The organism is Halomicrococcus pelagicus, assembly GCF_050954125.1.
Genome location: NZ_JBPBWC010000008.1, coordinates 110767 through 165444, shown reverse-complemented (window position 1 = coordinate 165444; position 54678 = coordinate 110767). Strand labels below are relative to the sequence as shown.

Below are 54678 nucleotides of genomic sequence, written 5' to 3'. Positions count from 1 at the left end.
GAACCAACGAGGTAGAGACGCTCTACTTGCTGACCACGACCGCGGCAGCGTTTTTCCGACGGCGTGGATACGAAGAGGTCGTTCGGGAGGACGTCCCATCGAGCATCCAAAAAACGGCCGAGTTCACGGACCTGTGTCCGAACTCGGCAACCTGTCTGCGAAAGAATCTTTGATAGACAGACGCCCTGTCTCCACCGAGAGTTGGCTACGATACGTTCGTGGTGCGAATCTCCTACGCCTCGTGGACAGTGACGGTAGTCTCACAGTCAGCCACTTCAGCGATCATCATCGTTGCCGTCCCGTCGGCTGGACCGACGCCGGTAGCACTCCCTGGATTGAGGACGCGAACACCGTCGTGCGTTTCGTCTTCGAGTTCGTGACTGTGCCCACCGACGCCGATAAGGGGTTCGTCCGTGTCAGCTCGTGCCCGTGCCGTGTCGGCGACCGCGTCTAGCCAGTCGTTGCGGTCAAAGACAACGCCTTCTGAACTGGAAACTGCCCGCTCGACGAAGTTGATCATCCCGTGGGAAACGACGAACGTTACACCACGGGCCGTGACCGACGCCACCGACGGGAGGTCGATATCGGTTGGGTCGGCGTTCCCGTAAACTGCAGTCAGATTGGCGGCGAGGTCTCGGATGTCTGCAAACGCCTCTTTTGAGCCGAAATCGCCAGCGTGAATGACGTGATCTGCCGCTGTGACGTGCTCACGGAACTGGTCGGGGATTTGGTCTGCTTGGTCAGGGATGTGCGTGTCAGAGAGGATTGCAATATCCATAGCACCCACTCATGTCATAAAAATAAAAGCTTTGGGGATGTCATCACAGTCGGGTTCGTAAGAATCGGAGCTAACCACGCCGAAGACACTCGCCAGGTTCAACCGAGGGAGGACGACGAACAGGGAGCCGGTGTGGTCTGTTGTCGCCTCAGCAAGGTAGAGGCGATCCTCAATGAGCGACACAGAAGAGCACGAAACAGACGCGAAGAACGTTCGCCAGCAAAGCGCCTTGATCCACCGAACAAGCGACTCATCAACGCCGGAATCGCGACGATTCACGACATGGAGACGCTGCGAGCCTGCGTCGCCTCCGAGAACGCGAAAGCGGGGATATCAACTGTCGGCCGTGCTGTCGTACAATGCTTCGAAGTCCTGTTCGCCGCGAATCAACTCGTCGACACCGTCGGTAAGCGTGACCTCCCCGAACACGGTCGCCCGATAATACGTGTATAGTCCATCTTGGCCCCGGTCGGTCCGCTGGCGCTTCTCGACGAGGCCGACGTCGACGAGCTCGTTGAGATGATAGTGGAGCGTGCTGTCGTCGACATCGAGTGCATCCTCGAGTTCTTTGGGACTCATATCGCCGCCGTGGACGAGCCGGTAGAGAATCTCGTAGCGGGTGCGGTGGCCGACGGCGGCGTGCATCGCGAGGTACTCGTCGAGACTAAGCACGCTGTCGTCCGGCAGCAAGTCTGCTGGGTCCTCTGGAAGGTCTCCACCGCCCGGCCGAGAGTGATCGGTCGCCATCGTGTGTCGACGTACGGACTGTGAACTCTTAGTCGTTGTCAAGCCGAAAAGTCTCGAAAACAGCGCCTCTTATATAGGCAGGATGGGACATGGGCGTCGAGATCACGCGTGACGTCCTCGCCAAACGGCTCGGCGAGGTCAAATACGACCGGTTTTTCTTCTATCTAATGGGGCCGTACAAGTCGTTCAACCTCAACTACATTCTCAGCGAAGACGAACGCCGCGAGATCGACGTCGACGACCTCCCCGGCCCGCTGCGCCAACTCTTCCGGAACAAGGAGGAGATCGACGCGGCGCAGGCACTCTTGCGCCGGGTGCAGGGGCAACTCCGGGCGGATCCCGGTGTGAACGCGTTTCTCGCCCTCGATGTCGGCATCGATACGGACGAGGTGGACGCAGTGACCCAGAGTATCAGGTGCGCGCGGTGCAGCAACGCGACCGCGTTCGTAGTTCCGTTTCTCGGTCATAACTTCGGCGTGGGGGAGGAAGCCGGTAGCGTGCTAGAGAACCTTGCTGACACGCACGGCGAGCGATTGGTATTCGTGCATGAAGACGACGTGACGAGTGCGATGATCCGGTCGGCGAAGGTGCGGTGGGATCTGCGGGTTGCAACGTACGACACCGAGGCGGAGCTCGTTGCCAAACTCCGGCGAGTCGCGGGCGATATCATGCACCGTGAACGGCGCAGGGACCTGACACAGTTGGAGTGAGCGGCGGCGGTTTGATGATCGAAAAGACGAATCTGCGAGCAAATGGATGACTAGCCGGGGAGTACTGGTTTCTCCGCCGGAAGTGAGTGAGAGGCCGCTTCATCCAGCGACCACCTCCGCGGCCTGAAGACCGTGGAATCCAAAGCAGTGGAGTACGACATTTGTCGTCCACAGGCGGAGCAGGCCCAGTGCCTCTGGGCGTGCCTCCGAGACAGTTCACTACTGGTCGAGCAAGTGGTCGAGGAGCTTCGCCTGGGCGTTCGAAAGGTGTTCAGCGAACGTGGTCGAGGTGATTCCCAGTGCGGCGGCGACCTCGCACGCGTTGGCTTCCTTCGGGTAGGCGAAATAGCCCATCTTGTGGGCGGTCCGGAGCACCTCTCGCTGGCGGTCGGTGAACTGGTCGCGGTCGACGTAGACGAGGTCGCGTGTCTCCCCTTCGTCCGCGTGGTAGAGCCGCTGAATATGGACGCCGTCGCAGGACTCCTTGAGGTCTGTGACGACCTGGCGTACCGTCCTGAGCTCCTCAGCGTAGAACGACAGCGACAGTTCCCCATCGTCGGCGTGGATGCTCCGGACCGGACAGTCGTATCGCTCGACGAGTTCGCAGGCACATCCCTGTCCGACCGGCCGCTGGAGACGGAACACGCCGTTAGATCGGTGGACCGGCGCGGCCGCGACTTCGTCGCCGGACGACTGTTCCACCTCCAACTCCTCGGTTACGTGGCCATCGTCGTTCGGGAGCATAGTTCGCGACACGCGGGTCACGGTCGCGTTCGGTTCGGATGCGGCGGCGACCTGACAGGTGCTCGGGTTGCTGATCTTCAACTCCACGTACACCGTCTCCCCCACCATGCCTCAATCGACTTCGCCGACGCTCATAAGTAGTTATCTCAACTGATTAGTACGTCGTCCGCATTTAAAAGACCTTCATTTAGAGGAATAGAGCCTAATCGCGTCTATAGTGTTTCTCCTACAGTTCGTTCGGTGGAGACGGCAAACGAGCACGGGGGGAGCAAGTGACCTATACTATCCAGAGGACGGTCCAGCGGTGAGACGGGAGACACTCATCGTCGGCGTCCTCGTCGCGCTGGTACTGCTTCCGATGTGGTACGTCGCGCTGCAGGGGGAGCCGTCGAGCGAGGAGATACAGATAGACCCGAGCGTCAGCGAGATTCGGCCGCTCGGCGGCCCGGTGGACGCGCCGAACAAGCTCTCGCCGAGTCAGGTCGGGGTCGTCGTATGGGTCGCACTGTTCGGCCTCTACGGCGCCCTCGTCGGTGCACACCGGTTCATGAACAGCGCCGTCAGGCCGTCGGACGCCGACGCCGAAGTCATCGTATCCGACGGTGGAATCTCGGGCGAGGAGGGGAACGACGCCGAACGAAGGACGACACCACGGGACGGGAGAATCGACGGAGGGGGCAGTCCCTTCTCGTGGTTGAGTACCGACGAGCGATGGTTGGTCGAGTACCACGACGCAGCGGGGTCGACTGAGGGCATCGTCGTCATGGCCGGTTTGACAGTCCTCGCCATCGTGTTCTCGGCGCTGTTCACGGGCGAGTACCTGACGCTCGCCCGGACGCAGTACTTCGGACTCTACGCCGCCGGACTCTTCCTCTCGCTGGCGGCGCTGACCGTCGCGTACTACGCGTGGTTCATGCCGCACGTCGAAGTCGCAGAGAAACGGGGGCACTGATAATGGACGGCAGGAGCGACCCGAGCAACCCGGAACGACCAGCAACTGACAATCCACGAGTTAATCCGTGTGAGAACTGTCCGTGCGCTCGTGTGGACGGCGGACGGCCCGGTGAGAACCGCCAGTCCTCGCCGGACCGCAAGCCCGACGGCGGGACCGAACCGACCGGCGACGCCGAGGAGGGACGATTTGACCGGCGGGACGTGGCCAAGATACTGGCCACGATGGGTGGTCTGGCTGCCGTGGGGAGTCTCGCGGCACCGCTCGCGGGACTGACCCGCGTGTTCGAGCGCGAGTACACGGGTCCCATCTACTCAGATGGTGTGCCGCTGGTGGACGCCGACGGCGACCGGATTGGCGAGAACCAACTGGAGATGGCAGGCATGATGACTGTCTTCCCCGAACCTCGACCCGGCCTCGAAGACTCGCCGACGTTGCTGGTTCGATATCCCGAAGAGGAGTACAGCGAACCGACGAAACTGGAGTTCACGGTCGCGGGCTACGCCGCGTACTCGAAGGTCTGCACGCACGCCGGTTGCATGGTGTCGAACCGCGAAGACCAGACGATGGTGTGTCCCTGCCACTTCGGGAAGTTCAACCCCGTGCAGGGCGCAACGGTCGTCGGCGGACCGCCGCCGCGACCGCTCCCGCAACTGCCTATCACGCTGTCGAGCGACGGCTACCTCGTCGCCACCGGGGACTTCGAGGGTCCCGTCGGGGTACAGGAGTGAGAGCAGATGTGGGACCGCATCTACGGTTGGCTCGACGGGCGCTTCGATCTCGACGACGGCAGCGAGTTCCTCGGCAAGGCGTTCCCGGCCGAGGATTCGTTCCTCCTCGGCGAGGTGGCGCTGTTCACGTTCTTCGTGCTGGTGCTGACGGGCGTGTTCCTCGGATTCTTCTTCGAACCGAGCACCACCGAAGTCACCTACGAGGGGAGCGTCGCCCAGTATCAGGGCCAAGACCTCCCGGCGGCGTTCGTGAGCGTCCTCCACATCACCTACGACATCCCCTACGGGATGTTTCTCCGGCGGATGCACCACTGGGCCGCCCACTTCTTCGTAGCGTCCATCGGCCTCCACCTGCTCCGGGTGTTCTTCACCGGAGCGTACCGCAACCCTCGAGAGCTGAACTGGATCGTCGGCGGACTCCTCGCCGTGCTGGCCATCTTTGCGGCGTACACGGGCTACTCGCTCCCGTTCGACGAGTTCGCCAGCACCGCGACCGGCATCGGCTACAGCATCGCCAAGTCGGTGCCGGTGTTCGGAGACGTGCTGTCGAAAATCGTCTTCGGGGGCCAGTATCCCTCCAGCGCGACAGTACCGCGGTTCTACTTCCTGCACGTCTTCGCCATTCCGGTCGCTATCATGGGTCTCATTGGCGTCCACATGGCGATACTGATACGCCAGAAGCACACTGAGGCCCCCCGGAGCGGCGACGTAGCCGGGGAACTCACCATCGACCGAGGAGACGACACCTATGTCGTCGGTCTCCCTGCGTTCCCAAATCAGACCGCGGTCAGCGTCGTGGTCTTCTTCCTGACGCTGGCGTCGGTCTCCCTGCTCGCGGGGTTCCTGCCGGTCCACAACGTCGCGGAGTACGGTCCGAACGACCCGGCCTCGACGCCCGGTCTCATCATGCCCGACTGGTTCCTGATGTGGGTGTTCGGTTTCCTGAAGCTGATGCCGTCGTGGACGAGTTTCACGGTGCCGTTCACCGACATACACGTTTCGACGGAGTTCCTCAGCGGTATCGTCCTGCCGGGCATCGTGTTCGGGGCGATGTTCCTGTGGCCGTTCATCGACTACCGCGAGGAGCCAACCCACTTCACGGTGGACCCCATGCGCAGGCCGTGGCAGACCGCTGTCGGCGTCGCGGGAGTGACGTTCATCATGGTCGCATCCCTCGCAGGGATGAACAACATCCTCGCAGAGGTGGTCCACACCCCGACCGGTACTATCAACGCGATTCTGATCGCGAGCGTGTTGCTCTACCCCCTCGTTGCCGGCGGAATCACGTACGTCGTCCTCCGCGGGAGCGATTCCGCAGCGCCCCCCGGTCGCGAGGAGGCCGCCGCGGACGGTGGGTCGTCGGTTGCGGCCGACGACCCGCCTGTCGACGAGGAGACGGCCAGTCCTCAAAGAGGACGGTCGGACGACGCTCGCGGAGGTGGTCCGGATGACTGACCACCGCGTGACCGTAGCCAGTCGGACCTACCGGCTGCTCGACTACGCGACGAAAATCGTGGGCCTCGCGCTTGTCGCCGCCGGACTCGAAGTCGGCGGCGCGACGACGACGGGACTGTTGCTCGGACTCAGTGGGACAACGCTCGGACTAACGACAGTATTTATCGAGAAACGACAATGAGCGACAATCAATCGAACGCAGAGAGCGCAGGTGAATCAAGCAGTGGTGTCGGTCGTCGCGACTTCCTGAAAGGCATCGGTCTCTCGACCGCCCTGGGCCTGTCGGAGAGCATCGTCGCCGACGAACTCACCCAGTTATCCGGCATCGAAAGCGTGGACGGTGCGGACTACATCGGCAACTACCCCTATCGGGACTGGGAGGACTTCTACCGCCAGAAGTGGGACTGGGACTCGGTGGCGCGGAGCACGCACGGCGTCAACTGCACGGGATCCTGTTCGTGGAACGTCTACGTCAAGAACGGGCAGGTCTGGCGCGAGGAGCAGGCCAGCGACTACCCCGCGATCAACGACGAACTCCCCTCCTCGAACCCCCGTGGCTGTCAGAAGGGCGCGTGCTACACCGACTACGTCAACGCCGAACAGCGAATCAAATACCCGCTCGAGCGCGTCGGCCAGCGCGGCGAGGGCAAGTGGAAGCGCATCTCGTGGGACCAAGCCTTGACCGAAATCGCGGAGAAGGTCATCGAGGAGGTCCAGCAGGCCAACTACGACGCTATCTCGGGGTTCACCCCGATTCCGGCGATGAGTCCCGTCTCGTTCGCCTCGGGGTCGCGGTTCGTCAACCTCCTCGGCGGCGTGAGCCACAGTTTCTACGACTGGTACTCGGACCTCCCGCCGGGCGAACCCATCACGTGGGGGACCCAGACTGACAACGCCGAGAGCGCCGACTGGTACAACGCCGACTACATCATCGCGTGGGGGTCGAACATCAACGTCACGCGCATCCCGGACGCGAAGTTCTTCCTCGAAGCCGCGTACAAGGGGGCCAAGCGGGTCGGCATCTTCACCGACTACTCCCAGACCGCCATCCACTGCGACGAGTGGCTCTCGCCGAAGGCCGGGAGCGACGCGGCGGTCGCACTCGGTATGGCCCGGACCATCGTGGACGAGAACCTCTACGACCAACGCCACGTCAAAGAGCAGTCCGACATGCCACTACTCGTCCGCGAGGACACCGGGAAGTTCCTCCGGGTCGCCGACGTGCCGAACCTCTCCACGGATGGCGACGCCGGGAAAGTGTTCGTGATGGTGGACCAACAGGGCAACCTCCGGAACGCACCGGGATCGCTGGGCAACCGCGACGGCAAGCACGACGAGAACGCCAGCATCGCCCTGAACTTCGACCCGCAACTGAACGTCAATCGCCAGGTGAACGTACAGAGTGCTGGGAGCGTGCCCGTCCGGACCGTCTGGTCGCACGTTACCGACGAACTGTCGAAGTACACCCCCGAGCGCGTCAACGAACTCACCCGCGTCGGAGCGGAGACCCACCAGCAGATCGCCCGCGAGTTCGCCAACGTGGACAAGGGCAAGATAATCCACGGGAAGGGCGTCAACGACTGGTACCACAACGACCTCGGCAATCGGGCCATCCAGTTGCTCGTCACGCTCACGGGCCACATCGGCCGACAGGGAACCGGCTTCGACCACTACGTCGGCCAGGAGAAAATCTGGACTCATCGCGGTTGGCAACAGCTATCCTTCCCGACTGGGAACGTCCGCGGGGTACCGACGACGCTGTGGACCTACTACCACGGCGACATCCTCGGGAACATCGACCCCGACACGCGCCGGCGGATTCAGAAGTCCATCGACAACGGATGGATGCCCGTCTACCCGAAGGAGCGCGAGAGCGGCGAGCGACCGGACCCGAGCGTCTTCTTCTGCTGGCGGGGCAACTACTTCAACCAGTCGAAAGGCGGCGTCGCCATCGAGAACGTCCTCTGGCCGAAACTTGACCTCGTCGTGGACATCAACTTCCGGATGGACTCGACGGCGCTGTACAGCGACATCGTGCTCCCGGCCGCGAGCCACTACGAGAAGCACGACCTGAACATGACCGACATGCACAGCTACGTCCATCCGTTCACGCCCGCCATCGAGCCGCTGGGTGAGTCCAAGACCGATTGGGAGATATTCCGCCTGCTGGCCCAGAAGGTCCAAGAAATCGCCAACGAGCGGAACCTGGACCCGGTTCAGGACCGCCAGTTCGACCGCGACATCGACCTCACGACCGTCCACGACGATTACGTCCGGGACTGGCTGGACGACGCACCGGGCGCGCTGAAAGAAGACAAGGCCGCCGCCGAGTTCATCCTCGAACACTCCGAGGAGACCAACCCGGAGAACCAGGACGGCCGCATCACGTTCGACGACACGGTCGAACAGCCGCGGCGGTTCGAGGCGTCGGGCGACCACTGGACCTCGCCGCTGGAGGAGGGCAAGCCGTACACCCCGTGGAAACGCTACGTCCAGCAGAAGAACCCGTGGCCGACGTTCACCGGGCGACAGCAGTACTACATCGACCACGACTGGTTCCTCGACCTCGGCGAGCAGGTGCCAACGTTCAAGGAGCCCGAAGTGCTCCAGTCCAAGCAGAAGTACCCGCTTCAGTACAACACGCCGCACGGCCGGTGGTCAATCCACTCGACGTGGCGGGACAACGAGCACATGCTCCGGCTGCAACGGGGCGAGCCGATCGTCTACTTGCACCCCGACGACGCCGAAGAACGAGGCATCGAGGACGGCGACACCGTCCGAGTGTACAACGACCTCGACGAGATCGAGGTCAGCGTCAAGATATATCCAAGCGCCCAACCTGGCGTGGCGAAGCTCTACTTCGCGTGGGAGCGGTTCCAGTTCCCGAGTCGGGGGAACTTCAATACGCTCGTCGGGATGTACATGAAGCCGACCCAGCTCGTGCAGTATCCTGCGGACAGCGGCGAGCATCTCGAGTTCGTCCCCAACTACTGGGGGCCGACGGGCGTGAACAGCGACGTGCAGGTCGAGGTGGAACTGGTAGAGGACACCTCGGGCGACGCGGGAACCGACACCGCGACCGGGACGACGACCGAAGCGACGGACGAAGGAACGACGACAGAGACGACGAACGCCACGACGGACGAAAGCTCGATGGACGTCGAGGCGATCCCGGGCCATCCGCCCGACGACGCCGCCGGAGGTGACTCCGAATGAGTTCTCAGGATCAAGGGAACGAGACGACCACGACCGAGTCCGGCCAGCAAATCGACGTCGCGGACGGAATCAACCACCAGGTAGCGATGGTGATGGACCTGAACAAATGCATAGGGTGCCAGACCTGCACCATCGCGTGCAAGAAGCTCTGGACCGACACCGGCGGCCGCGAGTACATGTACTGGAACAACGTCGAGACCCAACCAGGCCAGGGGTATCCACGCGGCTGGGAGGACGACACTGGCGGCTACGCCTCGGCCGAACAGGCCGAAAACGACGGTCACGGTGAGTATCAGGAGGGTGACGGCAGCCTCCCGTCTCAGGAGGATTACGGCCGAGCGTGGGATTTCAACCACACCGAAGTCATGTACGACGGGAGCGACGCGCCGCTCCGTCCGGAGGGAAACGACCCCGAGTGGGGACCCAACTGGGACGAGGACCAGGGTGCGGGGGAGTACCCCAACTCCTACTACTTCTACCTCCCGCGCATCTGCAACCACTGCACCCACCCGTCGTGCGCAGAGGCCTGTCCCCGGAAGGCCATCTACAAGCGCGAGGAGGACGGCATCGTGCTCGTCGACCAGGAGCGATGTCGCGGCTACCGCTACTGCGTCGAGGGCTGTCCGTACAACAAGGTCTACTACAACGTCATGCGCAAGCGCTCGGAGAAGTGCATCTTCTGTTACCCCCGCATCGAGGGCGAGGGGTCGGGCGACGGCAACTTCAACCTCAACGACGGCGACGCGGTGCCGCCGGCGTGCGCGACGGAGTGTCCGCCGCAACTCCGGCTGGTCGGCTACCTCGACGACGAGCAGGGACCGATTCACAAGCTCGTCAACGAGTACGAGGTGGCGCTCCGACTCCACCCCGACTACCACACGCAACCGAACGTCTACTACATCCCGCCGTTCGCCCCACCACAGCACGACGAGAAGACCGGTGAGAGCGTCGACGCCGAGCGCATTCCGCGGCCTCTCCTCGAAGAACTGTTCGGCGAGCAAGTTCACGCCGCACTGGACACCATCGAACGCCACCGCACGCGGGTCCAGGGCGGCGACGAAAGCGAACTCATGGACATCCTCACGACCAACAACCCGGCACAGCAGTATCGGCTGGAGGTGTTCGACCAGTGAGAGGGGAGTTCGCGGCGACGGCGCGGGAACTACTGATTGCCGGAACGCTCGTGCTCGCGGCGGCGGCGCTTCCGATACTGGTCGCGGGAGCGCCAGCCAACCAGATTCCGGTCATGGTAGCCTCCCAGTCGGAGGTCGGGGCACTCTCGAACCCGACGGCTCCGGCGTGGAACAACGCCTCGACGGTCACGGTCCCGCTGTCGAGCGCGCCGAGCCAGGTGCCCAACGCCAACCAGACGTCCGTCGACCGGGCGAACATCGAGGCGGCCCACAGCCAGCAACGGCTGTTCCTCCGGGTGTCGTGGGCCGACGGAACCAAGGACGGCAACGTCACGGCCTCGCAGTACGACGCGCCCAGAGTCAACTCCTTCGGCGACGGGGTCGCGGTCCAGTTCCCGGCAAACGTCAGCCAGCAACCCGGCATCGCCATGGGGAGTCCCCAGTCGATAGTGAACGTCTGGTGGTGGAACGGCGCGATGGACAGTCAAGAACTGCTAGCCGCCGGACCGGGGACCACTACGCCGTTCAACCAGACGGCCATCACAACCAACGCGACGTACAGCGATGGTCGGTGGTACGTCGTGTTCTCGCGGAACCTGACCGTCGAGGCTCCCGACCGTGCCTCGATACAGATGGACCAGGACGTGCCCGTCTCGTTCGCGGTCTGGAACGGGTCGAACGCCGAGCGAGCAGGCCGGAAGGCGGTCAGCGAGTGGTACACCTTCCCGTTCGGTCCGGGGCCGCAGGGACCGCCCTACCAGACCGTCCTGTGGCTCATCGCGGGGGTGGCCATCACTGTCGTGATCGCCGTCACCGCCGTCGCAGTCAAGCGGGGTGACAGGTGATGAACGGCGACACCACTGCTGACCACGAGGACCCGCCGCTGGACCGCGACGAACTCGACCCGGACGCCACGGCCCGCGGAACGGTGTATGCCCTACTCGCCAGCGCCTTCGAACACCCGGACGATGGGATCTACGACGCGCTCGCTGGGGGCGACCTGCGCGACGAACTGACGGCCCTGTTCGCCCGGACGCCACTCGACGTGTCCACCGAGGAGGTCGGCAGCGAGGACGACTACGACACGCTCTGCGCCCGGTACAACGACCTCTTCGTCATCGGCTACTCCGAGTACGAGGACCGGACCGACGGTACCCTCTCGACCGACGAACCGCCGGTCCCGCTCTACGAGTCGGCCTATCGGCCCGAGGCGTCGTGGACCGACGTGAACCTCGACCTCGCGCGGGCCTACGACTACTACGGGGTCCGACCCGCCGCCTCGGACCGGGAACACCACGACTACCTCGGTCTCCAACTGGAGTTCGCGGGCTATCTGGCCCGGCGCGAAGCTATCGAGGAGGAACTGGACGCCGCACGAGCGCGACTCGACCTCCTCGACCGCCACCTTCGCCTCCTCGTGGAGGGCGTCGTCGATGCGCTCGACGACGAACCGAACCCTGGCGCGTATGCCCGGTTCGCACGGGTCCTCGACGAGTTCACCGCCGCGGACCGGGCGGAACTCGCCGACCGACTGGAGGGCGACTGAGATGAGCCAATTGGCCGGGCGGGTCCGCGAACGCGCGAGCGAGCAGGCGACTGCACTCATAGAGCGCACCGCGGTGGTCCGCCGGCGAGCGCGCTCGCTCACGGTCGCGGTCGTCACCGAGTCCTGGACCCGGCGCGTCCGACTCGTGGTGGCGCTCGTGGCGCTGGTCGGACTCGGCACGCTGGCCGCGACCCGAGTCGCGCTAAACGCACCTGTCACTCTGCCGAGCGTGGCGTCCGGCGCGTGGTTCGACGCGGCCGCGAGTGCGGCGGTCGTCGGTCCCGCGACTGCGGCGCTCGCGCTCGGCGTGACCGCCGACGAGTCGTGTTCCCAAATCGGGCTGATACTCGTCGGTGTGTTTGGTCTCCTGTCAGCGGTCACGCCCGCGGTCGCCCTCCCAGCGGTCGGGGCGGTCGTCGTCGGTGGCTGGCTGACGCTCGCCGGGTCCGCCGTCGTCTCCCGGTCGCCGACTCGTCGCCAGATTCGCGTCGGAGTCGTCGCCGTGGCACTTCTCGGAGGGTTGACGCTCTCGGTGTTCGGCGCGGTCGGCGTCCGTCCGGCGGCGTTCCGGACCGCCGGGACGACGCTCGCGCTGGTGGGCATGGCAGCGACACCGCTGGCGTTCCGGCCGCGAATGGGCGCGTTCGCGGTCGGTGGACTCGTTGCCGGTGTGACCTTTCACCTGACCGGGGCCGCGCCGTTCGTCTCGGGCGCAGTCGTCCTCGTCGCGGGAAGCGTCGTCAGCGCATCGGCGCTCCTGCTCGCGGTGGCCGTGGGCGGACTGGCGACGACGGTAGCCACGGGCGCGACGAACCGGCGAATCGCCCCCGCGGCGACCGGTCTCCTGCTCCTGACTGCTGGTGTTCCCTCTTCGATTCCGCGAGCGCTCGGCGCGGCACTCGCGGTAGCGTTCGTTCTCGCGCCGATTCCCGACCAGCGAGGTGATTCTACGTGAGCCACGAACACGACAAGAACCCCGACCACGGACAGAACCACGACACTGGCTGTGGACGAGATTTCGACCATCAGCACGACCACGACGCGAACCGAGATGACGCGCCGCAGGACTGCGGCTGTGGCGGTGACTGCAGATGCACGAGCGACCCGTACGACGACGAACCCGAGTACGCGGAAGTCGAGGAGGACCCTGACCCGCAACTCGATCCGACGAGCAGTCCGGGGGTCGGCCACACCCTCGACAGTCTCGCCGACATCGAGGTGAGCCGAGACGTGACCCTCGGCGAGGTAGCTCCCGACGAACTGACCGCTGGCGACACTGACCCGGTGGCCGATGACTCGGCGCGCGAGTTGCTCGATGACCTCGCGGAGGGGTCCCGGAAGGATCGACGTCGGGCCACGCTGGCGCTGGCCGAGACCGACGGCTCCGAGGCGGTCGTGGCTGCCCTGTCGTCGGTCGCGCTCGGCGACGACGACGCCGACGTGCGCCAGTTCGCGGTCGAATCGCTCGCCAAACTCCGGGCCGAGGGCGCGGGCGACGTGGCGCTGGCCGTCTCGCGCGACGACGACGACCCGTGGGTCCGGGCCGAGGCCGTGGTGGCGCTTGACCGCATCGACCGCGAGGCGTACGCTGACCGGATGGACGAGGCGCTGTCGGACGATCATCACGCAAGTCGCCGGAACGCCCTCATCTCGCTGTTCAAACTCCGGGGGGAGGACGTGCTGGACGACGCCATCGAGATGGCAACCGACCCGAGTGAGCGCGTCCGTGAGTGGGCCGCCCACGTCCTCGGCGGCATCGACGACGACCGGGCGCGGCGGACGCTAGAGGGGATGGCGATCAGCGACGACAGCGATATCGTGGCACTGACTGCGCGACACGCTCGGTCGGTAGACCCGGACCGCTTCCGGCGACGGTTCACCGGCGCGATGGCCGAGGGCGACACCCTTCTGCCCGGCGAAGACCTGCTGAACCGACAGCCGAACTTGTAAGCTATGTCTACGGAACACCAACTTCGGGAAGACGTGGAAGCGACGCTCCGGTCGGTCAGGGACTCCCGGACCGAGATGAACGTGTTCGAAGCCGGACTGGTCGCAGACATCGAAGTCGAGGAGGAGGCGGTCACCGTCGAGGTCGATTTGACCCAGTTCGACCCTCGGACCAGCACCGAGGTCATGGAGACGATGTTGAGCGCGGTCCGGGACGTGGCGGGCGTCGAGAGCGCACACGTCGAACCTGCTACTGCCGACACCGAGGGCCGAGTGTCCATCGCCGAGATAGATTCGGTCGTCGCAGTCGCGTCCACCAAGGGCGGGGTCGGCAAGTCCACTGTCGCCACTCAGTTGGCTTGCGCGCTGGCGGCCGATCGAGACGTGGCGCTGTTTGACGCCGACATCTTCGGGCCGAACGTACCCTCCCTGCTCGGCGTCGAGGGGCCCATCATGTCCGACGACGAGGGGCGGCCTATCCCGGAGACGGTCGGAAACTCCGACCTCGAAGTGCTGAGCGTCGGCCTGATGACCGACGGCGGCCCGCTGGCGTGGCGGGGCGCGATGGCTCACGACGCGCTCTCGGACCTGTTCGCCGACGCGGCGTGGGACGCCCCCGACGTGCTGGTCATCGACCTGCCGCCCGGTACCAGCGACGTGGCACTCACGACGCTGCAGGAGGTGCCCATCGACGGGGCCGTCTTCGTCACGACACCGTTCCACACCAGCATCGAGGACACCCGTCGGAGTCGCAGGCTGTTCGACGAGAACGGCGTTCCCGTCCTCGGCACGGTAGTCAACATGGACCGGTTCGTCTGCGAGGAGTGCGGCCACGACCACGACACCTTCCCCGGCGAGACCCCGATAGACGACCTCGACATGCAGGTGCTGGCTCGCCTCCCGTTCTCGACGGACCTGCAAGCCGCGCCCGAACCCGGCACCGCACCCGACTCGTTCGCGTCGCTGGCCGACACCGTGATGGGCCGACTGGAGAACGTCGAGCGCCTCGAACTGCCCGAGAACCCGGTGGATCTCCGGGGACTGGAGGCACAACAACGCGTAGATCGCGTGCGCGAGACCTTCGAGAGCCTCGACTCCGGGGAATCACTCTACCTTGTGAGCGACCGCGATCCGACACAGGTTGGCGATTTCCTGACCAATCTTGCAGGTACGGACGGAAAGCCGACCGAAGTACTCCCCGAATTCACGGTTGAACGTCGAGGGCTCGAAAAGTGGGCGCTCAAAGCAGTTCATCCCTGAGTAGCCGTGTCCAGAGATTTTAGCCGTCACCCCTCGTTTAGCGGCGTCGTGCTCGCTGGCGGCCACAGCCGACGCTTCGGCGAGACGAATAAGGCGATCGCGGTCGTGAACGAGACGACGTTTGTCGAACGTGTCGTCCAAGCAGTGAGCAGCGTAACGGACAACCCACCGATAATCGCTGTTGATACTACCGACCAACGTGCCACCGTAGAGACGGGACTTGATTCGGTGGACGACCTTGTGTTTACGTCCGACACGCCATCGTTTCAGGGGCCACTCTCGGGCCTGTACGGATCGCTCTCCGCTATCGACGATCAGTGGTTGTTCCTGACTGGGTGCGATATGCCACGACTCTCCGCTGAGGCGATAGGGTGGCTCGCAAGCCGGCTCCCGACAACGTGTGCATCGCCGGATGCGCTCGTCCCGGTGCATTCGGACGGTGAGCCTGAACCGTTGCACGCGTTCTATCGACAGGACGCCGTGGCCGACGTTCGCAGTGAACTTCGGTCGGACGCCAGCCTCCGAGCACTCCACGACGCCCTGCCAGAGCTGGAGACCGTTCCAATTTCGGCCGCTCCGTCGGACGTGTCGCTTGATGCCTCGGTCAAGAACGTCAATACGAAGCGAGAATATCACAGGATTCGGCGCAAAATCGAGAAATAATGTACTGCGAGTGGTGCGCGGAGAAGTGTCCCGACGAGGGCGTGGATATGTCCCGGTGCATCCGACTCTGCCGGGACGTGGCCGACCTCGCCAGCGACAACGTCCGATTCACGATGTACTAGTGACCGGCATCGCCGTGACGGGAAAGCTTTGCCCGGAGTGTTTCGAACTCCTGGTCGTCGATTTCACCACGAGCGTATCGTTCTCGGAGCGTCGCCAGCGCGGGGTCGGTCCCCCGCTCGGATCCACGACGACTCACCAGGACGTATACGAGCGCGAGCGGGATGACGAGGAGGATGACCATCCAGAGGACTCCCCAGAGTCCCATCCATCCGGATCCGGCCATCCAGCCGTTTCCCCACATGTGGCCTCCGCCCCACATGTGTCCACCGCCAATTGGGTCGGCGAGGACCGTTCCGGTCGCGGTTGCGACGAGCGTCGTCACGGTAGCGACTAGCGCTACGGTTTTCGTTTCGAGTTGCCTGGCAAGAGTCATGTGGAGTTCACCCTTCTATCTGCTACTACGACGACTATCGGATTATATCGAGCCGTTCATTCTCACCGCCTGAGAATGCCGTTTTGGTGCGATTTACCTGTATCGCCGTCCCCGATAATGAAGGGATAGCGGCGACCGCGATTGTGCCTCAAACACTATGCCAATGGCGGACGAACTGGGGGAGTGGCTATGGAGTACACAATGACCCGCCGCGTCGATGGGCCGTTTCAGGATATCGTCGATTCAGTCATCGAGGCGCTGGAAGAGGAAGGGTCGGCGTCCTGAGTGACATCAATCTACAGGCGAAACTGGAGGAGAAACTCGGTCTCGAAGGATATCCGGAGTATCGCATCCTCGGCGCGTGTAACCCACCACTAGCAGAGCAGGGATTGGACGCCGAACGCGACCTCGGGACGCTCCTGCCATGCAACGTCGTAGTCTACGAGGCTGACGACGGCGACGTGGTCGTCAGCGCCGTCGACCCGCAGACGTTGCTCGGCGTCGTCGACAACCCGGACTTAGATGGCATCGCCGGAGACGTTCGCGACCGATTCGACCGCGTACTCGACGACGTTGCCGCCGAGTACTGACGGGGTTCTCCGCCACAGCCCATTACTTTTCAGCTACTTGCTCCCCGCGTTCGCCGTGCTCAACAGGGTTTGTAGTACTCTTTCAGCCACGTCGCGATTCCGTCGAGACCAGGGAACAGCGTACGGTGGTTGATGTTCGCCTGGTCTAGCTTGTCGCGAAACTCCTGTTTGCGATTGGCTGGGATGATGATTTTCCAGTAGAGGTCCGGATGTCGTTCGAACCACTCCTCCATCGAGGTCCGTGGGTTAGCCATACTCGAGAAGAGTGCCGCCTGATTGACGATGCGTTGGTCGATCGACGGTGGCTGGAAGAAGACGATATGGTCATCCCCCCGTTGTTTCGAGAATTCCGTGAGGACGTCTCTGACGTCAAGCATTGGAAGCGTCTGACGGTCGGCCAGCTGTCCTTCCTGTTCCTCCGACTGCTCGATCACCAGCCTCATGAGGTCGTAGAGCATCGCCGCATTGTACATGTCCGTTCCTAGCTCGGCAAGAAACTCTTGGAAGTGGTCGGGGAGGCGCTCGTGGGCAGCCTCGTAATCGACCGCCCAAATCAACCCGTCAGCGTCGGGCGAGCCACCAGTTGCAAAGTACGCAGCGACTGCCGGGGAGTACGTCCAATCGAGGAGACGCGTCGGTAACCCGTGGTGCTGGGCGAGCGCCATGAGGTGGAACGGTGACTCGGGCTGGTCGATTTCCTGGCGCGCGTACTGCCGAAAGTTACGAAGCAGGTGAACCTCCAGATCCCACCTGCCCGATTCGCCGACGAACCGGTGAAGCGACGTCTCGAGGTTGTGGTCGCTGTCGGTCATCCCGCGGAACACGTACGGCGACCGATGGCGTCCGAGTTCTTCGTCCCACGCGTCTCGGTACAGGAGACGATGGAGGGTCGCCCAGTCGTCCGCAACGAACTCGTGCTCCCCCACCTTGGTCATGAGTCACTAGTCACTCGCGGGGCATATGTATGGTCGGCTTCGTCCGATACAGAGATCTACTTGGTTCAGACCTCGAATAGACGATACAACCGACAGCGCTATTGTGCAGCCGATTTCCAGTAATCCACAATCTTCGACGTGAATACGAGGAGGAGAACGTCATCACCGTTGATTTCGGGCCGGTGTTGAGGCATCTCTCGATATCGTCGGCGAGACCGGATCGTCGTCGCCGTTTCACCAACATCGATTTCGTCATCGCATCCTGCGAGCATTGCGCCCCCATAGTTGTGATACACACCAGTCAATTCTGATGAACCTACGTTCAGCAGCAATCGGTCCCGAACGACATCTTCACACGTGGACAGACAGTGGTCTACGACAAACGTGCCAACTCCAAAGGACGTCCCTTCGGGACACCGGTACAGCCGATGGATTTCGACGTATCATCTCACTTGATGAAATATAATTCAACTAATACTTATTGCACCCCACCACATCGATTTGGTAGGGGTTGACATGCCACTATTTCCCTCGTGGAGTCACCCCTCCGCCGTCCACCCACGTGGTCGGCAACGCAGTCACGTCCGAACAACACCCACGACACACCATGAAACGAACGTCAACAACGGGAGAACCAGTGGAGAGTGACCGAACGGCAACGGACGGGAACCATCTCGACGTCAACCGTCGTCGACTTCTGAAGGCGGGCGTCGTTACGGCGACCATTGCTGCCGCCGGAGGTGGACCTGGAACTGCCATAGCGCGATCGACCGATTGGGACGATATCACGCTGACCGATCAGCTGAATGTCGTTCGCGAGGCAACGCAGCCATTCAAACGATTGGAGAACATGGCCGAAGCCGGGTACGTCAGTGCGCCGATTCCGCTCGTTTGTAGCGAGGGTCTTCACTTCGACAATGCCGCCCTCTGGGAAAAAGGCGAACTTGACCCCGAAAACCCACAGTCCCTCTTCTATATGGTCGACGAAAATGGGAAGCTCGAACTCGGCGGCGCCGAGTTCATCCTCCCTACCGAACTGGACGAGAACGACGATCCCGAAGTTCCCAAGCCTGATCTCTTCAACGACGAAAGCGAACCACTAGAGGGGGATACGCTTCGAGGGACACCTGAGGAGGACGGATGGATACTCATCGAAGATCCCGGGACGGGAATGCATATCTGGGACTTGCACGTGTGGGTGCACGAAAGGAACCCGGAAGGCGTGTTCAGCCTGCCGAATTCCAGGTTCGCCAACATGCCCGGTTGTGTCCCCCTCGACGAACTCTGACCCCAGTGCAATCGGTCTGATTTCCGGATGTATGGGGGCGGTTCGAGACGGATGCCTCGGGAGTCAAGCCCCGAGGCGATTCACACCGGGCCTCCCTCTCTCGTTACGTCGACGACGTTCACGTTCTCGTCGAGCGTCAGTTCCAATTCGGCACCCTCATGCTGGAACGTAACTCGAACTCGGGGCGGGTCTGTCGTGATGAGTTCAAAGTCAATGTCCTCCCTGGGATCTACGTCTCGATATCGCGGTTGGAAACTCCCACTGTCATCGTCGTACTGGAGGGGAACCCCATGGTCGGCGTAGAAGGCGATTACGGCGGGATGGTGCATGACCAGCCACGAGCACGATGGCACATACTCGCCAGAGGCCTTGCAGACGGGACAACGAAACCGAGCCATCACCTCGTACCGCCGATCGCAATTTGGACATACCCCCTCGGCCCCGTGGTCGTCACAGACGTGCAGCCACCCCTCCATCGGGCCCGAGCACTCGGTACACACCCCTTCGACCGCGGATTGCAAGTCCCACGTTCCCCTGACAAAGGCCGCATTGAGTAGCTCTTCGGGCTCCCGGTCAGTCACAACAGCCGGATTGAGGTTCGCCCCCGCGAGCGTCCCCTCCGGAAACTGATCGCGGTTCCCGAATCGCCCTTCGCACTCGGTACAGACGTGAAAGAGCCACTCGTCGTGGTAGGTGACCGCCGTGGGCGCGCCACACACGGGACAGGCCCGGTCGACCTCGGTCGGGGCGAGTTCAGGGTTGTCGAGGCCCGCGCCCGCGATGACCGATTGCACGAGCCGGTGGCCGGCACGCCGGAGTTCGTAGCCGTCGTCGGTCTGCCGGACGAAGTGCCCGACGAGTTGCGTGAGATGGTAGTTGAACTGCGAGCCATCGCGCATCCCGACGCGTTTGCGCAACTCCGCGAACGTGACGGTGTTCTCCGCTTCAAACGGTTCGTATGCCTCCCAGAGGGCCAGCAAGATCGCCAGCCGGGTCTCGTTCCCCAAGGCGGCGAACGCCTCGGTCGCGCGTGGCCCGGCAGCACCCGCAGCCGTCTCCAGTGGTGACTCGGTCGAATTCGATTTGGACATGTGAGTAGGTAACACACACCGTGATATAAAACGGAGGGCGAGTGCTGAATACGCGCCCTGTATTCAGCACGCTCCGGATGAGTTGCCAGAAGCCTGCCAGAATAGGCGTGCTACATACAGAGGGTGTTTTCAGCAAACGTCAATTGCTCGTTCCTACTCGACCGCCGACTTACTTTGCGACTGTCCAGAATCGAACACTCTGTGGCACGTTCCACAGGATCTCGGGGAGGTCGCTTTCCGTCGGTTCGTTTTCCCTGACCTCATGACGCCTGTGTTCGATGAGCCGTCGAACCTCGAACCCGGCGTCGACGAGAGCATTGTGAAGGTCGGCAACCGTTCGGTCGAAGACGGTCAACTTCGATTCGTAGTCCTCGTCGATCGTAATCTCCCGAGGGCTAGTATCGAAATAGCTCCCCTCGATACTCCCCGTGTCGTTATCGAGATTCTTGTAGAGGGGATGGGGCACGCTGAGTACAAAGACACCGCCATCCCGCAGAACGCGATGGGCTTCGAGGATCGCTTGGTCGAGATGTTCGACCATCTGGAAAGCTGCCTCGGAGGACGCTACGTCGAACTCGTCGTCAGCGAGCGGAAGGTTCGTCACGTCACCTTTGACAAACTGGGCTTCAACGCCGTAGAAGTTCCGTAACCGTCGTGCGTGCCGCAGTTGCTCCCCAGAGAAATCGACTCCAACGACGGTCTCAGCTCCTAGTTTGGCCGTACCGACGCTACCTTGTCCCCCACCGCACCCCAGTTCGACGTAGTCCTTGCCCTCGACAGAAGCGAGAATGTCGGGGTGGCGGCCTCCCGGGGCATCCGGCGCAAACGGGGACGGGGCTGGCGGAAGCTCTCCTTCCCCCGATTTGCGTTCCACATGGCCTGGAACTCCTCGCTCCACTCGTTCCAGAGTTGTTGGTTCCCCTGTTTATGCTCAGTCATGAGTCGTCCTCCAGTCGCACGTAGTATCAATATTTCGTAGATTTGGTACATCGCCACACGAAGTCGAAGTTCGACTTGTTGATAACGATAGAAGCGATCACGTCGCCAGAACTCTCGGGGGCCACGCTTTCCAACAGTTGAAGAGTACGCTCTTGACGTAACAACATGGACGAGAGACCGTACGTGCCCTGTATTCAGCACGATGCGACTATTACCTTCATTTAATATACTGTTCGGTGATTAGTTCGCACCACGAACTGAACAGCGCTGTCGGGTAGATGTATAGTACAGAGCATTGGTTGAGCAATTCGGAGTCCACCTCTTTGCCGACGGAATTCGTCCGGCGGGTCTACAGGCGGAGCAGGCCGAGTACCTCGGGTCACGCTCCGAGGGTGAAGGCCGTACGTCCCGCTAAACGTATTGATATAGACTGTTCCACGAGTTTACTGGTGAGAGCGAAGAAACGCGGGCGTTAGATGAGAAGTTGGATGTCGGCGTCGGCCATGTCCTGAATCGCCGTGGCGGCGCCCACGCCCGTCCTCACGCCGTCGTAGAAGTCGTCCTCGTCGTAATCCATCAGGTCGATGGTCATCTGGCACGCCTGGAACTCGACGCCCATATCGAGAGATGTCTCGATGAGTTCTTCGATGGTAGCGGTGTCATTGTCGTCGATTTTCTTCTCCATTATCTTCGTCGTCACGCGATCCATGCCGGGGACCGCGGCGACGGCGTTCGGCACAGGCATATTGGGGTTGCCGACCGAACTCAGCTTCAGGTTCTTCGAACGCTCCTCGTGGAGGATGTCGAGTCCCCAGAACGTGTGGAACACCGTCACTTCGTAGCCGAACGCGGCGGCGGTGCTCGCGAGGATGAGCGGCGGGTACGCCATGTCGAGCGTTCCCTTCGTCGCGATGATCGACACTTTCGGCTGGCCGTCGTCTGTCGCTGCGGCGAGCTGTGTCTCCAACTCGTCGATACGAGCAGCGAGTTCGGCGCGCGAGGGAGCGCCCTCACTCGATGACGGTGATGTATCCGTACTCATCGTCAGAAGGTGAACACCTGATCAGCATTCTCGACTTCCTCGAGAAACGTGGCCGCGCCTGCAAATTTGGTGGTGACGGTGTCGTCGATCGACTCCTGGTCCCATTCGAGCATGTCGAGCGTCGTCGTGCAGGCGACCGTGGTGACGAGATTGCCGCCGTCGGCGACGAACGCATCGAGCAGGTCGTAGGGATTAGGCATCCCTGCTTCGAGCAGCGGTTCGATCTCTGAGATATCCTTCTCGCCTTCGAGGAGGTGCGTGAGTCCGTCGAAAGTGAAGTAGACGAGGACCTCGGTGTCAGATGCGATAGCCGTGTGTCCGAGGTTCATCGCCATCGCGAGACTCTTCGGACTGTCGTTGTCGACGATTATTCCGATTTTCTCCATCGTGATCACTCGGTCTTGCGCACGTAGTGTGTGTACGCGTCGTCGCCTTCCTGCTGGTCGACGAGTTCGACACCGTCGGTTGTATCGGCCCAGCCGCCAAGGTCGCTCATGCTTCCGGGATCGGTTGCGAGGACCTCTAGTATCTCGCCTTCGGCGAGCTGGTCGATACTCTGCTTGGTCTTGACGACCGGCATCGGACAGTTTTCGCCCTTTACGTCGAGGGTCTCGGTGACTTCGTACTGCGTCATGATATTGACTTCACTACCCAATACTGGGTGGGCTTTGAAAAACGTGTCGGTGGTAATCCCCTATTGAGGCAATACCCTCATGCTCGCTATAATTATGGGCTCTTTAGCGGCGCTAAGCGGCAAAATTCCAAGGGGGAGTGTTGTGTAGTAGATGAACTACTATACAAAGCCTTATTTACGAGCAGTCGGTAGACGGGAGTGACGATGACCGAAACGGACCCCGAATCTGACACAACGGTCGCATCGACCACGCCACCCGAACTGAAGGATCGCATCGACAGCGGCGAGGATGTGTTTATTCTCGACGCACGCTCGAAGGGCAACTTCGAAGAGTGGCACATCGACGGCGAGAACGTCGACATTGTGAACTACCCGTACTTCGAGTTGCTCGACGGCATCCCTGAGAATCTCCACGCAGACCTCCCCGACGACCAGCGTATTACTGTCCTGTGTGCGAAGGGTGGTTCGAGCGAGCTCGTCGCCGAACACCTCGACGAGGACGGCTACGACGTCGACCACCTTGCACACGGCATGAAGGGCTGGGCACGTATCTACGAGTACCAAGAACTCGACGTGGACGTCGACGCCACGGTCGCCCAGTACCGACGGCCATCCAGCGGGTGTCTCGCCTACCTCGTCGTTTCCGACGGTGAAGCCGCCGTAATCGACCCGCTCCGGGCGTTCACCGACGAGTACGTCCAAGACGCACGCACTCTGGGCGCCGACCTCGTGTACGCACTCGATACGCACGTCCACGCCGATCACATTTCTGGCATTCGCGACCTCGCGACAGAGACGGACGCGACGGCAGTCCTTCCGGCGGCAGCTGCAGATCGTGGCGTCGACTACGAACAGTCCTACGAGACGGTCACTGACGGTGATATCCTCTCGGTCGGTGACATCGATATCGAGGTCATCTATACGCCCGGGCACACGACCGGCATGACCGCATACAAAGTCGGTGACGTCCTGTTCACGGGCGACGGGCTCTTCACCGAGAGTGTGGCTCGTCCCGACCTCGAGGATCCCGAGACTGCGAAGGATGCAGCCCGGACGCTCTACGAGAGCCTGCAGAAGCAGGTCCTAACCCAGCCCGACGACACGGTAGTCGCGCCGGCGCACTTCAGTGATGCGGCGACGCCAAACGACGACGGTACGTACACCGCGGAACTTGGCGACTTGGTCGAGCGTATGGATGCGCTCACGATGGACGAAGACGAGTTCGTCGAGTTCATCGTCGCGGACATGCCGCCTCAGCCGGCGAACTACGAGGACATCATCGCCACCAACCTCGGCCAGCAAGCTCCTGATAACGAGGAGGCGTTCGAGCTCGAACTTGGCCCGAACAACTGCGCTGCGAGCGATGAAGCCCTGACTAACTGATGTTGGAGCCACTCGTCCCGCTGCTCGCATTCGGAGATCCCTTCCCGCGAGGGATACTGCCGTACCTCCTCGGCGGCCTGCTCGTCGGGGTCGGCGCGGCAGTCATCTATCTCGCAACCGGGATCATCGCGGGCGCGAGTACGTTCCTCGAGTCGACGCTCTCGTACGTCTCGGGTGTCGACCGGTTCAACCGCTTCAAGTACATCCAGTCGCGCGGCTGGCGGGTCGTGTTCACCGTCGGTATCGTCAGTGGCGCGGCCGTCTGGGGGCTCGCCCTTGCGCCCGACCCAGCCATCTGGACAACTGATGTCCAGTGGTGGCGGCTGCTTGGGGGCGGCTTCCTCGTCGGCGTTGGCACTCGCCTGGGCAAAGGGTGTACGTCGGGTCACGGCGTCTGTGGCGTCGGCTCGCTGTCCAACACCTCGCTGGTGAACGTCGCAACCTTCCTGGTTACCGCGATCGGGACCGCCCAACTCGTCGCGGCCATGGGGGTGTCACCATGAGTGAGAGCGAACGCGGCCCCTTGTTCCTACCCATCATCTACATCGGGGGGCTCATCTTCGGACTCGGCCTGGCCATCAGTGGGATGGCTCGTCCCGAGGTCGTCCTGGATTTCCTCCAGTTCGACGACTTCGGCCTCCTGTTCGTAATGGGTGGAGCAGCTGTCGTCACTGGTATCACGTTCGCCGTGGCAACCCGGTTCCTTGACAGCGCACCCCTCACCGGCGACGCGTACACTCGCCGCCTGAAGTCGTTCGACAAGAACGTCCTGCTCGGCGGCGCTATCTTCGGCGCCGGGTGGGGGCTCTCCGGTATCTGTCCCGGAGCTGCCTATGCCAGCTTCGGCGTCGGAAACTACCCCATCCTCTGGGCGATTGCGGGGATGTTCCTCGGTGCGTACACACAGGGATACGCTCGGTCGCTCACTACTGGCGACGCATCAACCAGCTAACTATCATGTACTCATCCGCTTACAGCACAATCGAGCGACAGCAGAATTGCACTATAATGGTACATCAGAACAAGATAACTGAGGCTGCGTAACATGTTCGGACTCGAAACCTTGAGCGGTTCAGCGCAGGCGATAGCCACCGTGGGGCTCGTCTTCGCGGAGGCAATCGTCCTGTACGTCGGGTATGGTGCGCTCAATAGTATACTCGGTTCAGCCGTGATCGACGCGGTTGGAGGTGACTGACGATGGCGATCTTCGGCATGAGTCTCACGATGATCGCGGTGTTCGTGGGGTTCGGCCTGCTCATCGGGACTCTCTTCGGGTTCTTCGGGATGGGTGGGTCGTTCCTCGTGACGCCCGCGCTGCTCGTGATGGGCTATCCATCGACGGTCGCCGTCGGGAGTGGGCTGGCGTTCGTCTTCGGGACGAGCGTCATCGGCGCGCTTCGACACCGCGACCACGGGCAAGTCGACTACAAACTCGCGGTGATCATGACGATCGCCATGACTCTCGGCATCGAAGGTGGGAAGAGCGTCGTGTTCTTCCTCGAAGCGACTGGCATGGCCGATCTCATCATCAACGTCGCGTACGTCGGTCTCCTCGCGATAGTGGGACTGCTCACGCTCCGCGACGCGTGGTCCGATGACGAGGACGCCGAAACGAGTAGTGACCTCGCGGACCGCGTCCAGTCCATCCACATCCCGCCGATGGTGACGTTACGCGGTGGTGTCCGCGTCTCGGCGACCATCATCTTCGCGGTAGGACTCGTCATCGGCGTTCTCTCCGGATTCCTCGGCGTCGGCGGTGGGTTCCTCCTGATGCCTGCGATGATGTACGGGCTCGGCGTACCCGCAGCCATCGCCGTCGGGACGGACATCCTCCAGATTACGATTTCGGGCGCGTTCGGCGCATTCACGTACGCGCAATCCGGGTCCGTCGCGCTGCCCGTCGTCGGCTTCCTGCTCCTCGGGAGTTCGCTCGGTGCACGCATCGGGGCAGGGGCGACGAACCTTGTGGACGAAGACGAGATCAAGGGGTATTTCGCCGCGATGCTGCTGGCCGGGAGCGTGGCCGTCGCCGCGAACAAGCTCGGTACTGTCTACAGTATCGAGGTGCTCAACACCGTGAGTACCGTCCTCATCTTCGGGGCGGCGCTGTTCGTGAGCAGCGCGGTCATACTCGCTGCCATCTGTCGGCTCCGGGACGATCGGACTAGCACGTTGTGTCAGCTCACCACGTCATAGTCTGGTGTAGTATTGTACTAACCATACAAACTCTTTTGAGTCTGCGTCTCCTACTCCTAGTTAGTAATGACCGAATCAATGAGCGGGATGCTCCAAAAGGACATGCAATGCGAAGGGCTGCTAGAATGTTTCCACGATCTCAAGGAAATCGACACAGACATCTTCCAATTGCTTCACGAACGACAGAGACCTCTCACCGTCGATGAGATCGCTGAACAGGTCGAGCGTGAACGGTCGACCGCGTATCGGGCCGTCCAGCGGCTCCTCCAGACAGGCCTCATCGAGAAAGAGCAGGTGAACTACGAACAGGGCGGCTACTACCACGTTTACCGGCTGCGGTACGCCAAGGAGATTCCTAACGAAATGCAGCGAACGCTCAACGACTGGTACGCCCAAATGGTGCAGCTCATCGACGAGTTCAACGACAGGTACAGTGAAGAAACAGAGCCCGCTGCACCCGTAGAGAGTTAACCCGGTTGTTCACTTAGCCTGAACTCGAGGATGTCAAACGTAATCGACATATCCAACGTCCACTCCCCCAGCATTCCACGCCGTCCGCTCGTTTCCTCTAATCGGAGTTGCTAACAGCTGTGCCTCTCTTCCCGGAGGACGGCGTCACAGGGTTTTACCCGTTTTCTCCACAAATCTAGTAGTAGGATGGCTTCGAACGGTGAACCGACGCTCCCACCACTGGCCCAAGACGCCCTTGACGCGCTCGCGACAACAGCGCCGCACGACGACAGCTTTAGCTACGAGCGCGCCTATGCGACCCTCGCTGAAGAAGAGGACCTGAGCCAACCAGCCGCCGACGATATCATCGAACGCCTGCTGTTACGTGGGCATCTCTACGAAGTCGACGGCGAGCTTCGGCTCACCGAGCCGTGATGGGCGGCAAGGCTACTTCGCGGTCAAAATCCGGTCATAAAGACGTCAATTGAATAGTCTATACTCTAGGGTGGTCCTCGTAGATGGATTCACCGAGCGTGTCTTTGTGACCTTCGTTCGGTCCACCTGCAATCGTTAGCAGTCGGGCATCGCGTAGATAGCGTTCTACGTGCTGTTTCGTCGTATAGCCGATACCGCCGTGGAGTTGCATCGCATCGTTTGCGTTGTCGACAGCGGCTTGCGTCGCATGCACTTTTGCCATGCTGAACTCTCGGGTTGTATCCCGTCCCCGATCGGCGAGGTCGGCTGCCCGGAGCGTGAGCAGTCGAGCTGTATCGACCCGTTCCGCCATCTTGCTAACGTTCCACCTGACGCCCTGGAAATCAGAGATGGTCTGGTCGTACTGCTCACGCTGTTTCGTGTATTCGACTGTATCGTCTAGCGCAGCGCGAGCAATGCCGACACCTCGAGCAGGAACGTTCACGCCAGTCTTGATTTCACCCCGCTGAACGTATGCTTCACCGACGTCTCCAATCACGCGGTGGTCTGGGACGTGCACGTCAGAGAGCGTCGCTTTCGGAGATTTCACAGTGTTCGCACCGAGTGTGTCCCAGACTTCAGCTACTTCGAACTCGTCAGTCGGAACGAGAAACGCGCTAATGTTGTGTGGAGCCTCGTCGTCAGAGCCGGTTTTCGCGTACGTAAGGACAAAATCGGCGTGCAGGAAGTTGGTGATCCATCGTTTGTGGCCATTTAACACCCATTCATCTCCCTCTCGCTCAGCAGTCGTTTCCATCTCCAGTTTGTTGCTCCCGGCATTCTCTTCACTAAGTCCAAGAACACCGACTGTATCGTATGACGCCATTGCCGGCAGGAACCGATCTCGCTGCTGGTCAGTCCCGAACTCGTCGATGACTGTTGCAACACCGAGGTTGAGAGCGAGTGCGCTTGCAACAGGCATGAGCGCGGCGGATAACTCTTCGATGAGGAGTGAGAGTTCAACTAGACCGGCTCCCATCCCGCCGTATGCTTCGGGGAGAGTGATTCCTGTGTATCCTCGATGGCCTAATTCGTCGAGTATCTCGCTGGGATGCTCTTCGGTCTGATCGAGTTCGATAGCTTGGGGCTTGATCGTCTCTTGTGCATACTGACGGACGTCGTCGCGGAGCCTCTGCTGGGACTCTGTGAGCTGGAACTCCATCTGTTATCATGCAACCTTCTCGGTGGAGAGATACTAATATTCCCGCCGAGCATAACTATACTGCATTATCTCACACTTCTAACACCTTTTTCAAGGCGAGAACGCCACCCTTCAGGGCGGGCGTGAAGCCGACAACTCCTCCACAATCTACCGTCGGTTGCAATCCGGCGCCTGGGCCTGAACTCGGACTGATGAGCCTCGACTGCTGCACGAACGGCTAGCTCGAAGTATCCGGGGCGCGGGCACGTCATCCAGCGCGACGACCGTGAGCGCTGTGTCAACCAACTGGGTGGCCTTCACGAGAACGTAGCGGGGGTCAGTCCCTGGTCTCGCAGCCATTGGATTTGCGTTCTTGGTCGGGGTGTTCAGAGACGTACACCGTGGTATTCGCAGGGACGTTCTCCGTAATCCAGGAGTTGGCGCCGATGCTGACGTGATCGCCGACGGTGATAGCGCCGAGGACGTTCGTCCCGGCACCGATGACGACGTGGTCGCCGATGTCGGGGTGGCGCTTGTATCCCTTCTTGAGCGCGTGGTCGGCGCCCTCTTGTTCTTCGAAGTGGAGGGCGCCGAGAGTGACGTTCTGGTAGAGCCGGCACCAATCACCGATAGTGGCGGTCTCGCCGACGACGACGCCGGTGCCATGGTCGACGAAGAAGTAGTCCCCGATCTCGGCGCCGGGGTGGATGTCGATGCCCGTGTCGCTTTTGGCGGCCTCGGTGAGTTCGCGGGCGTACTCATGCGCGCCCTCTGTATAGAGTTCGTGGGCGACACGCTGGGCGACGATGGCGTGGAACCCCGGGTACGCCCGGATGACCTCGAGATAAGACTTCGCAGCGGGGTCGCCCTTGTACGCGGCCTCGACGTCGCGTTTGAGACGCTCTCTGATCTCGGGGAGGTCGTCGAGGACGACACTGATGCAGTCCCGGGGGTCGGCGTCGGCGGCGGCATACAGTCGGCAGCCCCGTATGAGCTGTTCGCCGAGCTCAGTGAGGGTCTCCTGGACGTCGTCGGGATCAGTGTGGTCTGCGTAGGCGTTCCAGCAGCTCGGGAAGAGGAGGCGGTGAAGGAGGTCGAGTTCGGTGCGCGCGTGCGAGGTTTCGGGGGCGGCACGCGGCTCGTGGACCGGGAACGGGGGCTCGTCGGCCTCGTAGGCGGCGACCAGAGCGTGGTGAGCGTTGCCGGTGTAGCGGTACTCCATCACTCTCCCCGTAAGCGGCTAGCCGGAAAGAGGCTATGGGATGCGGCGGCAGGTTCGACGTTCACGGGTTGGGCGGTCTGGCGAGGCACTCGGTGAAGGACTCCGGAAGTACCGAACGAGCTCGCCGCTCATGAACGTCGACAAACTCGGTGTTCTGCTCAGACCGGTGACCAGTAGGTGACAGACGTCACAGACCCTGATAAACTGCACCTCGAAGATGGTGTCACACGACGCACAGCGGCGGCCTGGCTTCACCCGGTGGTCGGGACAGACGCGGGGCGTCACGCTCATCGGCTCGGTACAGTCGGGACAGAGTCATCCCACAGCCGACATGATATCGTATTAGAATTAATACTAGAGTTGTCTTACCGTTGTTCCCATCTTGGTCTCGGTGACCCTGGAAGATCATCTGTAGCGTCGAGTAATTCTTCCTCAGTCGTCCAGGGATAACATCGCCCATGGAGCTCGAAGAGACGGAAGTCGTTCAGATGCACCCAGCTGTACGACGGGACCTCGATATCGTGTTCCCCAAGCATGGTCCTCACCGCATCGACCGAGATGTCGATTCTAGCTTGGTTTGCTCGTTCGACGAGCGCCTTGAGTTCTGCAGTCTTCGTCTCGTCATCGATATCGGTGGCAGCTATGATTTGCGCAGCAGCAGCGATTACATCACATTCGTCGGTGAGGTGGTCCTCCGTTTCCCACTGGTATGCGCGCGGGAAGGCGTACGCCTTTTCGAAGTACTCCGTTTCGCTCAGTTTGCCGAGTTCGTTGATTTCCCCGCCCGCATCTTGCTCGAACACGGCAGCCACGTAATCACAGAGTGTCGCCGTGATATGGAACTTTACGCGAAACTCTGGAAGTCGGGGGAGCTTAATGTCTGAGAGGTCCCCGATGAGGAAGGCATACGTTCCGTATCGGCGGTTCAGCCGATCACTGACTGCCCGAACTCGGCGGAGATACGGATCACGATAGCTTCCGAGGACGAGATACGCGGTTTGATCACGGTTGTAGATTGCCGGTGTTTCACTGTTTGCCCATGAGAGGATTCGCACGGCCTCCGTCGACCCGACGTCGAGCCCTCGTAAGGCCTGCTGCACAGCCTTCATGATCTCGCCCGAGTTTGGGGGAACGGATGGAGCACTCATAAGCGGGAACAGTACTGGCTGGGCAAAAGGCGTTTCTAACTGACTCAGTGTTTCCACGATTTTATTGACTTGGTCAACCCAAACCGTTATGCAGTCGAGCCCACTACTCTACAGTATGAGCGACACGGCCCCGGAAGGGTTCGAGGATCCCTTCGCAGAGCAGCAGCGAATGCGTGAGCTGCTCTCCCAGGAGACGCGCCATCTCATCTTGCAGTTGATCCTCGGTCACCCAGCACACCTCGCGTCGTTGGCCGAGCTCGACTACATGATTCCGAAGAACGATGCGGCCATCCTCGACCAGCTCGAGACACTCCAAGAGGCAGGAATCCTCGACGTCTACGTGCACGAACCCAACGTGTCGACGCGAGATCTCCCGTCAAAGTTCTGGGGACCGACCGAGCGCGGGGTCGAAATCCTCTACGAGCATAATTTCCTGCGGGGCGTCCCCATCGCAAGGGCAGTCTACGAGGAGACGGACAAATCTGAGCGGGTACGGCGCCACGAGGCTGCACCGCGACCGACACTTCCCGAAGCTGTGAGAGAGGCACTCGAATTCGACGAACCGGATATGGAAGAGGCTGAGGTTCTCTAGCGTCCTGTTAGGAAGGTCTCGAGGAGAGCAAGTTTTCGCTGCCTTCAGGTTGGCTAGTACTTCGAACGCCATATCCGTCGCTGCGACTGTTGGAAGCGATGGTGAATGGCTGCGAGCGTCTTTTCACCTTGGTTGGTATTCATGGTGTCTTTCCCGATGAATGTTCTCTCAGAGCTACCATGGTAGCTCTAAGCTACCGCTATCTTGGAGCTCCGCAAGACGTACTTCACGGCTACGCGTCGCCTGCAACGGCGCGAGAGCGAACGGATCGTCGAGGAGTACGGCGACAGCCTGTGGGAGCGCATCGATCACAGTATCCACCGTGTTTCTCGGCAGGTGGTCGAACGCGCCCAGCAGGTCAAGAACCCCATCCTGGTGCTGGAGAACCTCCAGTACATCCGTAAGAACATGGATTACGGCGCGTTCATGAATCGCCGGTTACACGGGTGGGCGTTCGCTAAACTTCACGCGCAGATCCAGTACAAGGCCGAGGAAGTCGGGATTCCCGTCGCAACAGTGAACCCTCGGAACACGTCGAAAGAGTGCCACGCCTGTGGTGAGAGAGGACTGCGCCCCGAGCAGGCGACGTTCCGGTGCACTAACGACGAGTGTTGGGTCGGGGAATATCAGGCGGACGTGAATGCTACACTCAACATTGCCGACCGCTACCGTAGCGGAGAGAGCCAGCCCCAAACCGGCCGGGATTCCGGTCAGAAGGCGGCTGGCGATGACTCGGCTACGGATGGAGCCTCATTGACCGGGCCACAAGACAGCCACGCCGATGCTGACACCCAGCACGTGACTCGTGGAACGGATGCGTCTTGAAACTAACAGGCCGCTCCGTTCGGCCTGGAATCCCGTGGTGGGATCCCCGCATCTTCAGGAGCGGGAGGAGGTCAATTCGTGGTCAACTCGGCGCATGTGTTTACACCCGCCGTCTGGTGTTCGCTGATCCCAGTCGGGACAGGTACACGACTCGCCGACCACATCTACTTCGTACCGATTCCCGGACGCCGACTGGACCTCGTAGCGGCCACCCTTTTCGAGCAGCGAGACGGCCATCGCTTCGTCAACGGCACGTCTGGTTCGCGGTTCGAGGTCGTCGTGCTGGGCCGAGTGCTCCGTGACGACTATCCGATCGTGCACGTCGCCGGTGCGGCCGCCGTCTGGGGCAACCGCAGCCTCGGGACCGTGGAGCCGATCCGCAAGCAGGGTTTCGACAGGATGCCCCTCCGGCCACAGGTAGTGGACTTCCCGACGCTCTCGATGGTCGTAGGACCCGCAGGCGGCTGCGCTCCCGGTCCAGACACGCCATGCCCCGAGTGCTGCCATCACGTTGACGGTGACTCGCGGAATAGCCTCGTACTCGTCGGGATAGAACACCCGGAAGCGGGTACACTCCTCTTGTGGCGGAACCGTCTCCCACCACTCGATGTCGTCACTCCAGCTCTCGCACATCGCCTTGTCCTCCCCGTATCCGACGGTCACGCCGTCGACCTGCGGCACGTCCACCGGCATCTCATCCGTCTCCCCTTCGAATAGCCGAAGCACGGCGTACCGAAGATACTCGTGTTCTGGATGGTCCGTGGACTGGGCAACTTTGTCGTGGTGCTCCGTGACCCGCTCCGCCTCTTCGAGAACGGTGGTGAGATACTGGTCGGTCATAAGTCGATGGAGACGGGAATGCGCCTCCGCCCTTCGGCGGGCGCAGATAAACGTACCCAACGAATAGCGGTCAGTCGTATTCTCCGTTGGTTACTTCATCTCAGCTCGAATGCTGAGCCGGATCGGACTGCCGGAGCCGAGGGTGGTATATCTGTATAGAGATAATACTGTAGAGAATACGAGGGACAAGACTAATACTGTTAGCTACGATACCGATAACTAGCGATGATGGAGTACGTCGACGAGACCGCGGCGAAGATCATGGTCGCGGTCCGGCCGGGCGACTCGATCCGGCGGATCGCCCAGAAGATCGACGGCTCCTACTCGTGGGTGTACGAGTGGATCGAGCGGTTGGAGGACGCAGGCTTCATCCGCCGCGATGACGGCGTCTACATCGAGAAGTACTCTGTCAGGGATCGCTACTACGATCTCGTCGCGGCCATTTCCCGCTCTGTTCCCCCCTCGATCGACGATGGCTACGTTATTCCGCACTTCGCCGGAATGCCGTTCGCGTACACGAAAATCGACGGCGTCTACGTCTGGACCCACGGCGGCTATCAGATCGCCCGCGGCCACGACGATTATCCGATCTTCATCCAGGTCGCCGACCAGGACGTCGAACAGTGGACGGCGTTCTTTGATGAGTTCGGGATTCCGAGCCGGATCGAAGAGCGGCCGGATGCGACCGACTACGACGCGACCGTCTCGTACGTGTTGTTCCCGACGAGTGGGGACATCACTCGCGAGTGGGTCGACGGCAATCCAGTCATTCCGTTGGACGAGACGATCGAGCACATGTTGGAGTACCGGGTGAACTACGAACCAGCGTTGGAGATGATCGCCGACGAGTACGACCGCGATATCGACGCGTCCCACGAAGATCCGCGTTTGAACGCATGAGCCTCGGCGAACGCGAAGACGAGTTGCTGGACACCTTGGAGGCAGTCATTGACGCTGACCTGCCGTACGTGCTCGTCGGTGGGTGGGCGATCGCGGCGTTCAATCAGCGCTTCACCTCGGACGTCGACGTGGTCATTCCGGCGCAGTCGGTCGACGACTACACCGAGCTTCTCACCGACCGCGGCTATGAGAAAACGGCCGATGTCGAGCGAAACGACCTCTATGAGGGCCGTACCATCCGGTTTGAGAAGGACATCGGGAATCCGGTTCGGTTCGACGCGATGGTCGACGCGCTGGGCTGTCGCCAGACAGAGGCTGAGTGGTCGTATCGTTATCTGGCACAGCACTCCGTCACCGAGGAATTGCGAACCGGCCGCCCGGTAACAGCCAGGATTCCGGAACGGGAACTGCTGTTCGCGGTAAAACTCCACAGTGGACGCAAGGCAGACTCCCGGGATCTGGTGGTGCTTGCTGCTGGCGCAGATTTCGACCGGATCGCGACCCATCTGCATCGCGGGGAGTCCAAGAAGCTCGCTGGTCGCATCGAGACTGTCCTCGACCGACTCACGTCGGAGGATTTCGCGGACGCATTCAAGGGTGTCTTCGAACAACAAACGGTTCCCGACCAGGATATCGATGCTATCGTCGAGTTCCTCCGTGACCAGCAGCGCCGAATCGATTCCGAATCATAACATCGACTGTCGGTGGGGTATGTCTCGGGACCGACCGAAACACGCGGAGTCGAACGCTGAACGAATTAACCAACAGAGTGGGAATAGTACCCCAGACGTTGGTTAACAGCTTGGGGGAGGGGTGTTCAGCCCTCGGCGACCGTCCCGATGATCTCCTGCGCAGTCGAACTAATCCGGCCGAGACGATCCTGGATCACCTCGGGATCGTCCTCCTGCCACGCGGCGAGATAGAACGCCGATCCGCTCGTATCCAACCCGCAATACCGACCAACGATGTACGCGACGGCCTCCGCTTCGACTTCACGCTTCGACCGCTCAGTCTCGTCGTCAACGTCGAAATGGAGCAGTGCGTGGGCGTACTCGTGAATTAGCGTGACCGCGGGGTCGGCCTGATTCGTCCGTGCTTTCGCCTCCACGATCGGCGTGAAATCATGGATGTCTCGTTGTTTGCAGACGCCCTTCGCGTCGCCATGGTCCCACTCGTCAGCATCGACGATGTGCACCGTCACGCCGAGCTCATCCGCCGCCTCTGTGAGGACAGGTACGAGGTCCTCGGCGTCGCCCGTCGCCTCCGTTTCTAGGTCGGGAAGCGGTTCGCCCTCGGTCTGGGAGATGTCGAAGACAGCTGCCGGTTTGAATCCCACAAGCCCTTTCGACCACTCCTCGGGTGGTGTCTCGTCATACTCACAGTCGCTGTCTTCGTAGTAGCTGGGCGAGTTCTCGCACTCCGGGCACTGCTTCGTGATGATCGGCGCCCAGATCCAGATGGCCGACTCGCCCTCCGTGACGTGCCGGTCAAACTCCTCCTGCCACGTCTGGTAGCCCGCCACGCGGGTTGCCTCGGGACACTGGCGCTTGATCAGGAGCGTATTCCGGTAGGAATAGTCGTGGAACCGACTCTGGACGTCGAGCCATTCTTGAAGCTCCGCGCTGGTCTGTGCGTCATCGACGCCAGTGACGAGCTCGTCGATCCACTGTTCGATGGTGCTGTTCATCTCGTCGGATCGCGTGTCGGTCTGATCGAAGGTAACCGACGAATCGCTGGTCGTAGCCATTGTGTTCACCAAATCGAGTTCACGGCGACTGCGGCAGTTCAGAATGCGCCGCACCCCTCAGGGGCGAAGAAAAAACTGAGCTGTCAGTCAGCTGAGTTCATGGGGTTCGTCCGCGAAGCCGACCATGACGAGGTACTCGAGGAACTCGTCGAACCGCTCGACGTCGCTGGGCATGTCGGTCGCAAGGTGACGCGCCCACTCAATGGCCCATTGGAAGGCAAGATTCGTTCCACCCTTGCCGTGGATGTACCACCAGCGAGCCGCTTTCAGCACGACGAGCGGGTTCGTCGGCGGGTGTTCACCAGCCAGTCCACGGGTGATGGACTCGATTTCGTCGGGAACGTCGGCCGGATCGATCTCCTCTGATTGTGTGTTGTCGATATCGACTGGGATGTCGTCGATTGAGACGTTGTCGGCACTCTGTTGTTGACTCACTGGAATTGACATCCTCCCACGGCTGAAGCCGCGGAATTCCTCCGATGAGGATATTGGCTATGCCGCACCCACGGAGGCAAGTTTCCCGTCCCCGGTACTCCAGTTTATGCGCTCCTCGTTGGGACGTGCCCTCTCGGGAGAGCGTGGTGACTCCGACCAGATATGTCATCCCACTTGAGGCACATGGGCCGTGCCATCGACCCAACTTTCAGGTTCGTATCAGCCTGTTGTTCGAGGAAGGTCCGGGAGGCATCAAGGTCTGCGTGCCCCTCGTAGCCACACGAACAGCGGAACTGGTCGCCGTTCGGCTCCGTCCCCTCTCGTTCGCCACACACTGGACACTCCGCCGTCGTGTACGCTTCTGAGCGGACTTCGACTGTGATCTACGCGTGGTTTTAGACGCTCATCGCGGCTACGCTATCCCTCATCGTCGCGGGGGCTGACTCCGCACGTACGTTGACGGACTAACGGGGACCACTCGGAGAGACCATTACCTTATTCGGTGAATGCGTCGGGATAGAGGGTGGCGTACCCGGTGGAAATTGGTTAGTAATCACCGTGCCGTACCCTCTGCTATGGGACGAAATCTGGACGATGTCGACCGGAGCATCCTCTACCTGCTTCAAGAAGACGCTCGAAACAGTACTGCCCAGGAGATCGCCGATAGCGTTGGTGTCTCCCCCAGTACCGTCCGCAACCGCATCGACCAGCTTGAAGCGGACGGCATCATCCAAGGCTACCATCCGGAGATTGATTACGAAGCTGCCAACCTTCCGTTGCAGGTGACCTTCGTTATCTCGGCACCGCCGACTAACCTCGCCGAGATCTCGGAACAGATCCGCCGCATTCAGGGGATCATCGACGTTCGAGAGATGCTCACCGGTAGACGCAATCTCCACGCTGACGTGGTCGGGACGAGTACGGCCGACATCACGAGAATTACCGATGCAATCCACGACCTCGGCATTGAAATCGAGAGTTCGGAGATGATGCGGCGGCGGCACGTCCAGCCGTTCAATCACTTCTTCCTGCAAGGAACAGAGGACATGAGCGCTCGCGCCGAGGACGCAGACGACGAATAATTCCCCCACCTGAGCCACCCCCACACTACTCTCAATATCCACAGAATAACCTCTGACAAACAGTAGAATCCACATCGGACATTCCAGAAGCCACAGATATAGTGGAGTTCAACTGTGAAAGGCAGAATTAATCAGCATGCTCTCACAATAGCATTATCCGTACGTAGTATCTATCGGGGGGAAGGAGAGGACTAGTGAGGGAGCGGCCGTCCTTCATGGTGAACTCCTATGAGGACACTATGAATAACAATTCCTTCGATGCGCTGGGGAACGAACATCGCCGGGAACTCTTAGTCGAACTCCTCGACGAGAATCCCCTGAGCGACACCGTTCAGGACTCGCTGGACGTGGATTCGGAGCCAGGGGAGTCCGAACAGGAATTGCAGATCGCGATGTACCATCTGCACCTCCCCAAGCTCGTTGACTACGGGTTCATCGGTTGGAACAAGGATACCCACGAGGTCGTCAAAGGGCCACGGTTCGAGGAGATTCGCCCGCTTCTCGAATTCGTCGACGACTCGACCGAGAGCTAACCGGCGCGAAGCGTTTCCCCCGTCGATTACCACGGCGACGAGCAACGGCTTCTCCAACTGGTGCTCTGTGTAAGTCGGCTCGACTCCCGACTGAGGTCTCTTCCAGCAGTGCCGTCATTTGCCTGGCCCCGACAGGACTATTCGTCTGACTCCCCCAGAACGAGTACGGATCGAGATTTACATACTGTGCGTTCTACCCCCGCTGCTGGCGGGGTTCATGAACGCCGACGGTCGTGTCGCGGTGGCATAGTTCATTCGCGTGGTCGGCACGCGGGGAACGTCACAGAGTGACTCTGCGTTCCGCATCAGGAGACCACTCATCCATGACCGAAGATACAGCGACGCGGCAAGCCCTGCGTAGCGCGACGCCCCATCACGGCCGTTCAGCGTCCCCACCGGGACCACCGACTCACGGACGCTATCCTCTCAGAGGGCCACCTCAATGAGTATCGTCGTCACGGAGCTAACCGTGCCGAGCAACGCCTTCGGTTAGGGCAGGTACTCCGCGATCACGGGGACGTTCGTATCGACCTGACGCAACTCGTCCCAATCGGTGAGTCTCTCATCCCGTACTTCTGGGCCGAGACCCTTTGTTGGTTAGGGCGGACAGCGCGTCGATGGATTCGGCCCATAGCGACACGCCCCACACTCTCGACATTCCCAGATCGGTTGTCCTGACCAGGTGTCGTCGGGGAGCGATTCGTGAGTGTGGAACCGATGGTCGGTTTCGCCGCCGCAGTGGTGACACTCGAGCTGCTCCCTCGTCGGAATGCCGGGTGACTGGTCGCCCCGGTCTCTGTCCTCGCTCGATTCCTTGAGATCGATCCCGGGCACCAGCCATAACGGGTCGTCGGCGTTCTCGAGCATCGTGTCGAGACACGATTCAGCCGAGAGGGCGTCCCCACTTTCATCGTAGAGGCGCGCCTTGGCCTCGTACGCCCCTGCTAACGTCGCACCGCCCTGGCCACCCATTCGTTCGCGGATGGCAGTGAGCAGCTGCTCACCGGCAGCTAAGGTAACCGTCGTCGCGTCCGGCAGCGACGGCCAACGGTCGACCAGTTGTGGCGCAGGCTCCTCCTCGAGGTCGTAAATGAGTCGATGTTCCTCGACGGCCTCCGCGGTCTCGCTGCCGACGAGCAGATTTCCGGCTGCGGCACTCTTCGCCACAGCGCCGTAGAACGTCGACGACTCGACGAGCGTGAACACGATTCCCACGAGTGTTGGTTCCTGGCCAGTATCCGTCGTCGCGGTGGCCATGCCGCCGAGATGGTTGGTGAGACAGAACCGGCATTTCGTCTGCCCGTCTGGGACTGACGCCCCACAGGACCGACACGTTCCGCCGGTGTCTGTCGGCTCGTCGGGGTAGCCTCCCGTACTCGTCGCCACGCGTTGCCGCCGGGGGTCACCATCACACCCTTCGTTGAGCTTCTCATCCGGAATGTGGGACCCCTCACCGATTGGCCGCAGTTCCTCAAAGTCAGAATATCGGTTGTACATCGATTGGCTCGTAGGTTCTGCCGGGATGGTATTTCAACATCAGGGTGACCGTGCTCGCGACTACTTCTGGATTATACGCGAAGACACAAACATATCTGAGAGCCGGGCGCGAACACTGTTGCTAGAGGTGCCCAGTATGTCCGAGTCTCCGGGAGATGGGGTCCAGTCGTGGACCGAGTCGATGAGCGCCCGCGACCGCATTCGAGCGGTCGCCGAGATGCTTCGTGAACCCCGTTCAGTCAACTGAATCAGCGAGCAGGCCGACGCCGCCTGGAGCACGACCAACGAGGAACTCTAGGCGCTCGTCGAGCAGGGCCAGCTACGCCGCGTCGAGGCCGGCGAGACGACGCGCTATCAGCCGGACTACACGCGACTGCTCTTCGAGGAAATCCGCACGCTCATCGAGGAGAACACGCGCGAGGAGCTTCGCAACGAATTGGCCGCGATCACCGAAGAGATCGAGGAGTGGCAGGCGACCTACGACGTCGAGATGTGGGAGGATCTCGAACAGTCGCTCGCCGACGGCGACCTTGCAAGTGACGAGCTACGCGACCGCCGCGACGTCATCGCGTTCTGGCGCGAGAACGAGGAAGATCGCCGCCTCATCAAGCACGCGTTGGCACTCTACTCGGATGTCGAAGCCGCCCGCGAACAGATGACCGCCGTGGCCGACCGCGCCACGCGGTAACTCTCAGTTCAGACAATATGCTCGTTCTTGCTGACTGCGACCGCTATTCGGTGGTAAGTTCGTCGTAGATTTCCTCGTGTTCGTCGAGGTCTTGCCGTCCGAGGAATCGAATGAGATACTGCCGCGCTTCCTCAGGAGACATCTCATCCAGGCTCTTGGATTGGTCACATCCAGTGGGCATCCTTACGGCGGGTTTGGTGCGCTATTCAGCCGATCCATCTCATCAGTCTCGTATGCTGCTCGCCACATCGCATGGACTGCACGGGCGACGAGTGAGACCTCGGTCACGTCGATACAGGACGGTTCGGCTGCCGTCGTGGCTGCGTCGGGCGGGGGATGAAAGTGGATTTCGGGTGAATGTGTATTCGGGTGGCGGTCGAATCGCCAGTTGACGTCCGCGGCATCGATGTAGTGAAACGAGTACATATCCAGTTCGCTCTACTGGATATCGAGTCGCGCAGCATCGGCGTCTCCGAGCCCGTCAGTGAGGCTGATCTGCAGTTCCGTAGGTGCGACGACGTCATCGTACGACGATGCTTCGACTAACGGCTCAAGTTCGAGCCAGAGGTCACGAATCCGCTGGAGCGCTGGGAGATAGATCGGCCCGAACTCGCCGGCACGGTCGTCCTCGCTCATACCGCGAGCTGGTGGCTGGCCTCGTCGTAGGCGAGTGCTGCTTGGGCGACGGCGAGATTCTGCCGTGTCGTTCGCCACGCCGTGAGGTCGTCCCAGCCCTCCGTCTCGCCGGCGTCAAGTTGCTGGGCGAGTTCTTCCGGTGACACCACGTCGTATCGGTCCTCATAGCGCCGGATCTCGGCCTTCATGTCCTTGATTCTGTCGAGCAATTCCGTCCGATCTGCTTCGTCGCGGAGTTCGCGGATCCGGGACATCAAAACCCGGTCGCTGTTTCGCTTGTACAGCGTTGTTTGGCCATCCTGTTCCGTCTCGGCGAACCCCGTGTTCACGAGCGTCTTGCAGTGTCGACGTGCCGTCGGCTCGCTCACGAGGGCACGGTCGGCGATCTCGGCGGCCGACTGCCCGTCGTGGGTTTGTTCGACGATTTCGTACACCCGCTCGAACGGCGTGGTCTCCTCTTTCCAGTCCGCTTTGACCTGCTCGTTGACGTCATCCCACGTCTCGGTCATACTGGGTCCTACGCGCTCTAGGAACAAATAATTTCCTGAGGAAACTATCTAATGGCAGTGCTTGTAGATGAGCGTTGTCAGGCTACCTGCTCCTCTAACGTCTCGTGGTGCGTCCGGACCGTGGTTGGCGTAACATTCCCGGACTCGGCAACGTCACTTTGCGTCAGCCATCGCCCCTCTTCGCGACCGGCCTTGTAGAGGCAGGCGGCCGCGAACCCGGCCGGATTGACGCCCGTCGTTACGCCGCGCTCTTCAGCCCGCTCCGCGAGCGTTCGGGCCCGCTGCCGGATCCCATCCGGACAGTCGAGGGCCGAAGCGAGTCGCGGCACGAACATACTGGGGGAGACGGGCTTGGCAGGGAGGCCCAGTTCTTCGTTGAGCGTTTTGTACCCATTCGTGACTCGTGACTCCGTGACGCGGGCGATTTCGCTGACCTCGCCCAGTAACCGCAAGAGCCCGTTACACCGGCAGGCCCCATACACGCTCGCCGCGGCGATCGCCTCGATGGATCTGCCACGAAGCAGATCCTCGCTCTGGGCACTCCGGAAGAGCTGACACGCCTGGTCACGGACCGAATCGGAGAGTTCGAGGGCACTCGCCAGCCGGCGGACTTCGCCCAGTCCGTGTACGAGATTCCGTTCCGCTTTCGACTGAAACCGTCCTCGAGTCTGTTTGCGCCGCATTCGGGCTACTTGCGGCCGTTTCCGTCCGGAGAGTGCATTCCCGTTCGCGTCTGCTCCGTGCCCGATCTCGGTCGACAGGCCCCTGTCGTGCCGTGCCGCCGTGAGCGGCGCACCCGTCCGTTCGCGCTCGTCATCATCGTATACTCGCCATTCGGGTCCATGGTCGATTCGCTGCTCGTCGATAACGAGCCCGCAATCTTCACAGACCGTTTCGACCGCGTTCGTTCTGGCCTGCCCACCGCATTCAGGACACACCGCATTGGTATCGCTCGGTTCGTCTTCGTCGAAGCATCGAACGTAGATTGGAATCGTTGCCATTGGTCGAACCGCGAGGCGCTCTCCGTGCACCCCGCACCTCTCCCCGGGGATGAAAAACGATCCTGGCGGACGACCAGCGGGCAACGGTCGTTTCGAATCTAGTGCTAGTCAGGAGGTCGCGTCGTCCTTTCCGGACATGTCGACGCTGGCAGGGATTTTCGATTCCACTCGCGGCAGTGGTCATGGTATTGAACGACTGTGGAGCAGAACAACCGGTGGAAGAGCGCTCATTCGCCCTCCAGAACTACGGCGCTCCGAAAGATCAGTCCCACTCGGACTCGAGCGATTCGATGAGCCGGTCAACGTCCCGTGCCGTGTTGACCGCGTGGATCGACGCGCGAACTGCCTCGGGCTCGGAGAGTGACCGGATCACGATTCCCGCGTCGGCGAGTCGATCGACTGTCGCCGCCGGGTCGTCGACGTCAATGGTCACCAGTCCCGATTCCGGGGTCGCCGAGCTGTGCAGCTGGTCGGCAGGCACCGACTCGACGAACCGTTCGACGAGTTCTCGAATCCGGTCCTGAATGTCATCGACGCCGACCTCATCGATCGCGTTGACGGCCTCCCGGAGAGCGACGTGCGGCGCGGGATTCGCAGAACCGACCTCGAAGCGGCGTGCGCCCGCCGCATATTCGAAGGGATCTGCGTCAGGTGCTTCCACGCTTCGATACCCAACCGTCCGGGGCGCCAGATCAGAAGCGACATCACGGTCGACATAGAGGAACCCGCCGCCCCACAGCCCGAGCAGCCACTTGTGGCCCGCCGCGGCGACGGCATCCGCGTCCCACTCACTGACGTCCATCGGCAGTTGGCCAGGTACCTGGACAGCGTCAACAAGTGCAAACGCGCCCGCGTCGTGAGCGATATCGACGAGGTCCGCGACGGGCAGATATGTCCCGTGAGTCCAAGTCACGGCACTGAAACATACGAGCTTGGCGTCGGCGACGGCTTCGGCGAAGGCATTCTCATCGATCCGCCCTTCCTCCGTTTCGACGACACGGACCTCGACGCCCTCTCGCTCAAGTCGCTGCCAGGGGAGCCGGCCCGCTGGATGTTCGAGGTCAGTCCGGACGACGACGTCGCCGGGCACCCAGTCGAGCGCGTTCGCGATGGCGTTGATCCCGGCAGTGGTGCTCTCGGTGAGCCCGATCTCGTCGGGCCCCTGCGCCGACGAAGGTAGCGAGCCGTTCTCTCGTGCGGTCGAACTCGTCGAAGGCCGCCTCGTAGGGGTCGCTGTCGATGGGAGATTCGTATTCGTGTGAGCGGAGAAACTCGTCGGCCGCGTCGACGACGTACTGCGGGCTCGGTCCGTGTGCACCGAAATTCAAATAGGTCCCCTCCTGAAGCCCGGGTACGTCCTCCCAGAGTTCAAGGGGGGTCATCTTCCTGGCGTCGACTGCGTCAGCGCCAGCTGATGGCTCGCTATTGTTCATGGATTGAGGGTACGTGCCGCGAATTTTAATAATCTTGGGTCGATCGGGCAATACTGGTTGCGGAAGTGGCTTAGGCGTCTGAACACGCGTCTGTCCAGACGCTAGGGAGTCGTGCGTACACGGCCGCGTTCCCGACCAGCGCGTCGACTGTCGTGTACTCGTTAACGGCGTGGACGGTATCGGTGCCGAGGGCGAACTCGACCGTGGGGATCCCCTCGTTCCGGAGGCGCTTCGCGTCGCCGCCACCGGTCGCGCTCCGGCGGTACACGCGTTCGTCCGTCACGTCTGCTGCGGTCGCCGCGACGGCCTCAACCAGCGGACTGTCGATCGGTTCCGCGGTCCCGACGCTCCAAGAGACGTCCGCTATCGTAATACCCTCGCAGTCCGCGACGCAGTCTCGGACGTCTGCGAGAACGTCTGACGTGTCCACGCCCGCGGTCAGCCGGACGTCGACTTCCGCACGGGCAGCCTGCGGGACGGTGTTGATCGCCTCACCGCCCTCGAGGACACCGAGGTTGATCGACGGGTGCCGAAAGAGGTCGCGGGCGGTCGCCTCGCCCATTGTGGGCGCGTAGTACTCGACGGACTCCTCGACGATGGGTGCCATCTCGGAAGCAACGTGGAGCTCACGTGTCCCGAAGCGTTCACGCATCGTCTCGACGGCTCGGTAGAGACGATCGACAGCGTTCTCGCCCAGCGCCGGTCGCGAACCGTGTGCGGCATCGCCGCTCGCCTCCAGCGTCAGCCAGATGCTTCCCCGGTCGGCGACGGTTACCGAGTGACGCCCCTCTTCGCAGGTCGGTTCGCCGATGACACAGGCGTCTGCGTCGAGGTACCCGGCATCCAATAGCGCCGGAAGACCGGCGTCGCCGCCGACCTCCTCGTCGCTGACGAAGGCGAACAGGAGGGTAACTGGCGGGGTCGTCCCACTCTCAGCGTACGCCCGGAGGGCGACCAGCATCGCCGCTACGGCGCCTTTCATATCGGTCGCGCCACGCCCGTAGATTCGGTCGCCGGCGCGCTCCCCCAGCGGGTCGTGGGACCACTCGTCCGCGTCGAACGGAATCGTGTCCAGGTGGCCGTTGAAGAGCAACGTCCGATCGCTCTCGCCGGGGACCGTCGCGAGGAGATTCGGTTTCGCGGGGTCGACTGCGAACCGTTCGGTCTCGACGTCCAGCGGTTCTAGCCATGCCTCGATCAGATCGACGATCTCACGCGTGTCGCCGGGCGGGTTCGACGTGTCGACCGACAGCAGATCTAGCGTCAGTTCCACGAGCTCCGAGTGGTACTCGGGGACAGCAATGGACTTGTTTGTACTCATTCGAGTTTCCCTGAGAGGACCTTGGCGGCCGTGAGAACTGGGTCCCAAACGGGGCTGAACGGCGGTGCGTACGCCAGATCCGTGTTCTGCAGCTCCGTCACAGTCGTGTCGGCGTGCAGGGCCATCGCTACCGTGTCGATGCGCTTGGCTCCCTCTGCGCCGACGACGCTGCCGCCGAGGAGTCGCTCGGAGTCCCGATCCGCGACGAGCGTGATCTGTATCTCTTCGCTGCCGGGGTAGTAGCCGGGGCGCGACTCGTCAGTAATCGTTACCGAGACCGGGTCGAAGCCAGCCTCGCTAGCCCGCTCTTCGTCGATGACGCCAGTCCTCGCGGCACCGAGGTCAAAGGCCTTTACGATAGCTGTACCCGCAATATCGCCGGTCAGCGTTGGCGAGCCCGTCACCGTCTGCCCGATCGCTCGACCTGCGCGGTTAGCGGTCAGCGCCAGCGGAACATGAGCCGACTCGCCCGTGACAACATGACGAGCCTCAGCGCAGTCGCCTGCAGCGTAGACGTTCTCGTAGTTCGTTCGACCGTACTCGTCAGTTGCGATAGCGCCGGTCGGTCCGAGTTCGATCCCGGCCTCTTCTGCGAGGTCGACGTTCGGTATCACGCCCACGCCCACGATCACGACATCCGCCGGGTCGGACTCACCGTCCTCGAGGACGACGCGGTCAACGCGGCCGTCACCGTCGAACCCGGAGACGGCGGTATCGAGGTGTAGGTCGACGCCCTGATCGCGGAGGTGCTCCTCGACGACCTCAGCGACCGGCTCGCCGAACGGCTGCAGGACGTGCGGCAGCATCTCGTAGAGGGCAACGTCGGCGCCGCGGGCGGACAGCGCCTCGGCCATCTCGACGCCGACGTAGCCACCGCCGACGATGGCGGCCCGCTGCAGTGACTGCTCGGTGACGTACGACTCGATCTCGCCAGCCTCGTCCATGTCGTGGATAGTGAACACACCGTCGAGGTCGACGCCGTCGAACGGAGGGACGATAGCACTCGCCCCAGTCCCGATGAGAAGGTGGTCGTATGATTGTTCGAACCGCTCGCCGTCGCTGTCGACTGTGACCATCTCACGTTCCGGGTCAATACTGACGACTTCGTGGCCGGTCCGAAGGTCGACATCGCGCTCCTCGCGGAACCGATCCGGCGTCACGGCGACGAGATCCTCGAGTTCGGTGACATCGCCCTTCACGTAGTAGGGCATCCCGCAGGCGGCGTAGGAGACCCACTGCCCCTTCTCGAAGACGACCACGTCCACGCCCGTATCCTCGCGCTTGGCCTTGCTCGCCGCACTCATTCCCGCGGCATCGCCACCGACGACGACGAACGTGTCGCTCATATCCGACGGTTGGGTCGGAACGGACTAAAGTATTTCCCAGATCATACAATACTGTGAACTCGAGTGCGCTTCTCACCGGTGTACACGGCCGGGAGCGAGATTGCCTCAAGTCGCCGGCCCCCTCCATCAGAGACGATCCCTGAACTCCTGACCCCCGGTCGGTCAACCCGACTTACTTGTTGCTTACACGAGCCGGTCGAAGTCGAACGACTTTGCGAGGGAGGGCTCACTTGAGAGTAATCGAGTTAAAACACCCCACTGGACCACGAGCGAATTCCGATTCCGTCGAACAGGCTTTCGTACTATAGTTGCAAATGCCATAATCTATGCATCTATTGTCACTGAGCGAGCTTCACACCCTGCTTTAGAACGGGAACTTGTCCTTGACCGACTGGAACCCGAGACGGTCGAGCAACTGGATGGGGTCACGCTTCGGCAGGTCGCGGGCGACATCCATCGTAGCCAGGTTCGCCACCGCCGATGCCGAGTTCCCAGTCAGTCTCTGACTCGAACCGGTCGACCGCAGCCTCGACGCGGGCACGGATCGCGATGACGGCGCCCATTTTAGTCAATTTATAGGTAGGTTCGGGCTTGTTTAGACGTGGAACAAGAACAGTATTCACCTGATTTCTGACCGGCAATCTATTTGGTGGCTTTAACCGAACTACGTCGTATGGCTGATGATTCCCTCGGAACTACCGCGCAGTACAAGGCGGCCTATCGAGGGGGGCGCGATGCCGTCCTGTCCGTCTTATCTGGTGCGATATGAGCAGTTCTCGGAGTGATTGGAGTCGGATTGCTCTGGATGACTGCTATCGCACTCACTAACGGCACCGCTTGACCTCCTCCACGCCCTGACGGACGTGGAATCCGACCATCGGATTGCCGCCGAGTGTGACATTCGAGGTTCCACCCCGCACTCAGAGGGGCCCGGCGACACACCGGGGGAACTCTCGTTTCCACCCTCATAGAGGGCTGTGGCCCGGCCACTGAGGTCGTTCGAAAATCGGCGATTTTCGTGATGACGAGGGAGCGGAGCTCCCTCGAACCACCCCGTCGGAATCCATGTCATCGCCGTGCGAACCACCGTTGGTCCGCCACCCCGTGTGGTTCGGGGACGGCATCCCACCGATTCCGTCGCACTCCATGCAGGGCCACACAAACACGAGTACGGTCGAAATCTGTCCCGGCCACCGGAGGGAGATGGGGTGCCGGGCCGACCGCTTGACCGCCGCCTCAAGACGAATGTCTGCGCTGTCGGTCTGTATCATCGGAACAATCTCGTAGCCGAGTGTATTCGATGACCGCTTGCAGATTTCCATGCTGATACACCCATCACCGTCGAAAAAGCTCGCGAACCACGAATCGAAGTCGCGGCGGTCTAAGGGCTGACTCGTCATGGCGCTGCGCCCTCTCCTAGCGTAGACAAACCCCCTCGAAATCACCCACCTACCCCGGGGTTCTATCACAGTATTCGCTGTTTATATCGAGGTTGTGGCTGCCGGCCGACCACCGGGAGGCCGAGAGCGGAGGGTGGGGCGGCGGGGCTTGGGTCGGTCCGGCACATAGAAAAAAGAGTGCGACGACCGGCTATTCCCACCAGCGACCGCGCTCAGGGAACTGGATGGTCGTCCACCCGGTCACGGCGAGAGAAACACGTCCTTCGTACTAGTTCCGGGCCGCCCCACGGATGCACACCTGCTCGCCTTCCGTCATCCACGGGGCCTTTGAGTTCTTTCAGACGGTCACCTTCGTTTGCCCGCTTTCGTCTTCGATGAGTCCGACTTGCTGAATGGCCGGCGAGTTGCTCTCCCACAGCTGCGTCACAGTTCCGTCGATGCTCACCTCCTTGCGATTGACCTCCTCGAGCTTCCCAATGGGAATCACCTGCCCCGGCGCCGTCTGCAATTCTTCGTGGACGCCGACGACCGCACTCATCATGCTTGCTCCTTCGACCACGCGCTCGGCCAATCGCCGACTGATCGCCGTTCTCGTCCAGCCATCCAATTTCTCGGCCAACCGCCGCGTCTGCTCGTTCACGCTTGCTAGCTCGTCTTGGGTCAGCTCCTCGCGTGGGTCCGGACGCTCCGGATTCGCCATGGGGGTCACGCTCGCCGCACGCTTCTGGAACTCTCGACGCCGCTCTTTGCTCCGCTCTGCCGCGATGTCTCGCGCTCGCTTTTCCCGGCCATCCTGCCGACTGACTTTTGCCCGGACGCTAATGCGCTCCAGTTCCGCTTCCCGCGCCCGAATGCGCTCCTCTTGTTCGAGCGTCGCACCCTGAATTCGTTCTTTGTCCGTCTCCTTGATTCCGTCCGGGTGATTCGCATCCACCTTCGCTTGGGTCTCCTGATCGACCGTCGCCCTGAGTTCGAGTGTCTCATCGACGACCTCGAAGCCATCTTCATCGACTTCCGCTTCGTCCGCTTGTTCGAGTGCCTGTGCATCGACCGAAACCTCATTACCGAAGACGTTCTTACTAGCCATTGGATCTCACCGATCCGAAGGCGCTCACGCGCCCGACACCGCGATCCCTACATCGCGGTTTTCTCGACGACGACGCCCGACAGACCCATCTGCGCGCTCTCGCTCGCGCCTTCGTGAGCGCCCCCCGGGGCGCGAGCGAGAGCGCGCCCGAGTGAGGAGACCCATCCAGCACCGCGCGCCGACCCGCCGCGAGCGGCCAGCGCATTCCCCGTTCGCCGCGACGCAACCACGTCCGTCGCGGTCGGCTTCGCCGAGGTCCGCAGGACCCGAACGGGTGAAGCGCTGGCGTCGAGGGCACATGCACTTTAGCCCGGAACGGGCGCGGGCGGTGCGTAGAGCGCCCGCACGCCCGGAATGATCGGTCGCGAGCGACGCGGAGGGCGGAAAGCGGCGAGCGGGGCGAGCCGTCACATAATTCAGAACACACTGAATCAGATATCGCAGTCTACCAGTTTGGCGATCACATTTCGAAACCACTGTGACTTCCAGCGGCAGTCTAGCGACTACTGCCACGTTGAGAAACACCAATTCGTGGATCCATGGCAGCCAGAGCAACCGGGTGCTTTCAACAAGGGTCCTTAGCCATCGTGATCCGTGTTTAGTTCTCTGAGGAACCAGCCTGTGGTCGTCCCGATTCGGACTCTGTCGATCGAGCGCATCTCTGTCGTTGCAAGACGGGCGTGGTCAGAGAACGGGTTTGAGAGCGTCTACTCTAGAAGCGCCAGCAATTGCGCGACGTAGGGACTGTTCTCCCACCTCCGATGGTGGCCGATCGTTGTAATGAGGATTCGTGCTTCCTCGTGGGTCATGTGATCGTTGCGGGCGTAATCACAGAGCAGCCGCGGTGTCGGGACGATGCGCGAGCCCTGCAGGACCGCATGGATGAGCGCGAAATTCGTCCCGCCGAACTCGTCGGTCAGAAACCTGTCGACATCCAGAGTGTTCGCGAGAACGATGCCGTCGGTTTCACCATCGTCGAGGCCGAACGTCGGCCGCGACTCGGGCGTGTCGCCTCGCTCGTAGGGATCGTCGACCGTGTAGTGGGTGCGAGCAGCGAGGACGTTCGACGCCGCGGCGCCGTGGATATCCTGGTACTGGGCCATGTCACGGAGCTCTGCAACGACTTCCGGTGGGACGGAGACGTCACACGAGGTGAGGAGATACTGGAGGGGATCCGGAGCGGTGTCGGTGTCAGTGTCGTAGTCGGCGTCGGCTCGTGGGACGTCGAGACTGACGAGTGCGCTGGTGTCGGCCACGACCGTTCGGAGCTGCGGCCGGCCGCTCATCGATCGTCGTCTACGGTGTCGACCGTCGTCGCATCCCCGTCGTAGATGTCGACGTCGTCGGGAGCGGCGATATCGAGTGGTTCGTCCTCGAGATCCGCTTTGAGGAGCCGAAGCCGTTGGGCGGTCTCGGCGCCGACCAGTTGCTTGACCGTCTCGAAGTCGAGTTGGTCGTTGTAGTACTTTGTCGCGACGAGCTCCTGGAATGTCTCGCTGTCGGCCGTGTCTTCGATGTACTCACGGATTGCCTCGACAAGGACGTCTGTCCGGTCTTTGTCGAAGAGCTCCGCAATCGCGTCGAGACGCTCGACGAGGTACTCTGGGGACTGAAAATGGACCCGTCGGGGCTCGTCACTCGCGCTCATTCTATGTGCAAGTTCTGCACATAGCCGGATAACGGTTTCGGTGATGCACATGGGTTGCACACGAATGCAGGTGTCCTGTTGGAACGGGCTAGTCGACGGCTACTGCGGCGTGGTGTCTCGAACGAGATCGTCGTCGAGATCCCGCGTCCAGTACGTTGCAGGCCTGCCTGGACTACAGCGGACACAGAGGTATAGCGGCCCTCGAGATGCCCGAGTTCCACGCGGAAGCGAGTGAGCGCTGCGAGCGTGTCGACGACGAGGCCACAGCTGTCAGAGGCATGGTGATCTCGGTCCACGGGGTCGACGTGCGCTTGGATAGCGCAGTCGACGCAGATCGCGTGCGTAACTCGCTCGTCGGCACCCCAGGTGTGGGCGTCACCGGTCTCCGAACCAGGGGCGCATCACAGAACGCACAGCCAGAGAGCATCTGTTGCATCACTCGTCCTCCGCGCCGGTGTCCTGAGCGGCCGACCAGCCACGATGGAAGACTGCCAGCTGTCGAATCGAGTTGAACGCCTCACCACTCGGCTCGTGGACGAGCACTCGTTGATCGGGGACTGCCGTCACGACACCGTCGTCGACGAGGTCACTCACGAGCTGTCGCGCCATCGTCTTGTCGACGTCCGCCGTCGTAACTCGGGCTGCGTCCCGGTCCTGGGCAATGAGTTCGGTTTCGACCCGTTCGTGATTGGCTGCCGTGTCGTCGAGTCTGTCTGGACCAGTCATGGGAATTCACGTGAGGCACAGTCGTGAGTGCGCCTCGCGCCTTTCGGCGTCGACAAACCCTCTTTTGTCGCTGGGCCTTGGAAACACTATTACACCCGGCCTTGTTGAAATTCTCAAGTGATGATAGGTTTCAGTGGCCGTGTTGTATACAGGGCGCATAGTGAGCAATGCTCTCATCACTGTTTCAATCGACGCTGAGCTTTATCACCACTCTCAATGTAGTGTGACGTATGGTCGCTCTCTTGGCACGAGGTCACTTCTCCACTGCCGCTGCAGCGCTCAGCGGTATTCTCGTTGGTCTTGCCGTGGTCTGTCTGTACTTCGGTGCCGGCTTACTCATCGCAGGATGGAACGTTAGTGAGTTCCTCGCTCATCTCTCGATTGACACTATCGGGTATCTTCTGGCCATGGTTGTCCTCGCCATCGCCTTCGTCGGACTCCCCATCGCCATCTTCCTCCGGTTTAACCTAATCACACCTCTCGTGGTTCTCGTGGTCGTGATTCTCGGGTGGCTCATCGTCGGTGCCGTACAGGGTATACTCTCACTCCAGACAATTTTCGGCCTCGCCCTCTACGCAGCTTACCTTTCTCCGGTCTCTCTCGTTCTCTACGCCATCTTTGGCGGGAGCGAGTATCTATTCCGAACCAAGACAAACAGTCGGTAGGGCCGACCCGATCTCGGTTCTGTATACACCCTCTCTATTCAGCACGCCGTTTGTGACAGGTGCTCGGTAACTGGGTGAGCCGCTGCAAGATAGAACGCGCGTATCTTTCACTCTCCACTCACTGGCTGTTGCATTCGTGGTGCGAATTTTGCAATCATCAACTGCCATTCGATATCCTCGTTGGGAGTAAAGTGAACCGAGCGTTCTACTGCTCTGTCGTGGTCGTTTTTCCCGCTCTATAGTCGTTCCCGTTTATCAATTCCGTCCAATAGACCTACTCATCGTATGTGGTGAGATAGTCTCCAGTCACACCGTCTTTTCTGTCAGCGATTGCCTCATGTTGTTGGAATGTATCAACCAGCGACCAGAATGCATTGGGAGGCGATTCGCCTCGTTCGACGGTGTATCCGTGCTCTGCAATGGCTTGGTTTAGGAGGTTGCGATCTGTATCAGCAACCCCCGAGAGTTCGAACGTATATTGGTCGCGGAGCTGCTGACCATACGCTTCGACGGTCGGTGCAAGTTGATGAGACGTGTACTGGTACGTTTTGAGCGTCGCGTCTTTGGAGTTCGAGCCGGTGATCGAGAACCGCGCACGTGAGCCAGACTTCCATTCAATAACCGAGCGATCAGGAGTCGGGACGAGTGCCGACTGATTTCGGTCAGCATTTGCGTACACGAACGTCTTCCCGATATCGAGTGGCGTGTCATCTTCCACAGCGTTGTCTCCGAGGCCAACTAACCGAAACTTCTCACGATCGAGACGCGGAAGCTCATCGAAATGCACGATGCCATCTTTATTAGCCTGTTGCACAGGGGTGAGATCCCAGAAGTAGCGAGTCGCTGGGCGTTCGTTTCGTACTTCATACGAGACTCGATACACACTGCCGTCGTACACCCATGGTCTACTGCCTTTCCAGATTGGTGGTGATTGGTCGTCAACTCTCGTCGACCCGTTTTGTACGGCTCGCTTGATGACGCGTCGACCTTTCTCCGAATTCTCCCTCATAGATAAAGTATGCCGTCCACCGATGTCTCTGTTCTCTACCGCTGTCATCTGTAATCGAGCAGCTGGAATCGGATTCCCATTATCCACGGCATTCCGTTGAGGACTGTTGGCTTGTCCGGTTGATCCGGGTAAGCTAGTGCATCCGGCGACTGCGACAGTGAGAACCGTTGAGGCGGAGGTGAAGAACACACGGCGGGAATGGTTCATGTGATTCAATATCATAGAGAACGGGGTAAGTATTGGCATAACACAAGGAAGAATTTGACACATCCAACTGAGATACAACGAGGGTCAATGCCATCCGAGAATTGCTAGATATACTCTCTATGTAGCACGCCAATCCTGTCACGCTCTGATGGTTTCAACAGGGCCGTACACCCCAATCGTCAAAGCGGGAGACACCAATACACTACGTAATGGAGAACTCGCGGACGCCGATCAACTCCAGTGAGGAAGCCGCACTCGATCATATCGAGCAGTACCTCGACACAGCAGACGATGACGAAACCCTCACCCAAGAGGACGCCGTCGCCCATCTCATGGAGCAGGGCGTCGAACGTGCCGACGCGCGAGCGCACATCGAGCAACTGCTGTTGAAAGGCTACCTCTACGAAGTCGAAGACGAACTGCGGCTGCCATCACGACCCTGACAAGGGTGGACGGCCTTCGTTCCCGGCAGCCAGCCGCTACAGCCAGATCATCGCGACTCCGACCGCGAGGAGCACGAGCGCAATCCACGACTTCGTGACCCAGAGCCGTCGCCCCACCCGACGACACAACTCTCGGAGCTGATCCCGGAGAGCTGCACGGCGTTCCACGTCCAGGACGTCGACCTCGTCGTAGTAGTCGCGCCGATCCTCAGGCAGCCGCCGGAGTATCGTTTGGCACTCGCTACAGGTATACTCGAACTCAGCGCGGACGTGCTGCCGCCGGAACTCCCGCGCGCCGCCCTCGTCGAAGCTCGTCACCTCGTACACCAGCAACTTCGAAACGAATCGCCGTCCGCCGCACTCCGAACACTGCGACATCTCCAGTGGTGGTGTTCCCGGTTCGATGCTCTCCTCGTCTGGCCAGGCCGACTGCGACCGCGTCTGTTCGCCGTTCTCTGCTGGACGTGTCTGTGTTCCTGTGCTCGCTCCATTCGCTGACTCCGACGTATTGAACGTGGACATGGAATTCACTCACCGATGACGCTCAGCCAGCCACAGCACTCACTGCAAGACGGACGTCGTCTTGCAGGCCGGGCACGGTGAGCGCCGTCGCCCGTCGCCGGCGCGAACAACAACCCACGGAACACACCACCATCTTACAGGGGAGTACTCAGGCTGACACAAGACGCGGAGAAGATCGTACCCTCACTAGGCACCTGACGTGCTCGCCACGGATACCACAACGCAGTAGCACATCCTGGATAACCGATAAGAGACCTCCTGTTCTTCACTCAAACTCTACGCAATTTGAAACAGATGGGGATGCTGTCACCAGGAACGCGACCACTCCGGGTCTTCCCCTGTCTGGTCATACATTTACCACCCTCATTACTCTACTATCTCCCGCTTTCACGACTACTGCATGGTGTTCTCTCAAACTGATAGCTCTATGAATTACACTGCGCTCCGACCACCCCTAAATCCCCCTCACGAAACACACCGGATTCACACTTCGTACCCCACCCTTCCTTTGGACAAATTCCGAGGTATGAAGACCGATATAACGAATGCAGATTCCCGTATAATCGCTTAGGGCTGGTTTGCGTCCGTTGAATCTAGCCTTAGGATTGAATTCGATAGCTGGAAATCGTATATGCAGCGTTACAGCGTCTCACGCTATTGAAAACAGCACCTCAT

55 protein-coding genes and 11 pseudogenes (1 of these 66 only partly in view) are annotated in these 54678 nt (G+C 61.2%); 34 read left to right on the top strand and 32 right to left on the bottom strand.

The features are described 5' to 3' along the window. Nucleotides 1-173 carry the final stretch of an arsenic resistance N-acetyltransferase ArsN2 gene (arsN2, locus tag ACRYA2_RS15920; protein ID WP_433630184.1) on the top strand. It extends 271 nt beyond the left edge of the window, so 173 of the gene's 444 nt are visible here — the last part of the coding sequence; the start codon falls outside the window, past its left edge; the stop codon is at nucleotides 171-173. Between the two features lie 59 nt (nucleotides 174-232). Here arsN2 and ACRYA2_RS15915 read toward each other — a convergent pair whose 3' ends face one another. Beyond that, nucleotides 233-778, bottom strand: a complete 546-nt coding sequence (locus ACRYA2_RS15915) for a metallophosphoesterase family protein (RefSeq protein ID WP_433630181.1) — start codon at nucleotides 776-778, stop codon at nucleotides 233-235. Nucleotides 779-950: 172 nt separating this feature from the next. Here ACRYA2_RS15915 and ACRYA2_RS26660 point away from each other — a divergent pair. After that, nucleotides 951-1099: pseudogene (locus tag ACRYA2_RS26660) on the top strand (DUF8129 domain-containing protein); the annotation flags it as partial. A 12-nt stretch (nucleotides 1100-1111) separates the two neighbouring features. On the opposite strand, the gene ACRYA2_RS15910 reads toward ACRYA2_RS26660, so the two are convergent. Then, nucleotides 1112-1525, bottom strand: coding sequence for an ArsR/SmtB family transcription factor (locus ACRYA2_RS15910; protein WP_433630178.1), 414 nt, complete (start codon nucleotides 1523-1525; stop codon nucleotides 1112-1114). 89 nt (nucleotides 1526-1614) lie between these two features. Between ACRYA2_RS15910 and ACRYA2_RS15905 the strand changes: the two genes are divergently transcribed. Then, nucleotides 1615-2235 (top strand): DUF7509 family protein, encoded by a 621-nt coding sequence (locus ACRYA2_RS15905; RefSeq protein WP_433630175.1) that lies wholly within the window; start codon nucleotides 1615-1617, stop codon nucleotides 2233-2235. 219 nt (nucleotides 2236-2454) lie between these two features. On the opposite strand, the gene ACRYA2_RS15900 is transcribed toward ACRYA2_RS15905, so the two are convergent. Further along, a complete protein-coding gene (locus tag ACRYA2_RS15900) occupies nucleotides 2455-3087 on the bottom strand; it encodes a helix-turn-helix domain-containing protein (RefSeq protein ID WP_433630173.1) in 633 nt (210 codons plus the stop codon). A 196-nt stretch (nucleotides 3088-3283) separates the two neighbouring features. Between ACRYA2_RS15900 and ACRYA2_RS15895 the strand changes: the two genes are divergently transcribed. The 13 genes and pseudogenes from ACRYA2_RS15895 to ACRYA2_RS15835 form a co-directional block, all read left to right on the top strand. After that, on the top strand, nucleotides 3284-3931 hold the full coding sequence (locus ACRYA2_RS15895) for a hypothetical protein (RefSeq protein ID WP_433630170.1): 648 nt from the start codon (nucleotides 3284-3286) through the stop codon (nucleotides 3929-3931). Between the two features lie 2 nt (nucleotides 3932-3933). After that, nucleotides 3934-4662, top strand: a complete 729-nt coding sequence (locus ACRYA2_RS15890) for a QcrA and Rieske domain-containing protein (RefSeq protein ID WP_433630167.1) — start codon at nucleotides 3934-3936, stop codon at nucleotides 4660-4662. A gap of 6 nt (nucleotides 4663-4668) precedes the next feature. Beyond that, nucleotides 4669-6117, top strand: a complete 1449-nt coding sequence (locus ACRYA2_RS15885) for a cytochrome b (protein ID WP_433630164.1) — start codon at nucleotides 4669-4671, stop codon at nucleotides 6115-6117. Then, complete coding sequence (locus ACRYA2_RS15880) at nucleotides 6110-6298, top strand: DUF8120 family protein (RefSeq protein WP_433630161.1); 189 nt, start codon at nucleotides 6110-6112, stop codon at nucleotides 6296-6298. Before ACRYA2_RS15885 ends, ACRYA2_RS15880 begins: the two co-directional genes overlap by 8 nt. Beyond that, nucleotides 6295-9333, top strand: coding sequence for a nitrate reductase subunit alpha (gene narG, locus ACRYA2_RS15875; protein WP_433630158.1), 3039 nt, complete (start codon nucleotides 6295-6297; stop codon nucleotides 9331-9333). The genes ACRYA2_RS15880 and narG overlap by 4 nt, the downstream gene beginning before the upstream one ends. Beyond that, complete coding sequence (gene narH, locus ACRYA2_RS15870) at nucleotides 9330-10466, top strand: nitrate reductase subunit beta (protein WP_433630155.1); 1137 nt, start codon at nucleotides 9330-9332, stop codon at nucleotides 10464-10466. The genes narG and narH overlap by 4 nt, the downstream gene beginning before the upstream one ends. Next, the gene (locus ACRYA2_RS15865) at nucleotides 10463-11311 is read left to right on the top strand and encodes an ethylbenzene dehydrogenase-related protein (protein WP_433630130.1); all 849 of its coding nucleotides are present in this window, start codon (nucleotides 10463-10465) and stop codon (nucleotides 11309-11311) included. Before narH ends, ACRYA2_RS15865 begins: the two co-directional genes overlap by 4 nt. Then, complete coding sequence (locus ACRYA2_RS15860; RefSeq protein WP_433630122.1) at nucleotides 11311-12012, top strand: molecular chaperone TorD family protein; 702 nt, start codon at nucleotides 11311-11313, stop codon at nucleotides 12010-12012. Before ACRYA2_RS15865 ends, ACRYA2_RS15860 begins: the two co-directional genes overlap by 1 nt. A gap of 1 nt (nucleotide 12013) precedes the next feature. Continuing rightward, nucleotides 12014-12967, top strand: coding sequence for a DUF8068 family protein (locus tag ACRYA2_RS15855; RefSeq protein WP_433630120.1), 954 nt, complete (start codon nucleotides 12014-12016; stop codon nucleotides 12965-12967). After that, nucleotides 12964-13962, top strand: coding sequence for a HEAT repeat domain-containing protein (locus ACRYA2_RS15850; protein ID WP_433630117.1), 999 nt, complete (start codon nucleotides 12964-12966; stop codon nucleotides 13960-13962). Before ACRYA2_RS15855 ends, ACRYA2_RS15850 begins: the two co-directional genes overlap by 4 nt. A 3-nt stretch (nucleotides 13963-13965) precedes the next feature. Next, nucleotides 13966-15219: a P-loop NTPase gene (locus ACRYA2_RS15845; protein WP_433630114.1), complete on the top strand. Its 1254-nt coding sequence runs from the start codon at nucleotides 13966-13968 to the stop codon at nucleotides 15217-15219. Nucleotides 15220-15267: 48 nt separating this feature from the next. Further along, nucleotides 15268-15882 carry a molybdenum cofactor guanylyltransferase gene (locus ACRYA2_RS15840; protein WP_433630111.1) on the top strand — a complete coding sequence of 205 codons (615 nt, stop codon included), beginning with the start codon at nucleotides 15268-15270 and terminating at the stop codon, nucleotides 15880-15882. Then, a pseudogene (locus tag ACRYA2_RS15835) lies at nucleotides 15882-15992 on the top strand (four-helix bundle copper-binding protein); the annotation flags it as partial. The gene ACRYA2_RS15840 and the pseudogene ACRYA2_RS15835, both read left to right, overlap by 1 nt. An 8-nt stretch (nucleotides 15993-16000) precedes the next feature. On the opposite strand, the gene ACRYA2_RS15830 reads toward ACRYA2_RS15835, so the two are convergent. Further along, the gene (locus ACRYA2_RS15830; protein WP_433630108.1) at nucleotides 16001-16378 is read right to left on the bottom strand and encodes an SHOCT domain-containing protein; all 378 of its coding nucleotides are present in this window, start codon (nucleotides 16376-16378) and stop codon (nucleotides 16001-16003) included. 189 nt (nucleotides 16379-16567) lie between these two features. Here ACRYA2_RS15830 and ACRYA2_RS15825 point away from each other — a divergent pair. Beyond that, nucleotides 16568-16968 (top strand): annotated as a pseudogene (locus tag ACRYA2_RS15825) (DUF302 domain-containing protein). Between the two features lie 59 nt (nucleotides 16969-17027). On the opposite strand, the gene ACRYA2_RS15820 reads toward ACRYA2_RS15825, so the two are convergent. Next, on the bottom strand, nucleotides 17028-17903 hold the full coding sequence (locus ACRYA2_RS15820) for an FRG domain-containing protein (protein WP_433630105.1): 876 nt from the start codon (nucleotides 17901-17903) through the stop codon (nucleotides 17028-17030). 637 nt (nucleotides 17904-18540) lie between these two features. On the opposite strand from ACRYA2_RS15820, the gene ACRYA2_RS15815 reads away from it, so the two are divergent. Continuing rightward, nucleotides 18541-19191 carry a hypothetical protein gene (locus tag ACRYA2_RS15815; protein ID WP_433630103.1) on the top strand — a complete coding sequence of 217 codons (651 nt, stop codon included), beginning with the start codon at nucleotides 18541-18543 and terminating at the stop codon, nucleotides 19189-19191. 80 nt (nucleotides 19192-19271) lie between these two features. On the opposite strand, the gene ACRYA2_RS15810 is transcribed toward ACRYA2_RS15815, so the two are convergent. The 5 genes and pseudogenes from ACRYA2_RS15810 to ACRYA2_RS15790 all read right to left on the bottom strand — a co-directional run bounded on the left by ACRYA2_RS15810 (nucleotide 19272) and on the right by ACRYA2_RS15790 (nucleotide 22897). Then, entirely contained in the window at nucleotides 19272-20282 is a 1011-nt protein-coding gene (locus ACRYA2_RS15810) for an ArsR/SmtB family transcription factor (protein WP_433630100.1), read from the bottom strand. A 169-nt stretch (nucleotides 20283-20451) separates the two neighbouring features. Next, nucleotides 20452-21221: pseudogene (locus tag ACRYA2_RS15805) on the bottom strand (class I SAM-dependent methyltransferase). Between the two features lie 472 nt (nucleotides 21222-21693). After that, the gene (locus tag ACRYA2_RS15800) at nucleotides 21694-22263 is read right to left on the bottom strand and encodes a DsrE/DsrF/DrsH-like family protein (protein ID WP_433630097.1); all 570 of its coding nucleotides are present in this window, start codon (nucleotides 22261-22263) and stop codon (nucleotides 21694-21696) included. Between the two features lie 2 nt (nucleotides 22264-22265). Beyond that, nucleotides 22266-22649, bottom strand: coding sequence for a DsrE family protein (locus ACRYA2_RS15795; protein ID WP_433630094.1), 384 nt, complete (start codon nucleotides 22647-22649; stop codon nucleotides 22266-22268). A 5-nt stretch (nucleotides 22650-22654) separates the two neighbouring features. Next, on the bottom strand, nucleotides 22655-22897 hold the full coding sequence (locus ACRYA2_RS15790; protein WP_433630091.1) for a sulfurtransferase TusA family protein: 243 nt from the start codon (nucleotides 22895-22897) through the stop codon (nucleotides 22655-22657). 204 nt (nucleotides 22898-23101) lie between these two features. Here ACRYA2_RS15790 and ACRYA2_RS15785 point away from each other — a divergent pair, with 204 nt between their 5' ends. The 7 genes from ACRYA2_RS15785 (at nucleotide 23102) to ACRYA2_RS15755 (ending at nucleotide 27361) form a co-directional block, all read left to right on the top strand. Further along, nucleotides 23102-24280, top strand: coding sequence for an MBL fold metallo-hydrolase (locus ACRYA2_RS15785; protein WP_433630089.1), 1179 nt, complete (start codon nucleotides 23102-23104; stop codon nucleotides 24278-24280). Continuing rightward, nucleotides 24280-24783: a YeeE/YedE family protein gene (locus ACRYA2_RS15780; RefSeq protein ID WP_433630086.1), complete on the top strand. Its 504-nt coding sequence runs from the start codon at nucleotides 24280-24282 to the stop codon at nucleotides 24781-24783. The genes ACRYA2_RS15785 and ACRYA2_RS15780 overlap by 1 nt, the downstream gene beginning before the upstream one ends. Further along, nucleotides 24780-25232 carry a DUF6691 family protein gene (locus ACRYA2_RS15775; protein WP_433630083.1) on the top strand — a complete coding sequence of 151 codons (453 nt, stop codon included), beginning with the start codon at nucleotides 24780-24782 and terminating at the stop codon, nucleotides 25230-25232. Before ACRYA2_RS15780 ends, ACRYA2_RS15775 begins: the two co-directional genes overlap by 4 nt. Before the next feature lie 93 nt (nucleotides 25233-25325). Next, nucleotides 25326-25475 (top strand): DUF7512 family protein, encoded by a 150-nt coding sequence (locus tag ACRYA2_RS15770; protein WP_433630080.1) that lies wholly within the window; start codon nucleotides 25326-25328, stop codon nucleotides 25473-25475. A 2-nt stretch (nucleotides 25476-25477) separates the two neighbouring features. Continuing rightward, nucleotides 25478-26476, top strand: a complete 999-nt coding sequence (locus ACRYA2_RS15765) for a sulfite exporter TauE/SafE family protein (RefSeq protein ID WP_433630077.1) — start codon at nucleotides 25478-25480, stop codon at nucleotides 26474-26476. Nucleotides 26477-26542: 66 nt separating this feature from the next. Beyond that, nucleotides 26543-26947 (top strand): helix-turn-helix domain-containing protein, encoded by a 405-nt coding sequence (locus tag ACRYA2_RS15760; protein ID WP_433630074.1) that lies wholly within the window; start codon nucleotides 26543-26545, stop codon nucleotides 26945-26947. Between the two features lie 186 nt (nucleotides 26948-27133). Further along, nucleotides 27134-27361, top strand: a complete 228-nt coding sequence (locus ACRYA2_RS15755; RefSeq protein WP_433630071.1) for a hypothetical protein — start codon at nucleotides 27134-27136, stop codon at nucleotides 27359-27361. A gap of 58 nt (nucleotides 27362-27419) precedes the next feature. Here the strand turns inward: ACRYA2_RS15755 and ACRYA2_RS15750 are convergent, their stop codons facing one another. The 3 genes from ACRYA2_RS15750 to ACRYA2_RS15740 all read right to left on the bottom strand — a co-directional run bounded on the left by ACRYA2_RS15750 (nucleotide 27420) and on the right by ACRYA2_RS15740 (nucleotide 30911). Next, a complete protein-coding gene (locus tag ACRYA2_RS15750; RefSeq protein WP_433630069.1) occupies nucleotides 27420-28562 on the bottom strand; it encodes an acyl-CoA dehydrogenase family protein in 1143 nt (380 codons plus the stop codon). A 316-nt stretch (nucleotides 28563-28878) separates the two neighbouring features. Next, nucleotides 28879-29763, bottom strand: coding sequence for a serine O-acetyltransferase EpsC (gene epsC, locus ACRYA2_RS15745; RefSeq protein WP_433630066.1), 885 nt, complete (start codon nucleotides 29761-29763; stop codon nucleotides 28879-28881). 365 nt (nucleotides 29764-30128) lie between these two features. Next, nucleotides 30129-30911 (bottom strand): DUF8170 family protein, encoded by a 783-nt coding sequence (locus ACRYA2_RS15740; protein WP_433630063.1) that lies wholly within the window; start codon nucleotides 30909-30911, stop codon nucleotides 30129-30131. A gap of 115 nt (nucleotides 30912-31026) precedes the next feature. Between ACRYA2_RS15740 and ACRYA2_RS15735 the strand changes: the two genes are divergently transcribed. Together ACRYA2_RS15735 and ACRYA2_RS15730 are read left to right on the top strand one after the other, a co-directional pair. Beyond that, on the top strand, nucleotides 31027-31503 hold the full coding sequence (locus ACRYA2_RS15735; protein WP_433630061.1) for an ArsR family transcriptional regulator: 477 nt from the start codon (nucleotides 31027-31029) through the stop codon (nucleotides 31501-31503). 198 nt (nucleotides 31504-31701) lie between these two features. Continuing rightward, nucleotides 31702-32328, top strand: a pseudogene (locus tag ACRYA2_RS15730) (IS200/IS605 family accessory protein TnpB-related protein); the annotation flags it as partial. A 54-nt stretch (nucleotides 32329-32382) separates the two neighbouring features. On the opposite strand, the gene ACRYA2_RS15725 reads toward ACRYA2_RS15730, so the two are convergent. Further along, on the bottom strand, nucleotides 32383-33168 hold the full coding sequence (locus ACRYA2_RS15725; protein WP_433630059.1) for a hypothetical protein: 786 nt from the start codon (nucleotides 33166-33168) through the stop codon (nucleotides 32383-32385). Between the two features lie 228 nt (nucleotides 33169-33396). Here ACRYA2_RS15725 and ACRYA2_RS15720 point away from each other — a divergent pair, with 228 nt between their 5' ends. Both ACRYA2_RS15720 and ACRYA2_RS15715 read left to right on the top strand, forming a co-directional pair. Continuing rightward, nucleotides 33397-34068 (top strand): helix-turn-helix domain-containing protein, encoded by a 672-nt coding sequence (locus ACRYA2_RS15720; RefSeq protein WP_433630056.1) that lies wholly within the window; start codon nucleotides 33397-33399, stop codon nucleotides 34066-34068. Further along, a complete protein-coding gene (locus ACRYA2_RS15715) occupies nucleotides 34065-34760 on the top strand; it encodes a nucleotidyltransferase domain-containing protein (RefSeq protein WP_433630054.1) in 696 nt (231 codons plus the stop codon). Before ACRYA2_RS15720 ends, ACRYA2_RS15715 begins: the two co-directional genes overlap by 4 nt. A 125-nt stretch (nucleotides 34761-34885) precedes the next feature. Here ACRYA2_RS15715 and ACRYA2_RS15710 read toward each other — a convergent pair whose 3' ends face one another. From ACRYA2_RS15710 to ACRYA2_RS15700, 3 genes and pseudogenes are all read right to left on the bottom strand, one after another. Continuing rightward, nucleotides 34886-35815: an ArdC-like ssDNA-binding domain-containing protein gene (locus tag ACRYA2_RS15710; protein ID WP_433630051.1), complete on the bottom strand. Its 930-nt coding sequence runs from the start codon at nucleotides 35813-35815 to the stop codon at nucleotides 34886-34888. Nucleotides 35816-35902: 87 nt separating this feature from the next. Then, a complete protein-coding gene (locus ACRYA2_RS15705; protein ID WP_433630048.1) occupies nucleotides 35903-36250 on the bottom strand; it encodes a DUF8013 domain-containing protein in 348 nt (115 codons plus the stop codon). 57 nt (nucleotides 36251-36307) lie between these two features. Further along, nucleotides 36308-36633 (bottom strand): annotated as a pseudogene (locus tag ACRYA2_RS15700) (zinc ribbon domain-containing protein); the annotation flags it as partial. 192 nt (nucleotides 36634-36825) lie between these two features. Here ACRYA2_RS15700 and ACRYA2_RS15695 point away from each other — a divergent pair. After that, complete coding sequence (locus tag ACRYA2_RS15695) at nucleotides 36826-37332, top strand: Lrp/AsnC family transcriptional regulator (RefSeq protein WP_433630045.1); 507 nt, start codon at nucleotides 36826-36828, stop codon at nucleotides 37330-37332. Between the two features lie 194 nt (nucleotides 37333-37526). Continuing rightward, the gene (locus tag ACRYA2_RS15690) at nucleotides 37527-37865 is read left to right on the top strand and encodes a DUF7344 domain-containing protein (protein WP_433630042.1); all 339 of its coding nucleotides are present in this window, start codon (nucleotides 37527-37529) and stop codon (nucleotides 37863-37865) included. Between the two features lie 597 nt (nucleotides 37866-38462). Here ACRYA2_RS15690 and ACRYA2_RS15685 read toward each other — a convergent pair. After that, complete coding sequence (locus tag ACRYA2_RS15685; protein ID WP_433630039.1) at nucleotides 38463-39362, bottom strand: biosurfactant protein 1; 900 nt, start codon at nucleotides 39360-39362, stop codon at nucleotides 38463-38465. A gap of 136 nt (nucleotides 39363-39498) precedes the next feature. Here ACRYA2_RS15685 and ACRYA2_RS15680 point away from each other — a divergent pair. Then, nucleotides 39499-40050 (top strand): annotated as a pseudogene (locus ACRYA2_RS15680) (DUF7342 family protein). A gap of 183 nt (nucleotides 40051-40233) precedes the next feature. On the opposite strand, the pseudogene ACRYA2_RS15675 reads toward ACRYA2_RS15680, so the two are convergent. The 12 genes and pseudogenes from ACRYA2_RS15675 to ACRYA2_RS15620 all read right to left on the bottom strand — a co-directional run bounded on the left by ACRYA2_RS15675 (nucleotide 40234) and on the right by ACRYA2_RS15620 (nucleotide 51157). Continuing rightward, nucleotides 40234-40686: pseudogene (locus ACRYA2_RS15675) on the bottom strand (toxin-antitoxin system TumE family protein). Next, nucleotides 40683-41195 carry a winged helix-turn-helix domain-containing protein gene (locus tag ACRYA2_RS15670; protein WP_433630037.1) on the bottom strand — a complete coding sequence of 171 codons (513 nt, stop codon included), beginning with the start codon at nucleotides 41193-41195 and terminating at the stop codon, nucleotides 40683-40685. Before ACRYA2_RS15670 ends, ACRYA2_RS15675 begins: the two are co-directional and overlap by 4 nt. Nucleotides 41196-41272: 77 nt before the next feature. Next, nucleotides 41273-42196: a transcription initiation factor IIB gene (locus ACRYA2_RS15665; RefSeq protein WP_433630034.1), complete on the bottom strand. Its 924-nt coding sequence runs from the start codon at nucleotides 42194-42196 to the stop codon at nucleotides 41273-41275. A 262-nt stretch (nucleotides 42197-42458) separates the two neighbouring features. Next, nucleotides 42459-43578, bottom strand: a pseudogene (locus ACRYA2_RS15660) (aminotransferase class V-fold PLP-dependent enzyme). Nucleotides 43579-43699: 121 nt separating this feature from the next. Next, a complete protein-coding gene (locus ACRYA2_RS15655) occupies nucleotides 43700-44950 on the bottom strand; it encodes a M20 family metallopeptidase (protein WP_433630031.1) in 1251 nt (416 codons plus the stop codon). Next, nucleotides 44947-46296 (bottom strand): FAD-dependent oxidoreductase, encoded by a 1350-nt coding sequence (locus ACRYA2_RS15650; RefSeq protein ID WP_433630029.1) that lies wholly within the window; start codon nucleotides 46294-46296, stop codon nucleotides 44947-44949. Before ACRYA2_RS15650 ends, ACRYA2_RS15655 begins: the two co-directional genes overlap by 4 nt. A 1590-nt stretch (nucleotides 46297-47886) precedes the next feature. Next, nucleotides 47887-48783 (bottom strand): annotated as a pseudogene (locus ACRYA2_RS15645) (DNA-binding protein). Between the two features lie 47 nt (nucleotides 48784-48830). Next, complete coding sequence (locus ACRYA2_RS15640; protein ID WP_433630027.1) at nucleotides 48831-49013, bottom strand: hypothetical protein; 183 nt, start codon at nucleotides 49011-49013, stop codon at nucleotides 48831-48833. 477 nt (nucleotides 49014-49490) lie between these two features. Next, nucleotides 49491-50069: a hypothetical protein gene (locus ACRYA2_RS15635; protein WP_433630024.1), complete on the bottom strand. Its 579-nt coding sequence runs from the start codon at nucleotides 50067-50069 to the stop codon at nucleotides 49491-49493. Next, nucleotides 50066-50431: a hypothetical protein gene (locus ACRYA2_RS15630; protein ID WP_433630021.1), complete on the bottom strand. Its 366-nt coding sequence runs from the start codon at nucleotides 50429-50431 to the stop codon at nucleotides 50066-50068. Before ACRYA2_RS15630 ends, ACRYA2_RS15635 begins: the two co-directional genes overlap by 4 nt. Nucleotides 50432-50530: 99 nt before the next feature. Beyond that, a pseudogene (locus ACRYA2_RS15625) lies at nucleotides 50531-50867 on the bottom strand (DUF7558 family protein). Beyond that, the gene (locus ACRYA2_RS15620; RefSeq protein WP_433630018.1) at nucleotides 50867-51157 is read right to left on the bottom strand and encodes a DUF8069 family protein; all 291 of its coding nucleotides are present in this window, start codon (nucleotides 51155-51157) and stop codon (nucleotides 50867-50869) included. The pseudogene ACRYA2_RS15625 and the gene ACRYA2_RS15620 overlap by 1 nt, the downstream one beginning before the upstream one ends. A 230-nt stretch (nucleotides 51158-51387) precedes the next feature. Here ACRYA2_RS15620 and ACRYA2_RS15615 point away from each other — a divergent pair, with 230 nt between their 5' ends. Continuing rightward, nucleotides 51388-51822, top strand: a complete 435-nt coding sequence (locus ACRYA2_RS15615) for a hypothetical protein (protein ID WP_433630015.1) — start codon at nucleotides 51388-51390, stop codon at nucleotides 51820-51822. Nucleotides 51823-52096: 274 nt separating this feature from the next. Here ACRYA2_RS15615 and ACRYA2_RS15610 read toward each other — a convergent pair whose 3' ends face one another. Next, a complete protein-coding gene (locus tag ACRYA2_RS15610) occupies nucleotides 52097-52540 on the bottom strand; it encodes a hypothetical protein (protein WP_433630012.1) in 444 nt (147 codons plus the stop codon). Nucleotides 52541-53247: 707 nt separating this feature from the next. Here ACRYA2_RS15610 and ACRYA2_RS15605 point away from each other — a divergent pair. Beyond that, the gene (locus ACRYA2_RS15605; protein ID WP_433630009.1) at nucleotides 53248-53481 is read left to right on the top strand and encodes a hypothetical protein; all 234 of its coding nucleotides are present in this window, start codon (nucleotides 53248-53250) and stop codon (nucleotides 53479-53481) included. 36 nt (nucleotides 53482-53517) lie between these two features. On the opposite strand, the gene ACRYA2_RS15600 is transcribed toward ACRYA2_RS15605, so the two are convergent. Beyond that, complete coding sequence (locus ACRYA2_RS15600) at nucleotides 53518-54003, bottom strand: hypothetical protein (protein ID WP_433630006.1); 486 nt, start codon at nucleotides 54001-54003, stop codon at nucleotides 53518-53520. Nucleotides 54004-54678 lie beyond the last annotated feature (675 nt).

Excerpts from the sequence above, each read along its gene's own strand:
- ACRYA2_RS15915 (WP_433630181.1), bottom strand. The coding sequence starts at position 778 with ATGGATATTGCAATCCTCTCTGACACGCACATCCCTGACCAAGCAGAC.
- ACRYA2_RS15910 (WP_433630178.1), bottom strand. The coding sequence starts at position 1,525 with ATGGCGACCGATCACTCTCGGCCGGGCGGTGGAGACCTTCCAGAGGAC.
- ACRYA2_RS15905 (WP_433630175.1), top strand. The coding sequence starts at position 1,615 with ATGGGCGTCGAGATCACGCGTGACGTCCTCGCCAAACGGCTCGGCGAG.
- ACRYA2_RS15900 (WP_433630173.1), bottom strand. The coding sequence starts at position 3,087 with ATGGTGGGGGAGACGGTGTACGTGGAGTTGAAGATCAGCAACCCGAGC.
- ACRYA2_RS15890 (WP_433630167.1), top strand. The coding sequence starts at position 3,934 with ATGGACGGCAGGAGCGACCCGAGCAACCCGGAACGACCAGCAACTGAC.
- ACRYA2_RS15885 (WP_433630164.1), top strand. The coding sequence starts at position 4,669 with ATGTGGGACCGCATCTACGGTTGGCTCGACGGGCGCTTCGATCTCGAC.
- ACRYA2_RS15880 (WP_433630161.1), top strand. The coding sequence starts at position 6,110 with ATGACTGACCACCGCGTGACCGTAGCCAGTCGGACCTACCGGCTGCTC.
- narG (WP_433630158.1), top strand. The coding sequence starts at position 6,295 with ATGAGCGACAATCAATCGAACGCAGAGAGCGCAGGTGAATCAAGCAGT.
- narH (WP_433630155.1), top strand. The coding sequence starts at position 9,330 with ATGAGTTCTCAGGATCAAGGGAACGAGACGACCACGACCGAGTCCGGC.
- ACRYA2_RS15860 (WP_433630122.1), top strand. The coding sequence starts at position 11,311 with ATGAACGGCGACACCACTGCTGACCACGAGGACCCGCCGCTGGACCGC.
- ACRYA2_RS15855 (WP_433630120.1), top strand. The coding sequence starts at position 12,014 with ATGAGCCAATTGGCCGGGCGGGTCCGCGAACGCGCGAGCGAGCAGGCG.
- ACRYA2_RS15845 (WP_433630114.1), top strand. The coding sequence starts at position 13,966 with ATGTCTACGGAACACCAACTTCGGGAAGACGTGGAAGCGACGCTCCGG.
- ACRYA2_RS15830 (WP_433630108.1), bottom strand. The coding sequence starts at position 16,378 with ATGACTCTTGCCAGGCAACTCGAAACGAAAACCGTAGCGCTAGTCGCT.
- ACRYA2_RS15820 (WP_433630105.1), bottom strand. The coding sequence starts at position 17,903 with ATGACCAAGGTGGGGGAGCACGAGTTCGTTGCGGACGACTGGGCGACC.
- ACRYA2_RS15810 (WP_433630100.1), bottom strand. The coding sequence starts at position 20,282 with ATGTCCAAATCGAATTCGACCGAGTCACCACTGGAGACGGCTGCGGGT.
- ACRYA2_RS15800 (WP_433630097.1), bottom strand. The coding sequence starts at position 22,263 with ATGAGTACGGATACATCACCGTCATCGAGTGAGGGCGCTCCCTCGCGC.
- ACRYA2_RS15795 (WP_433630094.1), bottom strand. The coding sequence starts at position 22,649 with ATGGAGAAAATCGGAATAATCGTCGACAACGACAGTCCGAAGAGTCTC.
- ACRYA2_RS15790 (WP_433630091.1), bottom strand. The coding sequence starts at position 22,897 with ATGACGCAGTACGAAGTCACCGAGACCCTCGACGTAAAGGGCGAAAAC.
- ACRYA2_RS15785 (WP_433630089.1), top strand. The coding sequence starts at position 23,102 with ATGACCGAAACGGACCCCGAATCTGACACAACGGTCGCATCGACCACG.
- ACRYA2_RS15780 (WP_433630086.1), top strand. The coding sequence starts at position 24,280 with ATGTTGGAGCCACTCGTCCCGCTGCTCGCATTCGGAGATCCCTTCCCG.
- ACRYA2_RS15775 (WP_433630083.1), top strand. The coding sequence starts at position 24,780 with ATGAGTGAGAGCGAACGCGGCCCCTTGTTCCTACCCATCATCTACATC.
- ACRYA2_RS15770 (WP_433630080.1), top strand. The coding sequence starts at position 25,326 with ATGTTCGGACTCGAAACCTTGAGCGGTTCAGCGCAGGCGATAGCCACC.
- ACRYA2_RS15765 (WP_433630077.1), top strand. The coding sequence starts at position 25,478 with ATGGCGATCTTCGGCATGAGTCTCACGATGATCGCGGTGTTCGTGGGG.
- ACRYA2_RS15760 (WP_433630074.1), top strand. The coding sequence starts at position 26,543 with ATGACCGAATCAATGAGCGGGATGCTCCAAAAGGACATGCAATGCGAA.
- ACRYA2_RS15755 (WP_433630071.1), top strand. The coding sequence starts at position 27,134 with ATGGCTTCGAACGGTGAACCGACGCTCCCACCACTGGCCCAAGACGCC.
- ACRYA2_RS15750 (WP_433630069.1), bottom strand. The coding sequence starts at position 28,562 with ATGGAGTTCCAGCTCACAGAGTCCCAGCAGAGGCTCCGCGACGACGTC.
- epsC (WP_433630066.1), bottom strand. The coding sequence starts at position 29,763 with ATGGAGTACCGCTACACCGGCAACGCTCACCACGCTCTGGTCGCCGCC.
- ACRYA2_RS15740 (WP_433630063.1), bottom strand. The coding sequence starts at position 30,911 with ATGAGTGCTCCATCCGTTCCCCCAAACTCGGGCGAGATCATGAAGGCT.
- ACRYA2_RS15735 (WP_433630061.1), top strand. The coding sequence starts at position 31,027 with ATGAGCGACACGGCCCCGGAAGGGTTCGAGGATCCCTTCGCAGAGCAG.
- ACRYA2_RS15725 (WP_433630059.1), bottom strand. The coding sequence starts at position 33,168 with ATGACCGACCAGTATCTCACCACCGTTCTCGAAGAGGCGGAGCGGGTC.
- ACRYA2_RS15720 (WP_433630056.1), top strand. The coding sequence starts at position 33,397 with ATGGAGTACGTCGACGAGACCGCGGCGAAGATCATGGTCGCGGTCCGG.
- ACRYA2_RS15715 (WP_433630054.1), top strand. The coding sequence starts at position 34,065 with ATGAGCCTCGGCGAACGCGAAGACGAGTTGCTGGACACCTTGGAGGCA.
- ACRYA2_RS15710 (WP_433630051.1), bottom strand. The coding sequence starts at position 35,815 with ATGGCTACGACCAGCGATTCGTCGGTTACCTTCGATCAGACCGACACG.
- ACRYA2_RS15695 (WP_433630045.1), top strand. The coding sequence starts at position 36,826 with ATGGGACGAAATCTGGACGATGTCGACCGGAGCATCCTCTACCTGCTT.
- ACRYA2_RS15685 (WP_433630039.1), bottom strand. The coding sequence starts at position 39,362 with ATGTACAACCGATATTCTGACTTTGAGGAACTGCGGCCAATCGGTGAG.
- ACRYA2_RS15670 (WP_433630037.1), bottom strand. The coding sequence starts at position 41,195 with ATGACCGAGACGTGGGATGACGTCAACGAGCAGGTCAAAGCGGACTGG.
- ACRYA2_RS15665 (WP_433630034.1), bottom strand. The coding sequence starts at position 42,196 with ATGGCAACGATTCCAATCTACGTTCGATGCTTCGACGAAGACGAACCG.
- ACRYA2_RS15655 (WP_433630031.1), bottom strand. The coding sequence starts at position 44,950 with ATGAGTACAAACAAGTCCATTGCTGTCCCCGAGTACCACTCGGAGCTC.
- ACRYA2_RS15650 (WP_433630029.1), bottom strand. The coding sequence starts at position 46,296 with ATGAGCGACACGTTCGTCGTCGTCGGTGGCGATGCCGCGGGAATGAGT.
- ACRYA2_RS15635 (WP_433630024.1), bottom strand. The coding sequence starts at position 50,069 with ATGAGCGGCCGGCCGCAGCTCCGAACGGTCGTGGCCGACACCAGCGCA.
- ACRYA2_RS15630 (WP_433630021.1), bottom strand. The coding sequence starts at position 50,431 with ATGAGCGCGAGTGACGAGCCCCGACGGGTCCATTTTCAGTCCCCAGAG.
- ACRYA2_RS15620 (WP_433630018.1), bottom strand. The coding sequence starts at position 51,157 with ATGACTGGTCCAGACAGACTCGACGACACGGCAGCCAATCACGAACGG.
- ACRYA2_RS15615 (WP_433630015.1), top strand. The coding sequence starts at position 51,388 with ATGGTCGCTCTCTTGGCACGAGGTCACTTCTCCACTGCCGCTGCAGCG.
- ACRYA2_RS15605 (WP_433630009.1), top strand. The coding sequence starts at position 53,248 with ATGGAGAACTCGCGGACGCCGATCAACTCCAGTGAGGAAGCCGCACTC.
- ACRYA2_RS15600 (WP_433630006.1), bottom strand. The coding sequence starts at position 54,003 with ATGTCCACGTTCAATACGTCGGAGTCAGCGAATGGAGCGAGCACAGGA.